Below are 57671 nucleotides of genomic sequence, written 5' to 3'. Positions count from 1 at the left end.
ATGCACTCACCAACCTGCCTGGTCAGAAGTGGACCTTTTTGCTGTTGTCCATGCTGTCTATCATGCTGCTTGGGTTCTTCATTGACTTTATTGAGATTTCCTATATCGTGGTGCCCATTCTGCTGCCGATTGCTGATATTATCGGCCTTAATCCGCTTTGGTTTGCTATCCTGATCGCCATGAATCTGCAGACCTCTTTTCTGACGCCGCCTTTCGGGTTTTCGCTGTTTTATCTTAAAGGTGTCTGTCCGCCCGAGGTGCGGACGGTGGACCTCTATCGGGGAGTTGTGCCCTTTATTGTGATACAGGTTGCGGTGTTGATTTCGATTGTTGTGTTTCCCGAATTTTACGGTTTTCAGTAGGACTGAAATAAAAAGCCCCCTTGCAAAATACAAGGGGGCTTTTTATTTCTACTGTCGGGTCAGATAGTTCAGATTATTGATTTCCCGAAAAGAGATGCAGCTAGTGACACAGCCATCTTGGCGGTTTGATTACCCACGTCGAGAATTGGGTTGATCTCCATAATGTCGGCGGAAAGCAGTTTGCCGCTGTCAGCGATAGTCTCCATGATGAGTTGACCTTCGCGATAGGTTAATCCGCCGTGGCTTGGAGTTCCTACGCCAGGGGCGGAGATGGGGTCCATCACGTCCATGTCCAGACTGATGTGGATTCTATCAAGCATCTCGAGCTTCTTCAGGGTCTTCACTAAGACAGCATGCATGCCGTATTCGTCGATGTCGCGCATGGTGAAGATCGTGACACCGGAGTCGCGCAGCATCTTTTTTTCTTCACGATCCAGGTCTCGTATGCCGAGCATTACCACATGCTGAGGTAGAATCTTGGGGCCGGGCCTGCCCACATTAACAAGTTCGGGGCTTCCTTTACCCAGCAGAATGGCAAGGGACATGCCATGTACGTTGCAGCTCTCTGAGGTGGCCGGGGTGTTGAAATCACCATGGGCATCTACCCATATAACCCCGGCAGGACTTTCGTGAGTAACCCCCCCAATGGTGCCGACAGAAGATGAGTGGTCACCACCCAGAAAGAGCGGAATCTCATCATTGGCAACAGCCTCCCTGCCTAACTGGTAGGCGGCTTCACATCCTTTTCGGATAGGGGCCAGTCGCTCCTGAAAACTGGTGTCCTTGAGGCTGTAATGACCGGGTATATTGATATTGCCACTATCCTCGGTGGTATAGCCCAGCTCTTGCAGGGTCGGGGCGAGGTGTGCGTATCGGATGGCACTTGGTCCCATGTCGACCCCTCTCTGGTTTTGGCCGAGGTCCATGGGCACGCCAATAATACGGACTTTTTTGGTTGTCATGATCTTAGTGTTTTTTCAGGTGGTTCCAGAGGTTGACAATAAAATCCTGAACATTGGTCAGAATGGCCTGTGCTTGTGCGGACCCTCGGTTAGCCAGTTTGTCCGCACTAAATTCGGACATGTCGACAATGTAGAAATAGACCGGACGTATGGTTCCGTCCTCTAGGATTTTGTAGCTAGGCGTCATGTTGCCGAAGGCGATGGAATGCAGTTGGGTGGCCATACAGATGACCGTTGTTGCTTTTCGGGCATGTTCTCGCATTTTATTTTGGGCATCATACACATTGGGTACAATTTCCGGGAGTGGTCCATCATCGCGAATTGAGCCAGCCAGGATATAGGGCACCTTTTTCTTCTCACAGGCGTACATGATGCCGTCTTTTATGTCCAGATCCACCAATGCCTGTTTGATAGAGCCCGCCTTTCGCACATCGTTTAAGATATCAAGGTGGTTGTAGTGCCCCATGGGCTGAAGGGTCTGGCTGTAGATATTCTGGCCCAGGCCGGTGCCGAAAAATGCGGCCTCGATATCATGGGTGGCAAGGGCATTACCCGCCATGAGACCGTGGCAAAATCCGTTTTCAATGAGTCCCTGCATGGCGTCCCGGCTGTCTTTGTCGAAGGCCACGGCAGGACCGAGAACCCAGACAATATGTCCGTTGTCCCTGTCGTGTTTGAGAATATCGTAAAGGCTGTCGTAAGAATAAGAAAAAGGGGTCTCGCGGGTGCCGCGTGAGCGAAAGGCAAACTTATCTTCACTCTCTGTTTTTTCCTCGAAACACTGGTCGTGAACGTAGATACCTTCTTCTGCATTTTCGGTTCGGCCGATGATGACCATGTCACCTTTTACAAGCCTCCTGGCTTCGACAACCTCCAGGCCGGAACCACGACTGACCAGAACCGCATCCATTCTGCCTTCGGGGGCGAGCAGCCAGTCTCCTGCTTCTGTCTTGATGTATTCTGGGAGGTTGGAAGTGGCGTGGTACATCTTAGGGGCAATACCGTCGGCCGGTGCGGCCTCCATCTGGGCTGCCGGGGAATTTGTAAATTGCGGCAGAGAGAAGTCGGGGGAATTGTAGGAAAGATTAAGTGCCATGCGTCACCTCGTATGTTGTTATTTTTCCGTACGGTAAGAGCTTAGTTGTGAATGACAAGGGATGTAAACAGTTTTTGTATACAAAGTCAAGGCGATAGCCGCGGGTCAAAAAAATCGTAATAATTACAAAACTTGACCGTTTTCAAGGATTTCCATATAGTTGAAGTATAGCCTGGAACTTTAGTTGGTTCAATTGATCCTTTGGGTAATTATGAATCGAAATGCCTATCTTACTACCGGCCTGGCCATAAAGGCCCTTTCCAATCTGACAAAGGCGGATGTCGTTCTGCATGGTGGAGGGAATATTCCGGATGGCCCGACCATTTTTGTTATCAATCATTTTACCAGGATCGAGACATTGCTCCTGCCCTATTATATATACCGCCAGACAGATAAACCGGTCTGGTCACTTGCCCATTCAGGGCTGTTCCAGGGCGGGTTAGAGAGATTTTTTGACATGGTGGGGGTTATCTCCACCGCCGACCCTAAACGCGATGAACTAATTGTACGCTCGTTGCTGACGAATGAGGCCAATTGGATCATTTTTCCTGAAGGCAGCATGGTCAAAACGAAACAGGTTATGGAGCGGGGTAAGTTCATGGTGGCCGGTCCCACGGGTGTACGGCGGCCGCATACCGGAGCAGCGGCCTTGGCGCTGCGCAGTGAGCTGTTTCGACGAAGACTCCTGAATGCGGGGCTGGCAGAGGACAGTGATCCGGCCAGGATGCTTGAATTCTTCGATATGGAATCCATTGAGCAGGTCAGTACATCTTCAACCTCGATTGTGCCGGTTAACCTTACTTACTATCCTGTCAGGGCGCGTGAAAATGTGATGTCCACCTTGGCCTCGAAGATGGTGAAGGATTTATCAGAGCGAATGGTAGAAGAGATCATGATCGAAGGGACCATGCTCCTATCCGGTGTTGATATAGACGTGCGTTTTGGTGAACCTATCAATATAGCATCATATCTTGAGAGACCGGCTATACAGGGGAAGTTAAAAAAGCAGGATATTTCAGGTTTTATGATGTCCCCGGAACTTAAGGATGCCATGAAATTGCTGGCTGATGAGATCATGCAGCGGTATATGACCGAAATCTACAACATGACCACGGTAAATCATGAGCACCTCTTCGCCTCTTTTTTACGCATGGTACCATTTAAGCAAAATTGTGAGCGCGGTTTGCGTAAGCGGGTGTTTCTTGCAGCCTCAAAAATTGCTGCTACAGAACACAAAAAGCTCTATATCCATAAGTCGCTGCGTGGAAGCCAGGCACATCTGCTGACCGATGACCGCTATGATAAATTCGATAACTTCCTGAAGCTGGCACTGGAAAAAAAAGTCCTCAAAAAAAAGGATGGTTGTCTTGAGATTGACCGGAGCCGATTGGCAGCCCCAATATCTTTTCACAGGAGCCGTATTGATAACCCGATTGAGATGATGGCAAACGAGATTGAGCCGCTGTCGAAGTTGCATCGCTTATTGGTCTTGCTCGCTATACAACCAAACATTCTCCTTCGTTTTAATATTCTCCGCACTTTGTATGTAAAGGGAACGCAGCAGTATCGGCAGGATTATATTGATTACGGATATGGAGACGATCTGGAGAGGAAACGGCTTGGCAAACCATTTCTGTTGCCGGGCCTGAAGAAAAAGAAAGGGGTGGTGCTTATCCACAGCTACCTGTCGGCCCCGGCAGAGGTCAAAGAGCTCGGTTACAGGTTGTGGCGTAGGGGGTATTGGGTCTATGGCCTGAGACTACCCGGTCACGGCACATCATCACGGGATCTCGCAGGCAGGAAACATGGGGAATGGATAGAGGCGGTGGAAGAGGCCTATGTGTTGATGAGGTCGGTTTGTAGAAGTGTCGTCTTATGCGGTGTCTCGGTTGGAGCAAGTCTGGCGTTGGAGGCGGCGTCCAGGATAAAGGGTGTGGCGGGTGTTGTTGCTGTAAGCCCGCCACTGAGACTCCAGGATTATTCAACAAATTTCATGCCCAGCACGGATACCTGGAAACGGATTGTAAAAAGACTGCGAGGGGGTGAGCAGGAACAGTTTTTTGATTTTATTGCCGATAATCCCCATGTCAACTATCGCAAGAATCCGTATGCGGGTATTCTTGAGGTGGGAGATCTGCTTGATCAGTTAGAGTCACGGCTTACTGAGGTGAAAAGCCCGGTGCTCATTGTTCAGGGTGATAAAAATCCGGTTATAAACGAGGCGAGCAGCCGTAAGGTTTATGAGCGCTTGCAGAGTGAGGAAAAGCAGTTTGAGCTGTTTAGTTTTGATCGACATGTACTTATCAATGGAGATGGGGCGGAAAAAGTCCGTCAGTCGATTACCTCATTTATTAACCGCCTCTAGGAGCCTGTCCGAGAATAAAGGTTTTGGTCAAAATCGAGACATTTTCAAGAAATAAGCACAGCCATATATTCGATATTGCAAACATTGTTTTTATAAAATAACGGAGAATCAGTGGGGTATTCTCCGGCAGCCTCCTGGCTGTCGGGATCAGAAATTATAGGCTTTGTCGATCTCATCCTGCAGGTGTTCTAAGACGTTTTTACGGCGAATCTTCATGGTAGGGGTGAGTAACCCGTTCTCAATGGACCATGGGGTAAGAGAAAGCACGACACGTTTAATAAATATATAACCCGGGAAATCCTGCAACAGGGGTTCGGTGCGTTTTAAGATGGCGTCGTGTACCAGGGGGTTCTGCAGAGACTCTTCAGTGGGTGGGAGTTGCAATTCCTTGGCAAGTTCATGCCAGCGCTGTTTTTCGAGAACACCAAGCAGGATCAGGTACGGGCGACCTTCCCCGATGATCATGGTCTGTTCGAATATCGGGTCGGCTGCAATTGCCATTTCAATGTCTGTCGGCGACACTTTTTCGCCGTTGCTCAAGACAATAACTTCTTTGATCCTACCGGTGATTCGCAAATGATCATCGACCAATTCTGCTTTGTCACCTGTATGGAGCCAGCCATCTTTATCTATTGTTTCCGCAGTTGCCTGTGGATTCTCCCAGTACCCTTGCATTACTCCCGGCCCCCTGACCAAGAGCTCCCCCGAGGGTGTGATCTTTAATTCCGTTGCCGGAAGTGGTAAGCCAACCCCAGCCGGGTTGTTATCTTCTACCCTGTTTACGGAAATGATTGGGCTGGTCTCGGTGAGTCCATACCCCTGGTATATGGGAAGACCAAGACTTATGAATACTTTTGCAATCTCAGCAGATAAAGGTGCGCCACCGCTAATTATGATTCGTAGTTTTCCACCCATTTTATCGCGTATATTTCGTGCGATAAGGCTGTCGAAAAGCGAATGAAGGAGGAGGGCCGGAGACCATTTGGCACGCTTCTGGTTGTACTCGAAGTTTCTCCAGCCTATCTGTACGGCTGTCGCGAACAGTTTTCTGACGAGGGCTGATTCCTTTTCCAGTTTGGTCATTATACCTGTATGTACACGTTCAAAAATCCTTGGGACGGCGACCAGTATCGTTGGTTGAATAACCGTGAGGTCTTCAGGTAACTCCGCGATGGAGCGGGCAAAGGCAATTGTCGCACCTGCCATCATTGGTAAATAGTAACCGGCTGTTCGTTCCAGCATATGCGAGAGTGGAAGAAAGGAGAGGAAAAGGTCATCCCTGAAAATATCCACGCAACTGTTCCCCCCATAGGCATTCGATATTAAATTCTCATGACTGAGCATCACCCCTTTGGGTGAGCCGGTGGTCCCGGAGGTATAGACTATTGTAGCTGTATCTTCCGGTTTGGGGTCGTACGGTAATTTCTCCATGGGAGATACGGGAAGCCAGTCTGATATGCAGGTAATGCGCGGGTCGTCGATATCCGATTGGCAATAGTCGATTGTAATAATGCGCTGTAGACATTCGAGTCGGTCAAAAAGGGTACCGAGTTGTTTCCAGCAAGTGAGGCTTGGGCAGAGAAAGATACGGGATTGGGTGTCTTCCAGGATGTAGGCAATATTTACAGGTCTGTCATTAAGGTAGAGTGGTACTACGATGAGGCCAAGGGACAGTGCTGCCTGGTCAAAACAGACCCATTCCGGGCTGTTTGGCAGCATGATGCTCACCCGTTCACCGGGTGCAAGGTCTTCCTGGATGAGTGCAGATCTCCAGAGGTCTATGCGCTGCTGTATCTCACGCCAGCTGATGTCATGCCAGCCCATGTCTATGGCATTATAATAACGGTAGGCAGTCCCTTCCGGGTCACGCGTTACGCGTTCTCTAAAAAGGGCAGGAATGGTGGGGGCGGTGTCCGGGGTAATGAGGTCAGTTCTAGTATTCAATATTTCTACCTCCCTAAACTAAGCAATGGAATAGTCAGGGTTTCTACTTTAATGCTCTGCCAGACAGGAACAGAAGTCAAGAAAGATGTTGCAAAAATGTATGTACCTTAAACTTTCTATTGTCAGCAAAAAGAAAAAAGGTGTAAGAATATCTGTAAGAAATCATTCAGCTATTCATTTTATTATTGCTTTGTTCCGGTTTGTTTATCAGGTTTTTAATTTTATTCTTTAGGTCACTTTTATGCAGGAGGAAACTATGAGACGTATTAAGGGAATTTTGTTGCTATCGCTATTGCTGGTAATTCCGGGCCTGGTTCAGGCGAAGAAGGGAACTCCGTGGGAGCAAAAACTGCCCTTTAAAACGCTTACCGTTCAGTATGAACTGGGCGGTATGGAGAAGGGCACGGAAACCCTTTACATCAAGGATCACGGGAAGAGAAGTGCAACCTATCGGAAAACGGTAACCAGCATGATGGGTATGAAGATGGAGAATAATACCGTTGAGATCACGGATCCCGATTGGGTTTACAGTTATAACCTGACGGAGGGTACCGGCTCCAAGACCGCGAATCCGAACAAATACATGAAAGAGGAGTTTGAAAAGCTGACTGCCGATGAAAAGAAAGCTGTTTTGGCAAACAGCGAAAAGATGGGCGGTGACATCATGCACGGAATGGGGGGGGAGATTGAGCAGAATGTGACCAAGATGTTTGGTTTTGACTGTGATCGAACAACTGTTATGGGAAGCACTGTTTATAACATCCATGATACGCCTGTTACCCTGAAGATGGAGGCGAACATCATGGGCATCAAGATGAGTCAGGTTGCAACCTCTGTTGAAAAGGGCAAGGTGGATGACAAGGTTTTTGAGCATCCGGAAGGAATTGAAGCAGTGTATGATGCAGAGGCGGATGCAATGGCCAGGCAAATGGCCAAGAATGCCCTTGATTGGCTCAAGGATCCTGAGTCTAACCAAATGCCCCAGATGAGCCCCGGTGCTCAGCAGGAGAGGATGGAGCAAATCCCCCAGGAAGACCAGGAAATGATGAAGCAGGCGGAGCAGATGATGGAAGGGCTTAAAGGGCTGTTTGGTAATTAAGCTGAGTCTGTTTGGTAAGCTAAATGCTCCTTGTGGATGGAAAAGAGAAAAAGAACAAATCTACATGTAAAAATGTATTGACACAGGTACGCCACCAGTATATATTCTCGCGCTACAAGATTTCCGCGAGAGCATTTCAATTGTTGTCCTGTGAATTTTGATTAATCCTCGGTAGCTCAGTTGGTAGAGCGGGTGGCTGTTAACCACCTTGTCGGCGGTTCGAGTCCGTCCCGAGGAGCCAAGTATACCAGCCCGATTTCTTAGAATCGGGCTGTTTTTCTTCATAGAGTCGGGGCGTAGCGCAGCCTGGTTAGCGCGCCTGCCTTGGGAGCAGGAGGCCGTAGGTTCGAATCCTACCGCCCCGACCATTGAATCGTATAAAAGCCGAACAGTTACATGCTGTTCGGCTTTTTCTTTTTTGAGGAAAATCGAGGCAGGGTGTCGCTTGTTGTAGTTTTTGTTGTTGGTAATTATTTCCTGTAATATCAAAGTCTAAGTGATGGTGCTGCTTGTGGGTCTTGTAGTTTGAGACCTCCTGCCTCCGTGACTATTGGGCAGGGGAGCTAACTTTCAAGTAGTGTTTTCTGGTTCAGTAATCTTATACCCAATGGATTTATAGCCACTGAGCCTTCTTTTATACATTCTTGCTAGCATCGGTACTGATTCGTCAAGGTAATCATAAATACGGACTTCTTTTTTGCTATCGTACTGGCGGTGAAGTCTTCCAGCATATTGTTGAATTGTACCTTTCCATGAAATTGGAAGTGCTAAAAATAGAGTGTCCAGTCTGGCATCATCAAAACCTTCACCAATATATCGCCCTGTTGCGAGGATGACACGTTCCTCATCTTTACCGATATTTTTCAATTGTTCATCAACGTTATCTTTTTGTTTCTTACTCATTCCTCCCTTGAGAATGACAATGTTTTTGACTTTGTCAGCTAATAAGTCGGCTATGATATGCAGGTGCGCCGTCCTTTCGGTGAGCAATAAGGGTGACCGGTTGCTTTTTAGCGATTCAAGAATGTCTTTGCAGATCTGTTCGTTCCTGATTTCGTCGACAAGAAGGTTTTGATAAATTTCATAGAGAGCTGGCTGATCATTCTCAGGTGCATTCTGGAAACCAGTCGGTCTAACACGCACAACATGCCTGAAAGAACTATCAGCTGTAGCTTCTTTTCCGCTATACCTGTATCTGATTGGTCCACATTGCATGATAATGATTGGATGGTGTCCATCCTTTCTGACCGGAGTCGCAGTTAGCCCTAACACGTAATGTGCTTTAACTTTTTTCATCAATTGCTCAAAGCTTAGCGCTGCAACGTGGTGACACTCGTCGACGATTACATGCCCGTAGTCTGCGACAATATCGTCAACCATACTTTTTCGGCATAAGCTCTGGATGACAGCGACATCCAGTTTGCCTGTAATCTGTTTCTTGGTGCCACTGATTTGTCCTATTTCTTTTGGGTCGATTCCAAGAAATACGGATAGTTTTTCTCTCCACTGGTCCATCAATTGCTTTCGGTGGACGAGGATAAGTGTGTTCCTTTTTCTTACAGCAATCAGTTTGGCTGCAATAACGGTTTTCCCAAATGCAGTTGCAGCGCTCAGTACCCCGATGTCATGTTTTCGTAGTTCTTTGACTGAAAGTTTTTGTTGTGCCCTGAGCTGTCCTTTGAATCCAACCCGCAAAGGTTTTCCTTTGAAACGTTCGTCTTTTAGCCTGATCTTGATTCCCAAATTGTTAAACAAGTTCTCTACATCAGGTAAACAACCTCGTGGTAGTGCGATATGTTTAGGGAATTCTTCTGAACAAAATAGGATTCTGCTCAAGTTGTAGGTGGATCTTCTCATAGCCTGAGCTTTGTAAAATTCAGGATTTTGAAATGCAGCCAGCTGGACGAGTTGGTTTTGTAACCCCGCTGGTAATTCTTCTTTGTCAAAATAGATCAGATCTCCAAGGACAATAGATACCTTTTCAGGTATCGGATAGTTTGCGATAAGTTGTTTTGTTAGTCCAGAGGGTGGTAGTGTCCAAGGGTCTTCAATATCATCTTCTTCAAGAGTGCTTGCTTTTACGCAAAGTATTGATCTGTCGTTGATTGCTTCAGCAACAAGCTTTTCCGTTTGGTTGGGATTTAACTTCTCGATCGAAAATAGGTAGGCCCATTGATCTGAGAATGGTTGGAAGTCACTGTCGAGGAAAACGCTATTTCCTTTTTCTCTTGGAGCTTTTTGCAATGGTAAAGCAATCAGATTGCCAAAACCTCCTTTTGGCATTGTATCTTGACTTGGAAAAAGGCGGTCATAGGACTTGAGTCCAATCTGATGCCTTTTTTCCATTGTCTTCGTAAGGATGGCGCTACCAAGTTGTCTGGCAAGTGATGCTTGTATTGGTTCACTGAAGAATATCCAAACATGTCCCCCGTTACCAGATCGAGATTGTTCTAAAGTTGCCGGTATTTGAAGAACATGACATGTTTCCAAAAAAGCTGAAACATCATCAACCCATTCTGTACCATCAAAATCAACAGCAAGAAACCAGCACAAGTCCCCTGGTAATAAAGGGTAAACACCAATAGTCTGCTTTCCTGCAAGATGGTCATGTATAACTTTGTCGGTTAGAGATACATATTGCCGGTTTTGGCACTTGTTACATTTTACGCGAGGTTTGTCACAGTAAGCAGGATTCCATTCATTGCTGCAAACCGGTGAATATCCAGAATTGTTGTTTTTTGATTCCCAACGTTTTGGATAGACGTCTTCTCTTCCATGGAAAAGCCCTTTAAATAGTGAAATCTTTTCCTCAACAGGTGATTGGTGATTAATTTGGGAAGGGGCTGACGCGGGTTGGTGAACTTTTACTTTGGGCTTAACGACTGATGTGGAAATGCGAGGAATTGCGGTTTCTTTTTTAAGCCGCGCATTTTCTTGACGCAGTTTGTCGATTTCGGTTAACGCATTCTGATACTTCTTTCTCAGGATTTCTAAATCATCAGTCATTCAAGCACACCCTATGAATTGCGGAATTGTGCTATTACTCGGGGGTTAGTTTTGACGGTTATGATTGTGAAACAAAGTTTATTTCAAGTTTATAACCGACAGCCCGTGCATACTCCTCAATAGTAGAGAGTTTCGGAGAAATTTTAGAGTTTACATTCTCGAGCCTTGAGATGTTACTCTTTTTCGTATGCAGGAGTTCAGCGAGTTCTTCCTGTGTGAATCCGGCATCTTTACGAATTTTAATAAGTTGCTTTCTCAGTTCGTAAGCTGAAGATAAGCGGTCGTACTCACTTTTAACTTCAGGGTTTTGTAATGCCTTCTTTTTGAAATCTTTTAGTGATGTCCTCATGATTTCACCTCTTGCAGTCTTTTTCTGGCTTTTGCTAATTCCCTTTTGGGTGTTTTCTGAGATTTCTTAATAAATGAATGGAGGATAACTATCTCCTTGCCTTTAACAGTGCAAAAGAAAGATCTGCCGATACCTTCTTTTCCTTTAGCCCTGATCTCAAAAAGTCCTTCACCCATTGCTTTGGTATAAGGTAAACCAAGTGCTGGGCCGAATTCCTGTATCATCTCAGCGATGTGAAGGAAGTTTGCTAAAATTCCAGGTGGAAATGATAGAGTAGCTTGCTCGACCTTATCGCTATAAAAAGTTATGTGCCAGTTCATGGTTAAATGTTATCATAAATGATAACAAAGTCAATGGCAATCAAGCTATAAACTAAGGATTATCAATTAGACGATTATTAGACGTTTTAAACGAATTAGATCCATATAAAAAGAAATAAGTAGGGGTAAAACGAAATCACTGTTTTTTGTAACTCGTTAAATTTCTTTAATAACGGGAGTTTGCAAGAGGGGTGTAAAACAGGGTCAGACGCCTTGGGAGCAGGAGGCCGTAGGTTCGAATCCTACCGCCCCGACCACCTAATCGTACAAAAGCCAATCACTTACATCGTGGTTGGCTTTTTGCGTTTCTAGACCCCCTACCTCGCTGTTGGCGTTTATTTGACGTTTTCATTTTATCTGTCGGGTATACTCGCTGGAATCAGCTGCTTCATCAACAAAACATAGAAATCATTCGACCTTAAAGGAGCTTCAGTTCGTCATGAGCATAAAAGTATCTGTATACATCGCAACCAGCTTAGATGGCTTTATTGCTCGGTCTAATGGTGACCTGGACTGGCTGGATGAAGCTAATGCTATGGTACCTGAAGGCGAAGATTGTGGGTTTGATAAATTCATGAGTTCAGTGGACACCCTACTCATGGGCAGGAAGACTTATGAGAAAGTGTTATCGTTTGGAGTATGGCCTTATGGTGATACGCCTGTTGTTGTACTGAGCCGGAACCAGATTTCTTTTCCAGACCATTTACCAGCTACGCTTTAACACTCTTCTGAGTCGCCTGTAAAACTGTTAAAGCGGCTTGCTGGTGAAGGTGTTCAGCAAATGTATGTTGACGGTGGACTAACGATACAGGGATTTTTGAATGAAGGGTTGGTTGATGAGATTACCATCACTACGATCCCGATTATTTTTGGGGAGGGGATATCGCTATTTGGTTCAGTAACAAACGATATCCACTTGACCCATGTCAGTACAACCGCATTTGACTTTGGGTTTGTACAATCGAAATATGCTGTGAAAAAGTAAATGCAGCATCATCAATCATCGTCCTGCAACTTCAGACAGCTGTTTCGACCACACTCGACCAAGTAACTCATTTTGGGCCTTTGTGCTGTTATCGAGGTGTCCAGCGTAGATCTCTGTCGTTTTTTGTTCGTCATGACGCAAGAACAGCTGTAGTTCCGCGATGGTTGCGCCTTCTCTTTTAAGGATAGATGCAGCCAAATGCCGGAGCTGGTGAAGAGTAAATAAAGGTACACCAGCTTTGTCACAGTGTCTCTTGGTGAATTTATTGAGACTCTTGTAACCGTCCTCGACCATCATCTTTTTCTCATGGCTGTAGTATTTGTGCCAGAACACGTACTCAACCTCTGGATGCCTCTGGTCAAATCTACGAAGCAGTATCGCCATTAATTCATCTGAAATTGTATGGAGAGTGGTTTTTGTGCCTTTTCCACCAGATTTATTGGTGTGTAGTTTATAAGTCCTTTCCTCGAAGTCGATATCTAACCACTTCAGATTCAGAACCTCATTTTTCCTCGCACCCATGAGAATAAGAGTATCAATGAGATCTTGTTGTGACTGATTTGCAACACTTTATACAGCCAGTACATCATTGACAGGTGCAGGTTGCACATCTTTGGCATTATGCTGTTTCTTTATATCCTTTGAGCCCGTTTAGTGTGAACTTGACTATGTGATCGGAAAGGTTGTCAATTGAATCACTAAAATGAGGGTGATCAGGCGAAATACGACTGATGATATTCCACCCCAATGCTCCATACAGAATTTGTGCTGAAATACTGTATTCGCAATCCTCGATAATCTTCTGTGGTGTATCCGGTCCAAGATATTCTCTTAAAAGTGAACATAAAAAGTCTTTTCCAGGTCTTAAATGGCGCTCAACCATTTCCTTTAGGAAAGGAGTAGGATTCATAGCTTCTTTAATGAAAATATTGAATAGGTCCCTGTCTAACTGTGTCTCGGTAGAGTAATATGCTTTAACGAGGAAATGTATCATTGAGGCAAGCTTTTCTTCCACCGACAATGAGTCAAAGTTTTTTACACTTTCGTTTTCTTTGAATTTCTCTGCTTCACAAAACATGAAGTTAAGAACAGCTTTGTAAAGACCTTCTTTGCCATCATAGTAGTAGACAACGGCATTAAGATTCTTGGCCCCTGCTCGTTCTACTATTTTCCTAACCGTAGTATCATGATATCCATTCGCTGCAAATTCACTAACTGCAGCTAGCAGTATTTGCTCTTTTGTGTCTTTACCCATTCTTCGTCAATAATTGTTTTTGTTCATGCACTAATTAAGTGAATAGCGTATGTAGTCATTTTCACAAGGGTTTCCAACAGCAATATACATGAGTTTCTGTCTAGGAATCATAATAACAGAAGCTAGTGTTGCAGACGGTGGGAGATCTGATTCAGGGTCTACATGAGCACAAATTCCTTTAGGAAAATTACTATGATCTGAGAAGTATTTCATTACATGCTGAGGGGTTAATTTACCATAATCAGTAGCAATAAGTTCTTTTAACCGCTCATATCGCAGGGGTGAATCAGGTACAAACTGCAGAAAGATATCTTTGACTTTATATCGCTCTGAAACATAGTGATTCGCATGGACAAGCATTTCTCGTTCTGGTTTCAGTATTTCAAAGCTGTTCAAACCAAGTTCAATTCCTTCTATAACGCCTTTTCCGTTGGCGAGTAGGAAGCTAGCTATGTTCAGCTCCTCACCTTTAAAGACGGATATGGCTTCTTCAAGGCTAACCTGTCGTGAAGCTTTATTCATGATACAACTAATTGGCACCTTTGGTACGTCCAAGGTTTCGTCTGGTGTTGCTGTTAAAGTTGCTGCGACTCCGTATGGTGATGCAGAAGAATGTGATGAAAGGGAGTACTCCCAGATACCAGCCATTGATAAAGAGAGTTGTTTCACGCCTGTTGGCCACTCTATTCGCAGCAAAGCCATAGGTAATTCAGGGTGCCAATCTATGTTCTGTCCAATAATAGTATCTCCATCATGGGTAGCTGTTCCTGTGATTGCAAGTGATGTGCACAGACCAGATGGTTGGCCTGAGAAGAAAAGTAACTCCAAGGCAGATCTGATTGCAAAAAGAGTATCGAAATCAATATCAGCTCCACTCGCGAATCCTTTCAATACTTCAATAAAGTCCGGATCATAATTTTCAGCAATCGGTTGGTATTTCTTACTTAGTTCGACAACAGCTTCCATAGGGATTCCGTAATAACCTGCTACAACGCCTAATTCAACCTGGATGACTTTATCCATCTTCCCTTCGAATACTTTTCCCCATCCTTTCCCTATCTCGAAATAACTACCTTTAAGATCAACAAGATTTAACATATTTTTCCCTCCTGCCTGTGAGTTGCCGCTAAGCGGTACTGAAAACATCAAAGTGGTCAAAATCACATTTGTCATCAAAAAACTGTAAGGTCTCATTTGCTGCCTCAGGCTTGTGATTAACAGACAAAACATGTTTAATACAGGCGTATTAATACACGCGTATTAAAATGTGTCAAGAACTTTATTTAGAATTTGAGAAAATCGGCGGTGAGGGAGTGGCTAATTAGTAGATGATCGATTAGACGATTATTAGACGTTTTAAACGAATTAGATCCATATAAAACGAAATAAGTAGGGGTAAAATGAAATCACTGTTTTTTGTAACTCGTTAAATATCTTTAATAACGGGAGCTTGCAAGAGGGGTGTAAAACAGGGTCAGACGCCTTGGGAGCAGGAGGCCGTAGGTTCGAATCCTACCGCCCCGACCAGCAGAGATAAGGGGTTCAGCCATTTGGCTGGAACCCATTTTTTGTATTGGTGGCGGGTGGTGGCGATTTTTGATTTTCAAACACATTCGATTGGAATTCTACTGATCAATTGTATACGAGAATTAACCGTGAGCGGCTATGCTCAATTCTGTGTTGCAACCTTGTATTTCAACAATGGTATTTCCATTTTAATTATTTAAATTATTTTGGTGTAAATAATCTATTGACCAAGGGTCGGTCATGGTGTAATAGTGCACTTGTGATTATTGACCGCCGGTCGGTCACAAGTTGATGTAATCAATTTAGCATAGAGGAAAATAATGACGCTACAACATAGGGAGGATTTAAAAATCTATAACCAGATCAAAAGCACTGCCTGCGTTTTGTTTCAATCTCAGGGTTACGATAATACAACTATTGATGACTTGGTAGATAAATTAAATATTGAGGCTCAGACATTTTTTATCTATTTCCGGTCAATGGATGAGCTATTGGAGGTTGTATGGTCCGAGTCGTAAAAAAGCCAGAAGAGCGGAAGAGTGAAATTATAGCGACGGCCTGCGATCTTTTTCTGTCAAAAGGCTATGAAAAGACCACGATGAAGGATGTCATGCGTCATCTTGGGATTGCTAAAGGGACAATATACCATTACTTCAACTCAAAGGAGGAACTACTTGAAGCTGTTATAAATAGTGTCGCAGAAAGTGAAATGCTTCGACTAAAAATGGTAGTTGAAAACCTTAAAGGAAATGCGCTTGAGCGCCTAGAGCAATTGATTCTGAATGGCTCAAACCATGGTGCTGATGATGGACACGAAGAAATATTAGATAATCTGCATAAGAATTCCAATGCTGGCATGCATATCAGACTATTGGCTAAAGTAGTAACAATGCAGGCACCACTCTATGCCGAACAGTTTCAGTTAGGGTGCGAGGAGGGGGTTTTCCAAACTGACCATCCGCTTGAGTGTGCTGAGTTTTTACTATCTGGCATTCAATTTCTAACTGATATGGGAATATACCCCTGGACCCAGGAGCAGCTTGAGAGAAGGTGGAAGGCATTCCCTAAAATCATTGAAAACCAGCTTAACGCTCCTGATGGATCTTTTTCGTTTTTACTAAAAATAGTTCCTGAAAATAAATAAATGTAACCGACAACACATTTTTTTAAAGGTGAATCTCATGAAACGTACATTACTTGGTGTTGGCATGATTGCACTGATAACCGCACCAAATCTTGTCTCAGCTGATACTAACAACTCGCTCAGTGGGTCGTTATCCATTGGTGCGATTGTGATTGATAGTGGCAATAACCTCAACCCTGAAGGATCAGATAAAAAATTGGATAACCTCGATTCAGCTGCTGACAGAAAAAACACGGTAATGCCGGGAATTCTTCCTGAAGTGACATGGGATGCCGGTGAACCTGAAGGGGTGAAGTTTTACCTTACAACCGATCCGCCAATCGATGAAGTAGGAGGTTTTTCTTTTAACCTGGGCGCATCATATGGATTAGGGCAAACAGGGATCATCGATACTGCAGTGTTTTTCACTCCATTTGAAAAAGCGTATAAAAATCCATATATAACAGGCGTTGACCGCGAAGAGACTGATACCAATAAATACGGTCTAAGAGTAGGCTTGAATCGAATAATGGATACTGGCTTTAGGGCCCAATTTGTGTACCTCAATGATAGTATAGAAGATGACGTAATCGGTGAGCTATTTCCGGAGTTGGCAAGAGATGGGTCCATTTATTCTCTAAACCTGAACTATTCACACTATGTCGGAGAAAAACTGGAATTACGACCGCGAATGAGTATTCGCGTAGGGGATTACGAAGGAGATGCGAACTCATTTGTGAAGTACAAAATCGATTTTGAGGCTCGATATATTACAGGTCAATGGCGCATAGTGCCTCGTGTATACTTCAGCCATTCTGACTATATTGAAACCAGCCCGATTTTCGATAAGACCAGAGACAATACTGGCTATGGAGTGAGTCTGCTAACCACTTATAAGGCACCGTTTGAGATGGATAATTGGTCGGTTACATGTCTCGTGGACATGAGTAAGGGGGATTCAAATATAGATTTTTATGATACTGAATCAATGACCGTCGGAGCACTTTTTAGCTACCATTTTTGATATTTTTCAACCACCAAACGACCGACGGTCGGTCATATTTGGTAAGATATTACAATACCTGCGAATGAAATTAATTTGGACCAAAACTGCTACCAATTTTTCTTACTCATAAGGACGTTGAGTCCAAATTCCATATGGAGAAATAGAATGATTTCTAATTACAAATATAAACCACACTATTTTTTTGCAACCACGTTTATTGTCACATTTTTACTCTGGTTTTTTGGAGCATACATCAGTTTTTATAGCGAAAACAAAGGACTCTATATGATGTTAATGCTTCCTGGTTTGATGGCGCCTTTTCTTATCTCACTGGTGATGATTCTGCTATCGGAGAATAAGGCGATAAAGAGAGATTTTTTTAACCGACTGATCAATCCCAGACTTATTCAGAGAAAGACACTGCCGATTCTTCTGTTGTTGATGCCACTATCTGTACTGTTTTCTATCGTACTGTCGCTTCCCTTTGGTGGATCACTATATCAGTTTCAATTTGCAGAAGGTTTTTCATTTTCATCAGGATTTGTTCCTGTGCTTTTAATCCTGCTACTTGCAGCAAGCTTTGAAGAACTTGGATGGAGAGGATACGCTTTTGACAGTCTACAGAGTAGGTACAGCTATTTTACAGCATCGTTACTTTTCAGCATCCTTTGGTCGTTTTGGCACTTCCCCCTCCTCTTTGTCAATAACTCCTATCAGTATGAGATCTTTCACGAAAACGCCTGGTTTGCGGTGAACTTTTTTGTCAGCATTATTCCAATGGGAATAATTTTGAGTTGGATTTGCATTAAAAATAGAAAAAGCATACTAGCTGCGATTCTTTTTCACTTCATTATCAATATCTCACAGGAAATTCTGGATATTTCTCAGATGACAAAATGTATCGAAACAGTTGTGTTGGCGGGTGTTGCTGCGGGTATCATATATTTTGATAGAAATATGTTTTTCTCAACAGAGCACCTTAAGCCTAAAAGAACCACTATCCGTAATTTAAGCAACGACAGTATTTCCACCGAACTTGGTAGAGCTTGAAAAGGGTCCCTTATGAACAAATCACAAAAATCGTTCAATTTGTTTTTCATTATCTGGTCAGGTCAACTCCTGTCCAGAATTGGTAGTGGAATAAGTGTATTTGCCATAGGCATATATCTGTTCCAGCAGACTGGAATCACCTCGACCTATTCCTTCTTTTTGTTGTGTGCTTTTCTTCCCTCTGTGTTGTTTGCCCTTGTAGGAGGTGTTTGGGCCGATAGAAAAGACCGTAAATTGATGATGGTCGCAGGAGATATTGTTTCGTCATTTGGAATTCTTTTCACTATTGCCATGTTACTATTTTACCCTGAAAAATATTGGCCACTATACATCGGTATTGCTATAAGCTCATTTGGCGCTGGACTTCATTCGCCGGCGTTTAAGGCCTCTGTTACAGATCTTATAGATGCTCAGGCATATTCAAAAGCAAGTGGCCTCATCCAACTTGCCGAAGCATCCCGTTATCTTGTATCGCCAATTATCGCTGGATTTTTAATCACTTGGTTCAGCCTCCCGATGGTGCTCGCTATTGATGTGATTACATTTTTCGTTGCCGCACTGGCTGTCATCTTGATTCGGAACATGACCATACAACCTGTATATACAGATAAAAAAGAGAGATTTATCAAAGATTTCACCAAGGGTCTTACATACATCGGTAACAACCATACTATTTTTCGTCTGCTGTATATCACCACCTTTGTCACTTTTTTCACAGGTGTTCTTCAAGTGCTGATCGTCCCCATTGTCCTCTCTTTTGCTGATACGCAAGCACTTGGAATAATTCAATCAGTCGCAGCATTTGGAATGGTTTTCGCAAGTCTCTTTATTGGGGTGTGGAGTACAACGAAAAGGCAATATACGATTCTCTCGTGGTCTCTTATGGGGGCCGGTTTGCTCTATCTTCTCATTGGGATGAGTACAGATACTGTCTTGTTTACGATGACAGCGTTCTGTTTTTTCCTGACACTACCTTTTGTCAATACCAGTCTGGAGGTCTTGTTTCGGCAAAATATCGCCAATGAAATGCAGGGGAGGATCTGGTCACTCATTTCACTGATTTCTCAGATAGGAATGCTTGTGGCGCTTGCAACTACAGGAATGTTGGCAGATCGTCTGTTCAATCCACTCCTCACCGAGGATGGTTATCTTGCAGAGACTATAGGACAAATAATAGGTATTGGACCTGCGAGAGGAAGTGGACTTATGGTGATTATTTCCGGAATATTTCTTGTACTTATATCTGTTTGTATAAGAGAAAGGGTAAGGGATGCGAAAGAGGTTTTCCGTCATTCTTATTTATAGAGGGTGCACAGCTGGTGTTTTTTTGCCTTTTTGCAGTAAAGCTCAAACTGGTTTACACATCAACTTGTTATTGAAAAATTACTTGAAAGCGAAGAACGTTTTCGAGCTGTCTATGACCATGCACCGGTTTTAATAGATGCTTTTGACGAGAATGGGCGCTGCCTTGTCTGAAATAATGAATGCGAAAAAACATTTGGCTGGACTGTTGATGAAATAAACGCACATGGAGATGCACTTTCATTGTTCTATCCAGATCTAGAGGTTCGCAATGAAGTCATACAAACGGTTACTACTGATCCAGATGGCAAAGAGAGAGCCAGCACTCTTTCCGCATTGGGAAAAACCTACGCATCATGGACGAGTTGGGCAGATTGAAGAGAATCAATGTGTAAACGATGATGTGACACAACTGTAAACTATGTTGTGAACTGTACAAAAAGAGGAGAATACATATTTGAATAATCTTATATCCAATAGGCTTGAACTGGTAGCGATGAAACCAGAATTACTTGAAGCCTTTTTAGCTGGTGATTATAAACTAGCCGCGCGAATAGCTGGTTTTCATATCCCAGGCGATCTCATTTTAAGCAAAGACTTGCTAAGAATGAGATTGGCACAATTACAGGTCAACCCTGAAATACACCCATGGTTAGTTCGGGCAATTGTCATCAGGCAATCTCAAACAATGTGCGGTCACGTTGGATTTCATTCGGAACCTGGCCCAGAAGAATTGCAGGATATCGCTGCAGATGGAGTAGAACTGGGTTATTCGGTTGCAGAACGTTTCCGTAAACAAGGTTATGCGAAGGAGGCGGTATTTACATTGATGAATTGGGCGTTTGAGAATCATCAGCAGCAGTGTTTCATTCTCTCAATCGCACCTGATAATGAGGCATCATTAGCACTTGCTCATTCAATGGGTTTTAAAGAAATCGGTTCACATATTGATGAAGAGGATGGATTAGAGCTGTATTTTGAGCGGCGGTTGGATCATTGGCCAAAAGAGTGGATTTTCTAGGTTATGCTTCTGAATTTGAAGACTATACATGATACTTGTTTTTCCCTAACGAATAAGGTTAGATTGTGAGAGCGCAGCGAGCCACAATCTGAACCGTTTGTTGGACAAGCCCGGTCTCTATTATAGAAAATTGCTTTTTTATGCTGGGGTGGTGAACAGGGCAATTGGGAAGGAGAAAAAAAATAGTCTCTTGCTCTCTTACCTGTTTTTTCAGGTTGGAAGCTTCAGTCGAGACGGAAATTGCCCATATTTAGGCATAGTTGCCCATTGCCGATAAAATCGGATTTTGAAAAGGCGTATGTCTTTGTAGGTCACATAACCGTTTTTCCTATCATGTTCAGGTTAAGCAAGCAGTCAGCAAGGCGGTCGGTTTACGAATGCGTGTTTTTACGATATTCATTGGCTTGCCGCATCGTGGGCAGGTGATTGTTGCCCGCTCTTTTTTCCGTTTGAGCATGAAAAAGAGAGGTTTCCTCATTACCAACTGCAGGAGTTTTAAAAGTTTTTTACTGCAGGGATGGAGAAAGCCGTAGCATCTCGTTCTTTGAAAACCTTTCGGTAAAACATGGAGCATCAACAGGTAGAGAAAATATTCTCCGCTAACGGTCCTGGTTCGATACGCTTTGCTTTCAGCATGCATGTATCTGAATGTGACTTCGCCATTCTCGCAGCGCAGAATGTCCTTTTCTTGAATGACGCCCTTGTATAGATATTTGCCGAGATAGATGAAGGCCTTATCGCCGTTGCCGACATCCCTGCAGTCAACCACCCAATCTTTCGGGGTAGTTGCAGGGACGTACAGTCCCTGGTCGACAGCGGCCTCCAGCAGTTTTGCCCTGAAGACCTTGGCCAGGTTCTTATGGTTGAAAAGATAGCCGGCGGATTTCACCCGCCACATGCCACTTTTCTCATTGATGCTTGCAGCGGGCATGACCACATGGATATGGGGATGAAAATCGAGATTTCTGGCTTTGGTATGCAATACGGTGGTGAATCCTGCCGAGCCACGCAGTTTTTTATCGTTGCTGGTAAATGTCTTCAGAACATCCTGGACGCAGGAGAACATCAGTGAGTAGATGAGCTTCTGGTTCTTCCAGGTGAGGTCGCGGAGTTGTTGCGGCAAGGTAAAGGTGGCCAGATAATAGGTGGCGGGCAACCGCTTGTCGAGTTGATTTTCAATCCATTGCCAGTTTTCGTGGTTCTGGCAATGGGGACAGTTCCTGTTGCCGCAGGAATGCGGGATATATACCCGCTCGGTGCAGTCCAGGTCGGAGCAGCTTGCCAGCATATGCAACCCCTGCTTCGACCTGCACCGTTTCATATCACGCAGCGCTTTTTTATGGCCGGGCAAGAGAACATCTTGGTACTTCTCAAGAAAAGTCGTTTCGAAATGGTTGATAATGGAGGAGAGAAGAATCATTTCCAACCTCCCCACTGAATATCAACGGAATGAACCAGGGTGTTGATTGCCTGATAGGCATTGTTTTTGGTTTTTGTGGTTAAGTGCGTATATCGCGCGGTGGTCAGGATGCTGACATGCCCTAAAATCTGCTGCAATTCGACGAGATCGACACCAGCTTCCAGCAAATGGGTGGCGAAGGCGTGACGGAGCGAGTGGCAAGAGATCTGTTTTTTGATCCCGAGCTCCTCGACAACGGTTTTCATTGCGACCTGAATACCGCCCCGGTCCAGAGGAGTCTCGGCCAGGTGGGCCTTTTTCAACCCTCTTTTGCGATTGGGGAAAATAAACTGCGGATGCCTGTGCATCTGCCAAAAGGATCTCAATACATGGAGCGTATAGTCAGTTATCGGCACCAGTCTGTCTTTGTTGCCTTTGGCGTTTCGAACATGGACCCGCATAGTGGTGCGGTCGATATCGCCAACTTTCAGGTTGATCCCTTCGCCAAGGCGTAATCCCATGCTGTAGGCGGTAAAGAAAAAGACCTTGTAGCTGATGGTGGTGGTTGCCGCCAGTAAGGCATTGAGCTGCTCAACGGACAATATGTCCGGGATCCTCGAGGTTTTCGGCGGCTTGACCAGGGGAATATCCTGCCATGGTTTATTCAAGACATGGGTGTAAAAGAATTTCAGGCCATAGAGATCGAGTTTGACCGCGCTCCAGGATCTGGACTCCAACAGGTCGTGAAAATAGTCGAGTAACTCGTCTGGGGAAAGGTCGGCAATTTCGCCATCGAAATAGTTGCCGATGCGCCTGAGCGCCCGGGAGTACGCCTCCACTGTTTTTGGTTGCAGGCCGTTGAGTTTCAGGCACTTGAGGTGTTTTTGATAATGTGTCGAAAATTGCGGATCGCTTGGCATCTTGCAGTTCATTGTAACCTCCTTCAAGTAATAAGGGTTGCTGCCGACAAAAGTATCTTGCATTGTCGGCTCGTTCTTATTACTGAAAAAGCAATGGGTTACAAAATGCAACTTGATATGTTTCGGAGGGTGTCTGCCGCGTAGCGGCTTCGTCCAACAATTACATTCAGACCGAATTCACTCGTCGCAAGCTCCTCCTGAATCGGCTGATGTTAGCGTTCATGGTGTCCCGGATGTGTCCCAACCCAGCCTGCATTCCTTGTGTATAGTGGTCAGGTGGGGGGCGACACCCGCGTTCCTTGATATGAAAATAACTTTTATGATGGTTGGCTCATATGGAGCAACTTTTTCAACAGGCACGATTCGAGAGAGACAGGAATAGTCCTAAGTTGCAGGATTTCTGGGGTGGTTGACCTTGCCATTTCTAGCCTCTGCCAATGGGATAAGTGCATCTTCACTGGCCCATGGTCGGCTCATTAGGTTTACACGTAGCCTTACCGCATCGAGATGGTCATGGACTAAGCTCTAATCTGAAATTCCTTTTTTGTTGTTAGGTGTTTGTGAATAATAGTATACACCTGAACAATAGTTTTGTGCAATTCTGAGCCATCATTCACTTGAATGATATACAATTTGGCAATCTCAATAAATGCAGAAATCGTGCAACAGTAAAGACAGTTAGGATGGCTTAAACCAACGACTTGTCTGATAATCGCTGCGCATAGAATTTGTTCGGCTATCATGCTTTCTGCACCAGCATCGCTTTAAGTTTTGCCCATACCTTGTTTCGAAACCTCATATATGTTATTAATAAGATAAGAATATTTTTTACCTGCTTCAATTTTCCTTCGCAAAGCCTAGCCGTTGGCCCCCGCCGGAAGAATCTAAAAACGCCAAGAAGGTTCCTTCGCGATCAATGGCAGCGAAACTGCGGAATCGCGATAATCGCTATACCAATACCTCACTGGAGTATATCCTGGTGGCGGTCATTTTAGTTGTTAATATCGGCATCTTGAAGTCCCGTTATTTAAGGTTTTGCCTGTAAAAGAATTGTTGTTCTAAATGGAGCATTTGGAGTTCCAGATAGCTCCAGAATCTCTCTTTTCGATAGTCAGGAATTATTTTAAGCTATCATTTCTGATCCAACGAATAGCCTTATACAGATATAAGCAATATATACAACAAAGAGGTCTCAAATGATAACCTATGAATCTGTAACAAAGATATTCGGTAAGGGGAAAAATGCCGTTACCGCCCTTGATAATATAAACTTCACCCTTCCAAAGGGCGAAGTAGTAGTGTTTCTCGGCCCTTCTGGCTGCGGTAAAACGACCACTCTGCGTCTTACCAACAGACTGGAGACACTCACGCGGGGGAACATAACCATAGAAGATCAGAATATCATGGATCTCAATGTTGTCCAGCTCAGACAGCGCCTGGGATATGTTATTCAGGCCATCGGGCTCTTCCCAAACAAAACCATAGCTGAAAACATCGCCGTTGTGCCTAAGCTTTTGCGGTGGGACGAAGACCGTATCAGCAAGCGCATTGATGAGCTGCTTCAAATGACTAACCTGGACCCTGATTTGTACAGAGACCGTTACCCAGCAGAGCTCTCCGGAGGGCAACAACAGAGAGTCGGGGTTGCTCGGGGACTAGCTGCAGACCCCAAAATACTTCTCATGGATGAGCCCTTCGGTGCGATAGACCCCATAAATAGAGAAGAGATTCAGGATGAGTTCCTTAAACTTCAGGCAAAGCTGAAAAAGACCGTGGCCTTTGTCTCTCATGATATACACGAAGCTATAAAGATGGGTGATCGCATTGCCATCTTTGAAGGGGGACGCCTGGTACAATATGACACACCCGAAATGATTCTGACCCAGCCCAAAAATAAATTTGTCTCCGACTTTGTGGGTGCCGACAGGGCACTGAAAGTCCTAGGGCTTATGCGGGTAAGTGATATTATCAACCGAAAGCCGAAAAATATTATCCAGGGAGCGGACCTTTGCAAGGAAGCATTACATCTTCTAAAAACAAAGGAATCTCGCTACGGCATAGTGCTTGAAGAAAATAAACCGATAGGCTTCGTTACGCAGAAAATTCTCAATTATGAAGAAGGGCCGGTACGGGACGTGGTGGAATCATTTCCCACTTACCTGAGTGAAAAAGTTCCACTCCGGGACGTTCTCTCGGCTATGCTTATGTATAATACCCCAACCTTCTGCATTGTGGACGGAGACAAAAATTTTGCCGGGACGGTAACCTACAACGACATACAGAAAGCAGTAAAAGCTAGTTACGCCGATGAAACAGAAAATGTTGAAACCGAGGTAATTTCATGAGTACCCTGCGATTCATAATAGATAACTTTAGCGAGGTTATGTATCTCTCCTGGGAGCATATATGGATTGTGGGGATAGCGCTCCTTATAGCCACACCAATCGGCGTGGTTTTGGGTATCTTCATTACCAAGCACGAGCAATTTGCTCCCAGGGTCTTGAACGGTGCCAACATACTTATGACCATCCCCTCCCTCGCCTTGTTTGGACTGATGCTCCCCTTTCTTGCGATATTTAATATGGGCCTGGGAAAAGTTCCTGCTGTCATAGCCCTGGTTCTTTACAGTCAGCTCCCCATTATCAGAAACACCTATACAGCCATAAAAAATGTCCCTCCTGCACTGGTGGACGCAGCCAGAGGTATGGGTATGAGTAAATGGAAACTTTTGCGAGAGCTGGAAATCCCGCTGGCCACACCAGTAATTATTGCGGGATTGAGGACGGCTGCCGTCATGAATATAGGAGTTGCAGCTATCGCCACATATATCGGAGCTGGAGGGTTGGGGGTGTATATTCAGCAGGGTATAGCCCGGGTATATCCGGAGATGATAATGAGCGGCGCCATACTTGTCTCTCTTCTAGCCATAATCGTAGACGGAGGGATGGCACTGTTGGAAAGGATTGCAACGCCTGAGGGCATCAGGGTACAAAGGAAGCTTTCGCGATGAATAGACTATTTGCAAAATTATACAGGATTATTTTTGCGGTTATCATACTGATTGTTGGCATAACGTTTGAACGAACGGGTCTTGTTGAACTCCTCTCTGATCCATACGAATATCCCGTTATCATGGCATTGTTCATCCAGCACCTGTACATGGTGACCTTAAGTATGGGCTTTGCCACGATCATAGGAGTAATGGCAGGAATTGTGCTTACCAGGCGTCGGTTTCGCAGGTACGCCGGGGTCTGCATGTATATTATTGGACTGGGACAGACTATCCCCTCCCTTGCCGTTCTGGCGCTGGCTATGAGTTTTCTTGGTATTGGCACGAAGCCGGCGGTATTCGCGCTGACCATCTACTCCATACTTCCCATCGCTAGAAATACTCTTGCCGGGATTACCGCAGTGCCCTCGGAACTCATAGATGCCGGGAAAGGCATGGGAATGCCCCCTATGAAAATTCTCATGGAGGTGGAGCTACCAAATGCCATGGAGGTGATTCTCACGGGGTTCAGGGTAGCCATGGTAATTAATATCGGCACAGCCGCGCTCGCTTATGTCATTGGGGCCGGAGGCTTGGGAGACCTCATATTCACAGGAATAAGTCTTATGCAGACGGATAAGCTGCTGGCTGGTGCTATTCCGGTAACACTACTGGCACTTTTGGCTGATTTTCTGTCTGAACTACTAGGACTAGCTATGATCTCAAGGGGGTTGCGTCTTTCCAAGTAGGAGAGGTGTGGGGTTCTGATTTTTTGCACAAAAAAAGCACTTAACCAGGAATTTGAACAAAATCAATTCAACGTATTCCTTGTTCAAATCCTTGTAAACGAAAACTCTCTGACATTCAGTCAAGAGCCTAACAGGAGATATGACATGAAAACGATATGTAAATTTATTCTTCCGTCAATATTTATTTTGACATTACTTGTACCAGGCAGTGTCCTTGCCAAGGATAAAAGCCTGATAGTGGGTGGTAAAAATTATACAGAGCAGCTGATTCTTCCGGAACTCGCCGGCATCCTTCTGGAACAGGCAGGGTTCGATGTTACGCTGAAGACAGGGGTCGGGTCGGTGATCGCCAGAAAATCACTGGAGAATGCCCAGTTTGACCTCTATTACGAGTACACAGGTACGGCATACACTCTCTACTACAAGCAGAAAGATACAGAAGTAATGACAGTTCCCGAGAAGGTTTACAACTATGTCAAAAAAGCCGACGCCGAGAAGGGTCTTATCTGGCTCGATCCTGTCAAGTTCAACAATACCTATACCCTGATGATGCGTAAGGCAGAAGCTGAGCAACTCGGAATCAAGAGTATCTCCGATCTGGGAGTCTACGTCACAAAAAATCCGGACAACCTGATTTTCGCATTGGATTCGGAATTCTGGGAGCGTCCTGATGGATTTAAAGGCATTATGAAAATGTATAATTTCAAACTTCCTCCCAATCAGGTCAAAAAAATGTCTGTTGGTCTTACCTACCAGGCATTGAAAGAAGAGCAGGTCAATTCTGCAATGGGCTTTGCAACAGATGGTAGAATTGCGGCCTTCGGCTTCGTCAATCTTGAAGACGACAAATCTTTCTTCCCCGTGTACAATCCCGTACCTGTTGTGAGGAAGGAAATCCTTGATACGTATCCAGAGATCGAAACCATATTACAACCGCTTGCGGATAACTTAACCACGGAAGAGATGCAGCAACTCAACAAGGCCGTGGACGTAGACCACAAACCAGTTCACGATGTGGCTATGGATTGGCTCAAGAGTAAAAATCTGATCAAATAAGATTACCGCAGATCGTAAAGGGGGGAAAACATCTTTTTTCCCCCTTCCCTTAGCACTCAAAAACAGAGTATTGTTCTCACATTTACAATCCTCATTGCCGATTAGTACCTTGTGGGTATTTCCAACCACAAAATTTCAATCTACACTTCTAAGTTTCTTGTTTTTTATTACAGTTTTTCAGGTGTAAGGTACTTGATTCATATGTCTTTAGGGGGGATTTTTGAGGATAGCTGGTAATCAGTGCATGAGATCATATCGATTATCAAACCGCATATCAGAAAGTGCGTAATCAATATTTTCAACATTATTTATAGAAAATAAAATGGAAGCCATGGTTAATAAATCGGAAATGATTCCCCCCAAAGATCGTTTTGATCTCAAGGGGTGCAATGCAACAATGAAAGCGGTTGTTACGACCGGCAACGGTGGGTACGATAAACTCGAATATCGTGACGTTCCGATCCCAACCCTTAGTCCGGGGGAGGTGCTTCTGCAAGTCCTCGCAGCCGGAGTAAACAATACTGAAATCAACACCCGTCTTGGATGGTACTCCTCTTCTGTCAAGGCAGGTACGGAAGCCCTGACAGATGCCGAAAAGGAAGAAGCAAAAATAAAAGCAGACGGTGGTTGGAACGAGGCGACCCCTTTTCCTTTTATTCAGGGGACTGATTGTTGCGGACGTATTGTCGCAGTTGCCCCTGGTGGGGACGAAAGCACCATTGGCCTGCGTGTATTGGTACGGCCATGCATTCGCAGTTCTGGCTGGAACTCATTGGAGAATATCTGGATGGCCTCAGATTTTGATGGAGCATTCGCCCAATTCGTGAAAATTGGGGCTGAGGAGGTTTTTCCTGTAGACTGTGACTGGAGTGATGCCGAACTTGGCACAATTCCCTGTGCCTACGGTACGGCTGAAAACATGGTCTACAGGGCAAAAGTTAAAAAGGGCGAGCATGTCTTGGTTGCCGGAGCGTCGGGCGGTGTCGGGTCCGCCGCAGTACAGTTGGCAAAACGCCGGGGAGCAGTTGTGACGGCAATTGCCGGGAGGGAAAAACTTGAACAGGTGCAATCAATTGGAGCAGATCATATCATCGCTCGTGGGGACAACATCGTTACCGCCCTTGGGGATAGATCTGTTGACGTCGTCGTTGACAACGTGGCAGGAGAAACCTTTGGAGAGATGTTGAAGGTGCTGAAGAGAGGTGGGCGCTATGTCTCTTCGGGTGCCATTGGCGGTCCATTAGTGACACTCGATATGCGTGATTTTTACCTGAAAGATCTGACAATGATAGGTTGTACCGCATGGGATGAACCTGTTTTCCCAAACCTCATTTCTTATATCGAGAAAGGGGAAATACGGCCGCTACTTGCGAAGACGTTACCGCTGGACCAAATCGTGGAAGCACAGCGCGCTTTCACTGAGAAAAAACATGTGGGTAAATTTGTTTTGATTCCGCCTCCTCTGAAATGATTCTTCAATTCTTCAAGTCTACGAGTAAGATTGTAATTGTAGGATTAGGATGCCTTGTTGTTTCTTTCTTCTCTTTCATCCTACTCCTCAATTTCCTCCCACCCGTCTCCGACTCAGAGCAGGCGTTTGCCCAATATGAGACAATGCACAAGCTCTACACGCAAGGTATTGCTTCAAGAGCAGCGGCCTCTCTGGTCTCCTGTTCTCCCAAAATTGTGTTTGAAGAGCTATCTCTGACGTTAGTGTATTTACCTTTCCTGGACCAATTCTCCGCAAAAGAGCGTGTACAACTTACTCAAGAGGATGAACAGTGGTCTTGGTTAATTCCAGAAAAAATCTTAGAAAACCGTGATTCCCGTGAATACTTCAGCGAATGGGAGGCCAAACAGGTAAAATCTGCTCTGACCCGATACCTTGTCCTGATTCTCCCTGATCATTCTGCACACAATCGTATGCCTGTCCCACCCAACTTGGAGTTTTTTCGTGGACCACATGAAGGAGTGATCAACCAAGGGGGGAGTCTGGAAGAGGACGATCACAGAACATTTTATCCTGGCTATTTCAAAGGGTGGATGCAGGTTGTTGACCAAAAAGAAGAAGCTTTTCTGTGTGAGTCTCCTATCGAGGTGACCAGCGGTGCTTCTGTTGCCTACAAAATAATACACCGTAGCAGAGGTAATCCTCCCCATACAGCTATTCGCAATGATTTTCAGAAGCGTTTTCGTTCTGAACTTGCAAAGAATCTACCTTCATCGATTATCATCTTACTATGAGCTCTTGATAATAAAAAAAAATGAATGAAAGGTGATTTTGCTTAATTCACACTCCGCACTGCAAGCCAATCATCATTACTGATACAAACATACGGTTTGAACGTTATTGGCCGTTGAACCATTATTGCCAAGCCAAAGAAGAACTTGCTTGGGACGGTTTTACACTGCTTCTTGTGCAGGTAAAGCTGACTATTTGATTGAAATTGATCAGTAATGGAGCAACTGCAAAACTTATCTTACCAAAGACATCCTCAAGGATGCTTACGGGTAACTTGAGATACTTCCTGAGTTTGTGCGTCATATTCACACTGCATCAAGTGACATAAAGTGCAATAGATTAGCATTATTAATTGTGCCACATCAAATGGCTCAATAGTTTTTTGCGCCAGTAAGAGTGTTTTATTATGGCGCGATTCTGAAAATCGCGCCATAATAAAACACTATGCCGAAACATATTTCTCAAGAGGACCTGGAAAGCATTATAGAAGTTGTGGCCACCTCCCCTAACGGGATTGGCATTGAAAAGATCTATTTAATGCTTGAAGGCAGAATTACTCGTCGGACTTTGCAGAGGCGTTTGGCTCTACTTGTAGAGCAAAAAAGCCTCATAAAAGAAGGTAGGGCGAGGGCAACTCATTATCGTTTGCCAATAATCAACGGTGAATCGAAAATAGAAGAAGAGCCCGATATCCCCACACCCATCGCGCGCCAAGAAGTCTATATCTCATTATCAACGAGCGGAGAAGAATGTAAAAAGGCCATTCGCAAGCCTATCCAGCACCGCAGACCTGTCGGATATAATCGTAATTTTCTTGATTCATACCGACCGAACAGCACATTCTATCTCACAGCAGAAATTCGACAGCAGCTTTTTGAGATTGGCCGTTCACCGGAAGAAAATCGAATAGCTGGAACCTATGCCAGGCAGATCTATAATCGACTTTTAGTTGACCTTTCATGGAACTCCAGTCGATTAGAAGGAAATACGTATTCACTCCTGGAAACCGAACGTCTTCTTGAGCTAGGTGAAGCGGCAGAAGGAAAGAAGGCTATGGAAACCCAGATGCTCCTAAACCACAAAGATGCAATCGAACTTCTAGTGGAGCAGGCCGTCGACGTAGGATTCAACAGATACACTATTCTTAACCTTCATGCTCTACTGTCTAACAATCTTCTCACGGATCCACAGGCGTGTGGTCGATTGAGAGCTGTCCCGGTACTGATCGGCGGGTCTGTATTTCATCCCTTGGAAATACCGCAACTGATAGATGAATGCTTTGGACAAATCTTGTCTCTTGCTTCAGAAATAGAGGATCCATTCGAACAGGCATTTTTTGCTATGGTACATCTACCATATCTGCAGCCGTTTCTGGATGTAAACAAACGTGTTTCCCGACTCGCCGCCAATATCCCGCTGATTCGCCGGAATCTTTGTCCTCTCTCGTTTCTTGATGTACCGGATCAAGCCTACATTGATGGAACAGTTGCTGTTTATGAGCTGAACAAGGTTGAACTACTGCGTGATGTATTTGTTTGGGCTTATCAACGATCATGCGCGCGCTATTCTGCTACTAGACAATCTCTTGGTAGCCCCGATCCGTTCAGGTTACGATATCGGCAGCAGATAAAAGATATTGTGGCCGAGGTAGTGCGTGGTTGCATGGATAAACGGGAGGCTGCACATCGAATAGCAAGCTGTTCCGAATCAGGGATTCCACCCAGTGATCAACCTCGCTTTATTGAAGTAGTCGAAACAGAGCTAAGCAACCTGCATGAGGGAAATTTCGCTCGGTACGGAATCCGCCCGTTAGAATTTTCGAATTGGGAAAAGATTTGGCGTTAACGGTTCAATTTAGAATTTCTGACTTGCATTGCCAATCCTAAGTGATTGGCAATGCATCAGGTATAGATGTTTCCTATAGTGAGCACTCCTGCCACTGCGGAAATTCGTTAGAATGGAGCCACTGCGGGCTTTACCTTCCCAAAGAGAAGGTCAGGCCTCTCGCTGTGATGTTTGTCTTTTCAATACCAACCAGAAGGTTGATCAATTACATACATTCGTTATATACAATGGGTGGAACCTTATAATCCGAAATTGATCTTACTTTTAGTGAATACGCAAATTCTTCCTTAGACCATTTTATTCTGGATATCCCGTGATATTGGTTATACAAGCATAGTATTTGCCTACCCAAACCCAAGAAGCCCTCAACATTGTCCCCAGATTTTTTCACGAATGAAATTAATCCATATCATCCTTGCCCTGCTTGCTAATTGTGCTTGGGGTTTTAACTTCATCGCTGGTAAAATCGGATCAAACAATTTCCAGCCGCTGTTGTTCACCTGTATACGTTTCTTTTTCCTGCTGCTAATCATGTTGCCTTGGCTGCGACCAACTCGCGGTTATATGAAACCGCTCCTTAAGGTGGCTTTTCTTATGGGTGTCTGCCATTTCAGCATGATGTTCATCGGCCTAAATGCCGGTGCCAATATTGCGTCCATAGCCATAACCGCCCAATTATACGTTCCATTTTCTGCAATTTTGGCAGCTGCCTTCTTAAAAGAACAATTTTCTCTAATAAAAGTAATGGCTATTGCTTTAGCCTTTCTTGGCATCCTCGTTATAGGTTTTGATCCAATAGTATTTAACCATCTTGACGCTGTACTATGGGTCATGGGGGCAGCTTTTGTTATGGCGCTCAGCACTATACTCATGCGCCAATTTCCTAATATGGGGGTATTTCGGCTTCAGGCCTGGATAGCTTTGATTGCAACTCCTTCTTTATTGATCCTTAGTGTCCTTTTTGAATCAAACCATTATCAAATTTTGACCCAACTCAATATCATAGATTTCTGGTCTCCTCTGTATTCAGCTATTGGGGCCTCCGTCATCGGGCACGGCCTGGTTTATTACCTCTTGGCACGTTACCCCGTGTCAACAGTCACCCCCCTTATGCTTCTGGCTCCTTTGCTTGCCTCATTTTTCGGAACATGGTGGTTCGGAGATCAGAATAGCTGGAAACTCATACTTGGGGGAGCCATGACTCTGACTGGTGTTTTATTGGTTAGCTTGAATATCGAACAGCGTCTTAGAAGACTGATGCAACCGCACTGATATTTTGAGATGTATGAAGACCTATCCTCAAATGCTCATTATTTAGCAAATTGATTCACACAATTCATAACCAGCAATCAAGGTTGATTTTTATTTGTGTGACAAAGCCCTAAAAGCCCCCCTCTTAGAGAACAGAGTCTATCTGTGGTGGCAGGCTACCCTATGGTCTAGAGAGATTTCCCTAAAATCGGGCCGCGCTTCTCTGCAAACTTCAGTAGCCTCAAGGCAACGGGGATGGAATGGGCAGCCGGCAGGTGGATTTATAGGACTTGGTACATCACCCTGCAACATGATACGCTTTACCTTGGCACCGGGTATTGGTGTAGGGGCCGCTGATAATAAAGCCTGGCTGTACGGGTGTTGAGCGCTTGAATAAAAGGTCTCTTTGTCGGCGAGTTCAACCAGTCGGCCGAGATACATTACGGCCACTCGGTCACAAATATATTCCACCACCGAAAGGTCGTGGGATATAAAAATATAGGTGAGCCCGAACTGCGCGCGTAGCTCCTGCATCAGATTAATAACCTGAGCCTGAATCGAAACATCGAGAGCCGAAACAGGCTCATCTGCTAGGATAAATTTAGGTTGGAGGGCCAATGCCCTGGCAATAACAATACGTTGGCGTTGTCCCCCGGAAAATTCGTGGGGGTAACGCCTTGCCTGGCCTGGGCGTAAACCCACCACCTCCATCAGAAATTGAACTCGCTTTTCACGCTCTTTTTTGTCACCAATCCCGTGAATAATCAGTGGTTCACCAATGATGTTGCATACTTTCTGGCGGGGATTGAGCGCAGAATAAGGATCCTGATAAATAACCTGAGCCTGGCGGCGAAACTGTTTAAGCTCAACCCCTTTTAATGCACAAAGATTGCCGCCTTCAAATTCAACCTTGCCACTCGTTGGATCTTCAAGGCGAAGCAACGACCTGCCAAGGCTTGACTTACCGCAGCCAGACTCGCCAACCAGACCAAAGACCTCCCCGGCCTTGACGGCAAGGCTTACACCGTCCACTGCACGGACAATTCCTTTTCTGGCTCCGAACCCGCTGCTCTGGACCGGGTAATATTTACAGACATCCGTCGCCTCGAGAATTACCTCGTTCATCGCAGTTCACCTCTCAGAGCATACCAGCACCGCACGCCATGGCCCTTATCCGTCTCTTGCCATGGCGGAACTTGTTTACATTGCTGGACAGCGTATCGGCAACGATCTTGAAAAGAACAACCCTCTGGCAGGTTGAGTAAACTGGGGACAGCCCCTGGTATGGTGCTGAGAGCAGAACGTCTACCGCGCTGGGGCAGAGAATCAAATAAGCCCTTTGTATATGGATGCAGAGGGCGCGTAAAAAGCTCGTCCACATCCGCTGACTCGACGATCTTACCTGCATACATAACCACAACCCTATGGCAGGTCTCGGCGACAACGCCCAGATCGTGTGTGATCAGCATGATCGCCATGCCAAGTTCTTGCTGCAAGCTTTTCATTAGCTCAAGAATCTGTGCCTGGATGGTGACATCAAGAGCTGTTGTGGGCTCATCTGCAATTATCAGGGCAGGCTGACAGGCGAGAGCGATGGCAATCATCACACGCTGCCGCATTCCACCGGAAAGTTGATGGGGATAATCGGCTATCCTTGATACAGGCTCCGGTATACCCACCAGTTCTAGTAATCGTATGGCCTCCAGCCTCGCATCAGCGCCACCCATATTACGATGTTTTCTAAGAGGCTCCATAATCTGAAAGCCTACATTGTAGACCGGATTAAGGGAAGTCATGGGCTCCTGGAAAATCATAGAGATCTGGTTGCCCCGGATTGCTCGTATGTCAATATCAGGATCACTCACAAGATCCTTTCCGTTAAACAGAACTTTACCCTCTTCTATGTGGGCAAGTGGCTTGGGCAGTAATTGGAGCACAGAAAGAGCCGTAACCGATTTTCCACAGCCGGATTCTCCGACAATGCCAAGGGTCTCCCTGGCGTTAACATGCAGACTCACCCTGTCCACAGCGGTAAGCATACCACGTTTGGTGGTGAAACAAGTTTTCAACCCCTCTATTTTCAGAACTGGTTCTGTCATTGCGACCTCAAGGAGGGATCAAGAACGTCACGTAGTCCGTCACCAAAGAGATTAAAACCTAAGACGAGAAGAAGGATGGCCGCGCCGGGGAAGGCGGCGACATGAGGAGCCAGCTGAATGTACTGTCGTCCCTCGCTTAACATGGCACCCCATTCAGGTGAGGGAGGCTGAGCACCTAGGCCCAGAAAACCAAGGGCTGCAGCCTGGAGAACTGCAGTCCCCATGCCAAGAGTTGCGTATACGATAATTGGCGGTAGACAGTTGGGCAGGATGTGTCTAAAAATTATTCTTCGGTGGCTCCCCCCAAGATGTTCAATGGCCTGGACAAAAAGTTGGCCTTTCAGGCTCAGTACACTGGCACGCACAATCCGGGCATAATGAGGGATATAGACAATACCCACGGCCACCATGGTGTTGGTAAGACTCGGTTCCAGAATAGCTGTGATAAAGATGGCTAGCAGGATGGCAGGGAAAGCGAGCAGCATATCCATGCAGCGCATGATAACACTGTCCACTCTTTTGCCAAAATATCCCGCAAAAAGACCAAGAATTGTGCCTGGGATAATCGAGATACCAACAGATATGACACCGATCATAAGTGAAATCCGGGTACCGTAAATCACCCGGCTCAGGATATCCCTACCAAGGCTGTCCGTGCCAAAGAGATGGTCTATACTAGGACCCTGCAAACGGATGAGCGGTGAAGGAATGAGCGGATCCGCCGGAGCAATCCACGGACCGAACAGTGCAATAAGAACAAGAATACAGATTAGGCCCAGGCCGGTGATAGCACTGACGCTCTGCCTCATATCTTTTAGTGCTTCCAGACTATTCATGGACCCTGATCCTCGGATCGAGCAGAACGTAAATTAAATCCACAGCAAGATTAATTGTCGCCATAAGCGCAGCAAAGACAAGAATACAGCCCTGTACCGCTGCGTAATCACGGCCTGAGAGAGAATCCACCACATAACGGCCTAGCCCTGGCCAGCTGAAAATTGTCTCAGTCAGCACCGCACCGCCCAACAAAAGCCCTAGATTCAGTCCAAGAACTGTCACCACTGGTAAAAAAGCATTGCGGAGAGCGTGCCGCATGATAACGACAAACTCACTCATACCTTTAGCTCTGGCTGTCCTCACATAATCCTTGCTCATTGTCTCAAGCATGGCACTCCTGGTAATACGTGCAACTATGGCCATGGGTATAGTCGCAAGGGTAAAAGCAGGAAGTATGAGATGCTTGAGTGAAGATATAAATGCCGCCCAGTTACCGGCAAGCATTGAGTCGAGCACTACGAGACCTGTTAGATCAGGGACCTCAATGCCAAGGGATATTCGACCCATCATTGGAAGTAGAGGGAACTTTACCGAAAAAAAGTAGATGAGCATCAAGCCAAGCCAGAAGATCGGCATGGAAACACCCAGAAGAGCAAGAAACATGGAACCGTAATCCCATAAAGAATACTGTCGTGAAGCGGATAGCACCCCTGCTGCAATACCAACGATTGTAGCAATCAGCATTGCCACCATTGAGAGTTCCAGGGTGGCAAGCAGACGTACCCAGATTTCTGCCGAGACCGGCGCATTGGAGCGCATGGAGTTACCGAGATCGCCTTGCAGGATGTCCTTTAAGTAGATCCAGTATTGTGTGATAAGAGACTCGTTGAGACCAAGCTGCTGCCTCAGACTGGCAAGTTCTTCAGGGTTGGCAAACTCTCCGAGAAGTAATTGGGCGGGGTCTCCAGGGATCATCCTGAGCATCAGGAAAACCAGTACAGAGACCCCAAACATGGTCAAGAGCAGGTGAAAAAACCGTCTTGAGATGTATCCCAGTGTCATGCTTTACTATCCTTTACTTTTTACCAACCATCTGAAAGCTGTTCAACCCGTTGGGGCGCAGGGGAACATCAGACAAGCGCTTGTTGTAGCTCCGGACAATAGTGGTGTGAACCAGTGGAATCCATGGAGCCTCATCATGGGCGATCACCTGGGCCTTCATGTACAACTCTGTTCTTTCTGTCTTGTCAAAGACAACCTGAGCTTTTTTACAAAGCTCAGTAAATTCATCGTTTTTCCAAAGTGAAACGTTTGAAGCACCGGGAGTCTTGGCGGTATCGGCAGAAAGCAGTCCGTAAAGGAAATTATCCGGATCGGCGTTACCACCCAGCCACCCAAGCATACAGAGATCATGCTCTCCATTGGAGGTCTTCTTCAGATACGCACCCCAGTCCATACGAACGATCTTTGCCTTAACACCGGCGGCAGCAAGGTAGGCTTGAATGAGTTCAGCGGTCTTAACAGGATCAGGCATGTATGCACGGCTTACCGGCATCGCCCATAACTCAAGTGTACGCCCAAAATCAAACCCTGCTTCCTTGAGCATCTTCTTGGCTTTTGCCGGGTCATATTCATATGGGTTAATTGAGTCGTTGTAGCTCCAGATTGAAGGGGCAAAAGGGTTTTTAGCAGGAATCGCCATACCCTGGAAGATTGACTGGACGATGGCATTTTTATCAATAGCGTGACTAAGCGCAATACGAACTTTCGGGTCTTTCAAGTAGGACTTTTCGGTATTTAGTGCCAGGTAGCCAACATTGACACTCGGTCGCTTGATCATGGCCAGTTGATCATTTTTTTCTACAAGCTTAATTGAATCAGGATCGAGATCGTCAGCGATATCAATAGCTCCCGATTGCAGGGCCATAAGACGCGCAGATGGTTCTGGGATCGATTTCAGGACGATTTTTTCTACTTTGGCTTTTTCACCCCAGTAATCATTGTTACGCTCAAAAACGATCTGGTCATCTTTATCCCATTTGACGAACTTGAAAGGACCGGTTCCAACAGGATGCTGACCAATCTGATCCTTATATTCATGCATGGCTTTGGGCGAGAGAATAGGACACAGCCAGAGGGCAAGATTGTTCAAAAGTGGTGCGAAAGGCTTTTCCGTAACCAACTGAATGGTGTAGTCATCAACCACTTTAATCTCAGTAACTGGTTTAAGGGAAAGACTGAGGTAGCGCCATTTGCCGAAACTGTGGAGAGGGTGTTCTTTGTCGATGATACGTGCAAAGGAATCATAAACTGCAGTTGCGTTGAAGGGTTCGCCGTCATGAAACTTTACTCCCTGACGCAGTTTGAAGGTCCAGACCAGACCGTCGTCGGATATTGACCAGGACTCTGCGAGTTGGGGCTCAACGTCCATACTGTCCTTACCGAAGATAACCAGGTTTTCAAGAACTTGAATTCCAGCCTTGATAGACTCTCCATCGGTTGCCTGGGCCAGATCGAGGCTTACAGAATCACCACCTCGCCCCCAAATCAGAGTATCTGCCTCTCCTGCGCTCACAGCGCTGGGCAGCATCAGTGCTACGACCCAAAATGCTAGTAATAATCTACGCATACGCATTCTCCCTGTTGTGTACTTAATAGTTTCCCAACGATGGTCTAATCAGATGGTTATAACCATCTAACACTGCCTTGTATCGATCAAATCTAAAAACTATTATGATTCGAAGTCAAGTAAAATATTAAAGCAGCTTAATATGAAAGATAAAACCGCTTTAAATATCATAACAAAAATGGTTTAATAGACTTAGACTATTCCTTGAATTGTAATTTATGTCGATTAGGCCCCGCCAATCCGGACAAGCAGTCTCATCGACATCACGGAGGAAAAAGCGGCATAATGTCAACATCCAAGCAACGCCAGAAAAGAGCGGAATTGATCTGTGACCTGATCGCATCCAGCAAGATGCCTCGCAATCAGGTCGCTGCAACTTCCGGGCTGACAAACACCTATATACGTGATCTGGAGCAGGGCAACATCATTAACGTTGACCGGAAAAAACTCCTTCGACTCGCCGTAGCTCTCAACATGAATCTAAACCGGATAGACGATATGCTCAAGATTTTTGATAGAGCAAGTCTATCCGCTGATGATATTGATGCCTTTATCGAGTCGGCCCACAAGCGCAAGATAACGACAGCTCTCTTTCCTTTAAGAGATTTTTATGCCTACGAGCTGGCTGTCTATGCCATGGAATATGTGCCGGGAGACCAGATAATAATCAACGATCGCCCCACGGTTTGTATACGAGAAGCCGGACATCGAACCTTTAGTGATAGTCACCTGGTTGCAGCCCATCCCCTTTATGCCGAACTCCTTGAAACCCTGGGCCGGGTGCGTCGTGCCCAGTTTGAAACTAACCTGAAAAACGGCAGGATAACGCATTACATCTGCCGGCAGTGCCTTCAGGACTATGTTAAGAAATGCGATGATCCTAAAGAGACGTACTGGCGGAGGAAACATGTATCAAACTTGCTTGATTACCACCGGAAGTACAAAAATCTGGAGGTGCTCATCACAGGCGTGTGCTCCTACATGCTCTTTTCCATCAAACATCCTCAAGATGGATCTGATGTCCAGTTTAACTTCTGCGCCAAACCTGGTCACTATGTAGCAGGAGAACGCCCGGGAAGGCTTGCCGGTTTTTCTACAAGTAATCCTGTAATCCTGCAGACTTTTCATGAGGAGTTGGAGTCCATTAAAGGATGGGTTCTGCCGGAATATAAAGAGCGGGTAGCAGTTGAACAGTTTCTGGAAGAAATTATAGCAGATCAAAAATAATCAACCAGAGTCTTTAGTCCACGCAAAGGTAATTCCACCTGTCCTCTCATAACACCTAAGAGTTAAGCGCTCTGCTCCTTGCATCCGTTTTATCATGGATTGGATAACCGTGAGATGAGCCCTTGTGCAGCGTCCAAGCCAGGGACCACGAGCAACTTCATCGAGTACTTCAGTTATCACTTCACTTTTTACCAGTGGCCATTTTCGGATTGCAAAATTGATTTCACTGATGCGTTCGCATGGTGGTTCCACAACAAGTGATCCCGCCATCTCGGAATGATAGACTTCAGGTTCAAAGGCCTTTGCATAACGTGCATATCGGTCGTAAATTTCCCTGTTGAGCTCTGCTATATCTGCTTCTGCGCCCATGGCTGTTGATAATGCTTGTGCGAGTTCTCTTGCTTCCGACCCTCCAGGGTGTTCCGGCTGATCATAGTAAGGTATTATGGCGTAGACAAAGGATCGCGGTATCCAATGCTCACGAAAGTCTGGATTGATATATCCAGCAAAAGGTTGCTCCCACTCATGACTGGGAACTCCGTGCAGATCAAGCATATATTCCGGCAACCAACGTTCATAGAGTTTTGTTTTTACTCTTGCTTCGCTAAAAACAGTATCTGGGTTTAAATACTGATCGTACCACTCCATACCGAGCGAGTTATAACGGGCCGCATGCAGCTTGTGATCGGGTGCCTTAGGCAGCATCTCTTCAAAGGTCGCCACACCATCGGGGTTCTCAACTGGCACGACAACCACGTTGATACCTGCCAGGATTCCGGCAGATGTCGTCTTGTTTTGTTCCTGTACAAGATCATAGAGGAGTTTTATAGCCCCATTGGTTCCGGAAATTTCATTTGCATGGTGGCGGGCATTAATAAAGAGTGTGGGTTTAAGGAGTCTGGCTCTGCCAGCTTGCATTCTACCAGTTGATATTGCCTCCACTGCAAGAATGTCGCGGCCCATGAGGCTTTGCCCAACTCGCCATACCTCCATGCCGGGTTGACCATTTAAGCTCCTGCTCCATGCCTCAATCTCTTCACCTGTTGGTATAGACTGGATGTCCGGCTTTTGGACCTCTTGAACGGATTCATTGGCTACCCTTTTGGGTGCAGGCCTCATCCGTAGTATGATTTTTCTTTCTCTAACCAAAAACCTATACCCAAAGCAGTCTGCTGCGACAGCCAGCTTTTTCAGTTCCGAGTCATGTAATTCTTCCTGCCCATAGCCAAGCTCGGCAATGATGAGTCCTTTACTGTAACCGACAGCGAATACCTCAATCTTATTTTCTACAACCTGTGAAACTGATTGTACCGGTTTTAACCTCAGCTTTACGACTGGATCACCTGCATGGTCTGCATTAACCATTGGTACGATTCTGCCCAGATTGAGGGAATTGTTTACCCGATGTCGCTGGCAAAAAGCCTTACAAAAGGCCAGCAGACCAAAGTAAATGTCTTCATGCAAAGCTTCCATGGGAGCAGTTCGTTCTTCAGCAAAATCGAGCTTTTCCTGCCCTTCCCCTATTGCTATCTCGAACCGAATTTCCTCCCAAAAAGCTAGTGCTTCATCTTCTACTAAATCAGGCAGGGAGGCGATCATGATAGCCTCCATCTCAGGGAGCCACGATTGCTGAAAACGGTGCCAGAAGAGCTCACGATCGGTAGGTAGCTTATGATTGAGCAATAGTTGCTCGTTTTTGCGTACCTCTATAGAGGCACAAACCGGATAGGAAAAACGATCGACCTCATTTTCAAGCAAATAGGGGACTTGGGAAAAGGGTGGGGTAAGCATTTCTTCAATCAGTAATTCGTCTTCACCGTTAAATGCGCGGACCAGATAGGCTTCCTCCTGATCAGGATTCATGCTCATTTGAACCCGATCAAGCGTCCATCCCCTTTTTTGACAAACAATATCCGGTGCAGGGTACATTTCCTGAACCCATCTGGAACCCATTTCCATCTGGCCTTTCTGGTTAAAGGGAGAACAACTGATTTCCAGTCTCTCCACTGTAGGTGGCAACTTAGGTTCAATTGCTTCCAATAACCAGCTGACGGCAGGTTTATAAGCTCGCAGGTTTATGATTTCAGAGTCGTATCCTTTCTCTCGTAATAACTTTTCCAACATGGATTTAAAGTCGTTTCGAAAGGTATATGAACCACTAAGAAAAGCTCTCACCGTTACCTGGCCTGTACCCTCAGGGATTTTCTTTACTAGGGCAAGAATCCTTCTTGCTTCACTTTGCCATGTAGATTTACGCACGATGGTCGGCTTTTTTGCCAATCGCTTTGGTTCTGGAATCCCGACACAACGACACGCAGAAGCAACTCTCTGATGCTGTTTGCCTGGTACGTCAGGTATGTGCTGGCCTTTTACTATTTTATGTACCAAGGAGCCCGTTCTGCCAGCACCGGCCGCAAGAAGCGCTGCTTTATGGAATCTGGAGCGCCACGCCTCAAGTACCTCACCTCCCGGCGCATCAGTTTCAAACCAAAGTTGCGTTAGTTTTTTGAAGAGTTGCGCCAGTGGCTTACTGCTACCAGAGGCCAGGAGGTTCCTGTCGTTTACACGCAGCCAAGCCTCTGTGTTTTCGTTTTCAACAATCTTTATACAAATATTCTGCACGCTATAATTACCAACATGAGCCATTGGTAGAGTTACCTCGGTAGCACGGGAAACCGCTGCTCCCATGTGGGCAAAGAGAGCTTGACCCAAATCTGCCGAAAGCTCTTCAGGCAAATCCAGTCCTAAATTCAGGCAGGTCCCCCGGACTTCTCTTGTAGATTCGACAAAAAGTGCTTTGTTCATTGATATGAGATCAAACCCTGCTGGCGGTTCATTGACCTCTTCATGTTTTTTTGCTTGGATGGCAGGTAGTTTTATTCGGGACACAGTTGGAATACCACTCCAGCTGATAACGCATATAGACGTGTCATCACCATGGATTTCAATTTTCTTCACTGGAGTATCGTATCGTCGAAGTGGTGCTGTTGCCAGGCTATTGAGAACGCGATTAATTGCATACGGGCTGTTTCCAGTGAGAATCCAACCACCTTCAACAGCCTGTTCGAGTAGCGCAGCCTGTTCATATTTGCTCGAAGACTCCCTGACGAGCAACATTCCTGGTTTTGGGTTTCGCAGACAGCGCAATTTTTTGATATGAGCCCCATTGCACTCAATATTGAGACGCACTGCCAGGTTGATCAGGCCCGCCCAGATGTATCCGCTTACTAGTTTGGGTGCAATACCAAGCTCAATATTTAGCTGATCTACATATCCATCACCGTCGACATCAGTAAAAAGATCGTTGGTTGGCCATAAAAGTCCCAGGTCGACCTGGGAAGGATTGCTAGAAGTATATTTTTTCATCAGCATTTGTTTGATGCTTGGGACAGATTAAAGAATAACATTTGACATTTTTTTAAGTGCTTATCTTGACTAAATACTAACCAGATAAGCTTAGAGAATTAGATATATACAGCTAATCAAATGTTTTAGATTAAAGAGGCTTAATATCTATAATTATCACTTATTCATTTTTAACAAAAGTGTCCAGACAAATCATCTTTTGAAAAAGGCGACAGTAGTAAACTTGAAAAGATGCGGGTACTGGAGCCGAAAAAATTTAGGTACTTTTCAACAGACTATTTCGACATCACAATTCATTGACACAAAATGCAACCAGCAACAGCTTAGATTCTATTTTTGTTTGGACTATCCGCAAACTGTTTCTCAAATGCGGAGCCATCCAATTTGGTCAGGTTCGGTATATAGCGACCATAGGTTTTGTAAACCATGGACGTATCAATATGACTGAGAACACGTGCAACCCATTCCGGTGCTTCTCTCAGAGTCAATGCCCATGAAGCAAAAGTATGACTGGTTTCATACATTCGCCTGTATGGAAGCTCTGCTCTGTTCAAAGCTCTTTCCCAGAGTTCACGGAGTTTGTCCTGCTGGATTGGCCGACCGAAACTGTTCATGAACACATAAGGGCTTTTCAGACCCTTGGTTACATCCTTTTGCTGTTCAAGAATTGCTTTGAGTGATGGCCGAAGAGCAATCGTTCTCCTGCTTCCTTGGGTTTTCAAGTCATCTTTTTCTATGTTGTAAATTTGTACTCTTCAATTTTTGTCTGACTTCCAATGCTAAACAGTGAGTGGACATTTTTTGCCACCAAGAGTATCGGTATTGCCTATTTGACAGATCAGATACATCTAACATAGTATTTCCTTTTAACTTTTGGTTTCAATTACGTTGACCAGATACCAGAACAGATGAGCCACCTCGACCTTTTCAGGCAATGTACTTCTGTGAGTACAAACACACTTTTAAATCAAATTGGCAAATAGTACAAATAGGTAAATTCTATCTCAATGGATGAACTTATCACGCTTGGAGGCTGTCCGGGAATGCACTTCTCGGAGTCTATGCTTACCGGCCCATATCTTCGTTAAACGCGAAAAAATATCCTCAGAATATGAACTATATGCCTGCGGTAATTTTTCGCGTTTGCCTTGATATGAACGAAAATTCCTATTATCGGACAGGCTCTTAGGCGCATGTCAGAGAAATAATTAATCCGTTCTGTTGTTGTATATCGGTACCGTCATAGAATTAACCCCACCACTCCATTCCTCTCCATCTATTGACCGCGAATCAACACTCTGCCTCCACATTTCAGGTCTCTTACCTTCGTGAAAACGCTTATCGTTTTTATATATTTCTTCAAATCAGTTAGAAGCCGAGATGAGCATTATCGGTGATAATCGGAATATGCCTCTATATGCATGGTGAAAAAGTTTTTTGGCCTCCTGCCTGTTAATTTAATGGGCAGGTGAGCTAATTTTCGATAGCGTGGTCACGGATGTACAGTATTATGAAAATAAAGAACGACTTGATAAATTGATAACATCCCAATTTTTAACTACATTTATATGGGAAGCGTTAGCTGTCTTCTAGCTGAACTTTGATTGAAACTCCTTTTCTCAAGAATATCTCTAAGTTCCTACCCCAGGGCATAGCCTATGCAAGTACCTTTCTACATAGGTAAAACCAATTTTACATGTAGGGTCCATCTTGCTATGGTTTTTGGTTTTCTTGTGATATTTACTGAAAATTTCTCAGTAAATGACTGAGCTATTTCATTTATCGATAATTAAGAGGGGATATTGTGTCAGAAGTAAGAGATATTGGAAGCTGCTGGTATGGCAATGGTATTTGGTGGGGGACCAACTCTAGCCTCCAGTGCAACCCTTCTCCTGGATGCGATTGATGAGTTTGACAAGCAAGGATGAGAAACCATTCACCTGCCCGACAGCATTAGAAGAACCAAACGATCTGGAAACATCGAAGGCTGATATTGAACTTCCAGACTGGGATTTTGATGATGAATTTGATGGTGGTGATGAAACCTGCGGCAGAGTTATTGTCAACCTTCACCTCTATATCAGGGACCAGGAGCCGGGTCTTCGGATTCTTGTGATTTCGCGTGATCCCGGCGCGCCGGTTGAACTCCCTGCATGGTGCCGGATGACAAAGAACGATCTGACAGAAACAAAACACCCCTATTACCTGATCACCCTTAAACCTCATTTAGTAAGGAGATAAAGATGTCCGATACATTTTGTGTGACCATTACGCACTGTAAAACTGATCATGACAAGGCTACCCTTGGATTTGTCGTTGCCAACGCTGCCCAGGGCAGTGAGAAAGAGACGATGGTTTTTCTCAGCTCAGATGGTGTCTGGTGTGCTGTGCCTGAAGAAATGGAGAAAGTGGATGAGGGTGCTCCTTTTGCACCGCTCAAAGACCTGGTTGCAAAGTACCTCAAAGCTGGTGGTAAGATTTACGTTTGTACTCCATGCATGAAAAAGCGTGGAATCACCGAAGATCAACTTATGGAAGGCGCAACCCCTGCAGGTGGCGCGGCTCTGGTTGAGTGGTTGTCCGCAGGCTCACCGAGTGTAGCATACTAAGGTCATTATATCAGGAGGATCACACAATGACGGTAAATCTGAATGAAGTTATCCCTGATATGGTGTTCGATGGCGGGGACCTGGATTGCGGTTCAGGGTTGATCCTCCTTATTCGTGAGCATATGCTTAAGACACCGGTGGATGGTATTCTTGAAATGCGAAGCAGGGAACCGACGGTGGCCGACGACCTGCCTCCATGGTGCAGAATGTCAGGGCACGAGTATCTTGGTCAAGAAGCGGGAGAAGGCTTTACCCGCTATTTTGTCAAGCGAGGTACTCAGGAGAAAAAGGAAGAACAGTCGCTCAAGGAAGATCTCGATAAGGCGAAAAAGTATGAGTGGCGGTTGCGTGCCCGCTCCCAGGGCCATCTGAGATCAACAGTCTACAGCCGTAACTTCTCTTTTGAGGTGGGCCAGCCGGCAAGCTTTGAAGAAAAGGACAAGAACCCATGCGCTGTTGAATATCTGTTCGGTTCCCTCGCTGGTTCACTGACCACCGCATTTGCGACCGAATGCGCAAAAGAGAACCTGGATGTTGATGATATCGAGATCTCTTTGAGTGGCGCATTACATAATATCCTCGCACATATGGGGCTGGAAGAGGGCGATCCGTCCATATCGGAGATTGAGTTGAAATGCTTTGCGTCAACCTTTGATGATGAGGATAAGGTGCGGGAGGTATGGGAGCGGACCGTGAGTCGTTCACCGGTCGCCGTGACTCTCGCAAAAGCTGTAGATCTCAAAATTAAACTGGCATTGGTGTAGGGTAATGAGTGGTAATCAGTCTTTTTTGACAACACAGGTGGGCTCATGGCCCCGTTCGACGAAGATGCTCAAAGCATTACGCGGCTTCCAGAAAGGTAAGGTCACAAAGAGTGACTACCTGGCTGTGGCGGAGGATGAAATACGCAGAACCGTTGAACTGCAGGAAAAAGCCGGGCTGGATATCCTGGTGGACGGCGAACATCGCAGGGAGAGCTTTTACGCTTTCATAACCGATAAAGTGGCCGGTACACGTCTCATGTCCCTTGCTGATATGCTCGATTTTGTCGAGGATAAGGCGGAGTTTGAAGAGATGCTGCGTACCATGGACATGCCGGCATCTGCTGTAAAAAATCCGACCTGTATCGGTAAATTATCCCGAAGAGAGCCACTGGCTCTTGATGACCTGAAATTTCTGAAACAGTTAACGGATAAACCTGTAAAGATCACCCTTCCTGGACCATACCTGCTTACCCGTTCCATGTGGGTTACGGCGCTTACCCGCAAAGCGTACTGGAATCATAAGAGGATGGCGAATGATATCGTCAAAATCCTCAGGGAGGAACTCATCGAACTACGCGACAATGGATGCGATTTCGTCCAGTTCGATGAACCCGTCCTTACAGAAATCATCATGTCAGAGGATTGCGAACGGCGAACGTTTATGTGAGCGACCCTTGCAACCCGCCGGGACGCGGGTAAAGAATTGAAGTTTGCAGCGGATCTGATCAATAGAGTCGTGAAAGGAATAGACGGGATACGGACCGGTGTCCACATCTGCCGAGGTAATTGGAGTAAGCAGGAAGAGGTCCTGTTAACTGGTGACTACGCAAGATTACTGCCTGCCCTTGAACGCATGAAAATTGACCAGTTTGTTCTTGAGTATGCAACACCAAGAGCAGGAGATATTGAAGTGGTTGGTGGTTCTCTCTCTGATCGAGAGTTGGGATTAGGAGTTGTCAATCCTCGTACAGATGATGTGGAATCTGTTGATTACATTATTGGGAAAACCGAGAAGGCATTGGAGTATTACAAACCAGAACAGTTGTTTCTAAATACCGATTGTGGTTTTGGCTGTTTTGCCAGTCGATCAGTAAATGTTGAAGAAATAGCGTATAAAAAATTATGCTCTATTGTAGAAGCTTCTAGAAATCTGAGGAAAAAACACTGTTAAAAACTGTGGCAGGTAATTTGTCCTGGATCTCTTTTGTGGCAAAAGCATTTCGAACATTTGGAGGTAATCTTTACGCGATATACTTTATTTCGTTTATGTTGCTGAAGCAGATCCATGAATCCTCTTGCCAATCGATTAGACGATTTTTAGACGTTCTAATCAAAATAGATGCTGCTTAGACGAAATAAGCTGGGGTAAAACGAAATCGGTGTGTTTGCGACCTCGTTCCCATTCTAAAACTGCCCTTTGGGTCAATATCTTCGTTATGCAGAAAATTTTATCCTTCGGTATGTGAGGAACGAGACTCCGAGATATCAATTATATGCCTGGGGTAAATTTTTCACATGCCTCGATCTAGACCAGAGAAGCGTAGGCCTCGAAACGCCTAGTTTCAGGATGGAAGCTAACTCGTTAATCTCCCTTAATAACGGGATGTTGGGGGCTAATCGCTGGAGTCAGACGCTTTGGGAGCAGGAGGTCGCAGGTTTGAATCCTGCCGAGACCCGATCACATAATCGACTAAAAGCCAATCACTTACCTGGTGATTGGCTTTTTGCGTTTCTTTCACCCCTTCCTTCCATTTGCCAATCCTTTGAAGTTTTGAAATTTTAATTGTCAATTAGTGGTCTTGGTAACAATGACTTGTTAAGTCAAAATGGGTTGTTATGGGTAGCTTCTCCATAATTAATCTATTTGATTCAGTACAACGTAGTTCGTTTGAAGAACTTGTGTGTCAACTGGCAAGAAGAGTGTGTTTCCCTTCGAGTCTGGAGTTTAGGCATGTAGAAGGGCGAAGTTACAGATGCCAGTGATCAGAGAGTTATCGATGTCAGGGCTTAACAAGCCAAAGCGGATACCAGAGCTTATGTGGCGTGAATGTCCCCCCCCAGGGCATATCAAGAAGGTCTGGGGAGGTCGATCCTCTTATTTGCCTCAGGTGCACTGGCAAAATGCGAATCATCAGTTACATATATAGAAAGAAGGTAATCAAAAAGATACTGGCACTTTTAAATTTGTACGATGAGAGAAAAAGCCGGCGGGCACCTCCTGTGGCTGCAGTAGAACATGCCGGATCAGTTGTGATAGTTCCTCTTGACGATGGCTGGCCGGAATACGAGGAGGCGGTTTTCGACTCTTATATAATCAAGGTGTTGCATGTGGATACGTTTGTTCAAAAACAGTAAAAAAACAGTGGGGTGGAAGCAGTATTTCCCCCTGAAAATATTGAGTGCCTCTTGAAATACTCAAATTGGTTGAATTGGCGGATGGAAAAAGATAGGGTAGTGAAAATTGATGGTTGTTTGGATTAGTTATACGGAAAAGGAAGGGTTGGCTTACAAAGCAACTTCTTATCACCTTAGCACCAACATACAAACTCGAATATACTGAGCCTGAGAGCGTGTAGGAGAAAACCATTTTGACCCATCTCTTCGTTATTTGCAGAAAATTTATGCTCGCAATACCAATTATACGGCTGTGCTAGATTTTCTACAATTGCCTCAGTCTGAGCCAGAATGGCAATTCTCCGACATGCTCCTAAAGTAAAAAAATATTTATGGAAGAGAAGAAAGACAAAAAAGTGTCGTTGTTTATTCAGTGCCTTGTGGATAGTCACTACCCAGATGTTGCAGAGGCAATGGTAAAGGTATTTGAAAAACTTGATAAAGAAATTGATTATCCAGAAGGTCAAACCTGCTGTGGTCAAGCTGCTTATAATAATGGCTATACCCAGGCTGCCAGAAAAGCAGCGCTTCATTTTTTTGATGTTTTTGATAGAGCAGAGATTATCGTTTGTCCATCCGGATCGTGTGTTCATACGGTACGTCACCATTATCCTGAATTATTCAAGACAGAACCCGAACAGTTTGCAAAGGCTAACGATATCGCCTCGAAAACCTTTGAGTTTTCAGAATACTTAAGAGATGTTGCCCAGGTAGAGACACTTGAGAGCCATTTTGAGGGCAAGGTAACTTGTCATGACTCCTGCCATTTAACCAGAGGATTGGGCGTAAAAACACAACCACGTGAACTGCTTGCCATGGTGAAAGGGGTTGAACTCATCGAGATGGGAGAGAGTGATGAGTGTTGCGGTTTTGGTGGTACTTTCAGTGTTAAGTATCCTGAAATCAGTGGGGCTATGGTTGATGATAAAGTAGACAATATTCTGGCCACAGGCGCTGATTATGTGGTTGGAACAGATATGAGTTGCCTCATGAATATAGAAGGGCGGCTACATCGAAGAGGTGAGAGAGTACAAGTGCTTCACCTGGCACAGGTCCTTGCTGCTGAGGGAGGGACGTTATGAGTACCTCCAGGAAGTCATATAGCGAATTGGCAGCAGAGGCCATTGAGGATAAACGGCTGAAAAGAAACCTCAACATGATCCAGGAGAAGATTGGCAAGAATGTCTTTGCCTTCTGGGAGAATGAGGAAAATAGGAAGTGGCGAGACCGGGTTAAGGAAAGGCGGCTCCGTACCCTTGATCATCTTGATATTCTTCTAGCCCAACTTGCCAGCAAGGTAGAAGACAATGGAGGAAAGGTTTACTTTGCTCAAACCGCCGAGGATGCAACATCCTATATCAGCGAATTGGCAAACAAACATGATGTGAAGCATGTGGTGAAGGGTAAATCCATGACCACCCACGAGATAGGACTTGACCAGGCCCTTGAGGGAATGGGCATTGAGGTGCTGGAGACAGATCTCGGCGAATATATCGTCCAGTTAGCTGGAGACACGCCGTCACATATCATTGCCCCCTGTATCCATATGAATAAGGAGCAGATAGCGGATCTTTTTCATGAAAAACTTGAAATGGAAAGATCTGATGACCCTGAAACACTAACCCTTGAAGCCAGAAATGTTCTCAGGAAGAAAATGCTGGCGGCTGACATGGGGATAACAGGATGCAACCTGGCCTGTGCCGAGACAGGGCAGATCAGCCTGGTGTCCAACGAGGGTAATATCCGTATGGCGACCACTGTCCCCAAGGTGCATGTAGCAGTAATGGGGATGGAGAGGTTAGTGCCTACCCTGAAAGATCATTGTGATACTGTTCAGCTCCTCACAAAGAGTGCAGCTGTTCAGGATATTTCGACATACCTTAGCTTTATAGGGGCACCAGAAACTCTTGATAATGGAGATGGTCCCCAGGAATTTCATCTGGTGATAGTTGATAATGGTCGCTCAAAAATCCTAGGTGATGAGGATTTTAAAGAAATCCTGTGCTGCATTCGTTGTGGTGCCTGTCTCAATGCTTGCCCTGTTTACGGCAGAATCGGCGGGCATTCCTACAATGCCAATTACCCAGGCCCAATAGGCGCGGTTATTTCACCACTTCTGGAAGGTGTAAATAAACATGCAGATTTGTGTAAAGGTGAAACCCTGTGTGGTGCATGTAAAGACATCTGCCCTGTGAATAATGATATCCCTCGTATGTTATTGGCTTTAAGAAAGAATCTGGCCAATGGCAGTGAGTATTGGAATGTGAAAAAGCAGAGCAGGGTGGAGGGGTACGGTTGGTCGATATTTGGCTATGTGACGACAAAACCTGGGGTGTATCGAACTCTTTTGAAAATCGGGAGGGTAGCACTGAAACCCTTTGGCAAGAAGGGCGGCTATATTGAAAGAATGTTTGGTCCTGCTGCAGGGTGGACCAAGAACAGGGATTTGCCGCCCATGGCTGAAAGAACTTTCAAAGAACGTTGGCAGAGCCGAACCCGTAAAAGCAATTAGAGAACAGAGACGATCATGAAAACACAGCAAGATTTTTTAGCCGTAGTAAGGCAAAGTTTACAATTGCCAACAACGAGTGAACGTGATCCCGGGGAATTCCCAGATCTGATGCTGTCAGCCTTTTCCGTTTCACCCGCAGCTGAATCAACAGATAATCTTCTTGATATTCTTCAAGAAAGCTGCAAAAGGCACAATTTAACCTTGCACTTGGTTGAGGATGAAGAGCAGGCGGCAAATCTGCTGGTAACTCTAATAAATGAAGCTGACCCTGAGTTTCACCCCTCCAAACATGTAATACTTCATAGACACCCACTTCTTACTGGCCTGAAGCTCTGGAAACGCCTTGAGGATGATCCGGTCTCCGTGCACATCTGTATGGAGGGTGATGACGACTGTCGGGAGAAACATGAAATCAGTAGTATAGGCATCACAGTGCCTGAATGTGTTGTTGCTTCCCACGGCACCATTATACAGCAGACAGGTATAGGGCAGCCCAGAAGCACATCCCTGCTACCTTCCCAACATATAGCCATCACAAGAGAAGAAAACATCGTCAGCACTCTAGAGTTGGGATATCAGAAAGTGAAAGAGATGGGATGGGATAATGTGGTTTTCATTTCAGGGCCATCAAAAACTGCAGATATAGAAGCACAGCTTGTCTTTGGTGCACATGGGCCAAGAAAGATGGATTTAATAATTATCAGGTGATTAGTGAGTTGCTAATGGTGAATGGAAGGTACCTCATTAACACCTATTCACCATTGATGATTTACGATTCACTACAGTTTAAGATCCATACACAAGTCTTGGCAACCATGTTACAAGCTGTGGCCAGGCGGCAATGATACAGAGCACTATGATCTGGATGACAACGAAGGGAATTATTCCCCTGTAAAGATCTGTGGTTTTCACTTCAGGTGGGCAGACCGATTTTAGATAAAATAATGAGGGACCAAATGGTGGTGTCATGAACGAGGTTTGGAGATTCATGGCAAACATGATGCCAAACCAGAGTGGGTCGTACCCGAAGTCAACCACAATTGGTGCAATGATTGGTATCTGGATGTAGGTAATCTCGATAAAATCGAGAAAAAAGCCTAGCAGGAAGATGAAAATCATGACAATGGCGATGAGCTGCCAACCTTGCAGGTCCATTGAATCGATAAATTCTCGTAAAAGATCATCTCCAGCAAGCCCTCTAAAAACCAGTGAGAAGCAGGTTGCTCCCATGATAATGATAAAGACCATGGAAGTCATCTTGATGGTTCCCTTGGCAACCTCATGCAGTAGTGGAAATGAGAGTCTTCTATTATAGGCGGTGAGAATAATTGCGCCTACTGCGCCCATGGCACCTGATTCTGTCGGAGTTGCTATCCCTGCAAAGATGGTTCCAAGCACAGTCACAATGAGGAACAGCGGTGGAATTAAGGCCTTGCAGAGACGGCCTATAAAGGCTTTGTCGAAGGTGGCTCGTTGGTTGGCTGCTGGTGGGATATGCGAAGACCCGAATAGAGCAGCACCGTAAATATAAATGCAGTAGAGAACAACCAGGATAAGCCCTGGAATGACTGCACCCATGAACATATCACCAATGGGAACCTCCATTACAGGACCGAGAAGGAGCAGGACAATCGAAGGTGGTATAATTTGACCAAGTGTTCCGGAGGCGGCCACCGTTCCCGCGGCAATCCTGCTTGAATAGTTATGTTTGAGCATTGTTGGTAGTGACATCAGGCCCATGGTCACTACAGTTGCCCCGACAATACCGGTTGAGGCACCTAATAAGGCTCCTACCGCTACTATAGAGATTGCCAGACCACCTCGTACATTACGAAAAAGCTCCTCCATGGTTTCCAGCAGATCCCTGGCTATACCCGACTTCTCCAGGACAAATCCCATAAATATAAATAAAGGAACTGCCATGAGCATGGTGTTGGTCATTACTCCCCACATCCGCAATGGCATTAATTCAAACAGAGTGGGGTCAAGGCCGATGAGACCAAAAAGAAATGATACTCCCATCATGGTCAAGGTGACCGGGAAGCCCAGCATTAAGGCAATGGTCATTACCAGAAAGAGCCAGGCTGCGAGGTAGTCTGCTATCCAGAGTGGGAGAAAATCAATCAGCATTTATTGAGTCTAAATATGGTGATGGCTTATTTACCTTGGTTCGTTGGCTGGCTTTTCAGTCAGGATGAGTATGTTTTTCAAGAGAAGCGAGATACCCTGAAGAAGAATCAGTCCGTAGCCGAGAGGTAACATTGCCTTAATGGCAAAGCGGGCAGGAATGCCTCCCGGATCTATGGAGACTTCTCCAATCTGATAAGCAGAGATAACCCACGGAACAGCTGTTGTCAGAACCAGGTAGCAAGAAGGAACAAGTAAAAAAAGAACACCGATACAGTTGACCAGTGCCTTCTTTTTCCTGTTCATGGTGGAGTAGAATATATCGACGCGTACGTGCCGGTCATGCAAGAGAGTATAGCCGGCACCAAGAAGGAAGATCATGGCAAACAGGTGCCACTCCAACTCCGCCATGAAGACGAAGCTGGTGTTAAAGACATATCTGAGTATTACATTGCTGAAAATGATAGCGACGAAAACAAATACGATGGCGCATACCAGGTAATTGCCGATCCACTCATTTACTGCATCGCAAATCTTTATGACCTTCTTTATTAATTGCATCCTAAGCCATGGTATTCCAGTAAACTTTTTCTGACATATTACCCCAGACACCAACCTGCTTTTGGAAGGCAATGTAGTCATCGTGAACTTTCTGGGCAAAAGGATCTTTCTTCGCTTCTTCGGCAACAACCTTCTTGGATACTTCTTTAAGTTTTACCATAATATCATCAGGATACACCTCAACTTTTACGTTGTGTTCCTTGATGAGTTTATCGAGTGCGATACTGCTTCTGGCATCAAATGCTGCAAGGGCGCGAATATTTGTGTCAGCAGCAGCGATATCTAAAATGCGCTGAAGGTGCTTCGGCAATGCGTTGTATGCCTCTTTGTTAAAGAATGCGTCAAGAACCGGACCTGGCTCATGCCAACCTGGGGTGTAATAATATGGAGCCACCTTGTATAAGCCAAGGAGGATGTCGTGTACCGGGCCAACAAATTCAGCTGCATCAACAACGCCACGTTCAAGCGATGGGAAGATCTCTGATGGAGGCAACATCACTGTTGTAACACCTACTTCAGAAAGTACTTTGCCTGCGATACTGCCAATTCGCATCTTGAGGCCTTTGAAATCCTCAAGGGAGTTGATCTTCTTGTTATACCAGCCACCCATTTGAACACCTGAATTACCTATCACACGTGGTACCAGGTTGAACTGATCATAAAGCTCGGTCATCAGGTTCATCCCGTTGCCTTCATAAAACCAGGCGTTGATGCTCTGGGCGTTCATGCCAAAAGGAATTGAGCCAAACCAGTTGAATGCCGGATTCTTGCCCGCCCAGAAATATGGAGAGCCGGTACCCATCTGCATGGTTCCTTGTGAGACTGCGTCAAAGGCACCAAACGGAGGTACGAGCTCACCACCACCATAAAGTTTTATATCCAGCTGTCCGTCAGACATCTCCTTAACGTTCTGGCAGAAATCCTTGACTGTATCAAACATGATTTTGATTTTTGGATTCCAGAAAGAGGTCGCTTTCCAGCGGATTTTCTTTGTTGAAGCAATTACTGCCGGAGCACCAATAGTAAGTGACGCTGCTGCTGCTATTGTTCCAGCACCTGCTGTTTTTAAGAATTCTCGTCTTTCCATATTCCCTCCAAAAATTAATTAAAAATATCCAGTGAAAATTCTGTATTCCAAACGTCGTATATTGAGATATAACTATTTTAGAATAGGCAAAATGTTTTCAGCATAGGGGATTATATACCCTTTGCCAGATAACCTCTTAACATAATCTGATACATCTTGAACATAAGAAAAACCGAGCTCTTCTGTTTCCTGCCTCTCAAATTGTGAGACCAGGCTAACCTTACAATTCTGTAGTAAATCAATGACCCTGAGAGCGATATAAGAGGGCATATCAAAATTGTTCAGCAGTTTTTCTCCCAGTTTGGCAGGATGAGAACGATACTGTTTGAGCATCTCTCCAAATTTAGGGTTTCCGTACCCTTCAGAACATTCAGCGAACAGGAGTATTTCTCCTCCTTTTTTAACGGCCTCAACCCCATTGAAAAGTGCCTTTACAGACTGGTAGAGCTGTCCGTCCGTACGATGACCACCTGCTGAGCAAATGACAAAATCACCTTTATTTATAATTTCTGCCGTGCAGACTTGGTTTAATTTTTGACAACTTTCAAGAAAGGTCTGTTTTAATGGTCCAACAGAGGTATGGAAGATATTGCCTTCACCGTTAACCGCAAGGCTGATATAGGTGCATCCTCTATTTTGCAGTACCAGTTCACAGGCTTCATCAATATCCTCATGAACAGGGTTCCCTTCAAGTTGTGCCTGGCGTACCTGAGGATGGGGTAAACCATTTTTATCCAGGGTCAGGCTGTGGTTCTGCTGGATTGAGTCATAACCGGCAGAACCTGGGAAGATGTATTTCCTGCCGCCTCCGTAGCCCGCTATCATATGGTGTAGAACACCACCAAAAATGATGATATGATCAGAATCCACCACCTCTTTGGTGATATCTATCTCAGTGCCCCTGCTCGTAGTCCCTAGCCGGATGAGTCTCTTGATATTTTTATTGGCGGAATTCAGTATTTTCACAGTCTTACATGAATATTCACCTGCAAGATCGGGAAACTTGTCTGCCTCTATATCGGCGTGGGTGCCCAGAGCAATGACAATGGTAATGTTTTCCGGGGCAACCCGTATTTTTTGCAGCGCTTGAACTATTACTGGTACATAAAGATCACCGCGAGCCCATAACCTTGTATTGTCAGGTATGATAATGGCAATTTTTTTTCTGCTGATATCTTCAGGGGAGTGATTGGCTATACCATCAGCAATGATGTCTTTCATCTGGTCGCTAGTGAGTGGATGAATTTCTCTTCCATGCAGGATATCTATGATTTTTTTTTGATCAAGTTCCAGCGTTACAGATTCTCTACCTTGCTTGAGACTGATTTTCATATATTTCTATATTACCTTTATGTGTTTTCATGCCAGCAAGCGTTAACCACACTCTGTGGTATTTACGTTCTGTTGGTTTTTACCCCAATTCAACTCATTTGGAATCAATTTTCAGGTTGCTGATACGTAATCGTCAGGTAAGCCAGTCCTGATTGTTTTTCTCAAGTGTCTCCCCCAAAGGAACAAATTCTCCACAAACTATCTGCCTTTTTTTGTCCTTTTAAGAAATTTATCACCTTCAGAGTGTTAAGAAACAGATTCATGGTAAATACTGACCACTCTCCCATTATTCCGCCAATTCATGACGAAATGTTGTGAGTGTGTGAATCTTGCTTTCGTGATTATATCTATCTGAGAAGCAAAAAATAACTGAGAGTTTCGAAGGTTTATGTACCTGACAATTCTGAAGTGATATAACTGAATAAGGGTGAGTAGACGGTTGTCAAATGATCAGTCGAGGCTGAATTAAGGTATAGAGTGAATGTGAGGCACGTGAGATGGGTATTAAGGGGTTAAAAATATTGGTCAAAATTGCTGTTCTTGTAGGTCTTGGCACATTTTTTGGTTCTAACGCATTTGCAGGGATCCAAGCAGAGAATGCGGTTATGGGGGTAAAAGAACTAATCCGAAGTGGAAAGATCTCAAGAGGGAGTGTTCTCAAGATAGTCGTTAAGCAGGGCAACATTAATAATTACTGGGGGCGGAATTTTGAGCTTAAAAAAGAGTGGGAAGAAAGGACGGGAACTTTCCTGGATGCGCAGGTACGACCTCAACTGCCTGTTCTGGACTTCATGAAATCACATGACGATTTTGATGTAACAGTTGCGAGAAATCGGGAGTACCCGGACTTATGGCTTCAAGGACTAATTGAAAATCTATCACCTTATTTTCGGAAATTTGATTTCAAATTGAGTTCAAATAAGAAAGATGGATTTATTCTCCCAGAGCTGCAGGCTTTTTTTGA

General features: G+C 45.1%; 50 protein-coding genes, 2 tRNA genes and 1 pseudogene (2 of these 53 cut by a window edge). 31 read left to right on the top strand and 22 right to left on the bottom strand.

The annotated features are described in order from the left end of the window. A protein-coding gene (locus tag GA520_RS19825) for a TRAP transporter large permease subunit (protein ID WP_163337322.1) crosses the window boundary here: on the top strand, positions 1–362 show its 3' portion. 970 nt of this gene lie to the left of the window's left edge; 362 of the gene's 1332 nt are visible here — the last part of the coding sequence; its start codon lies off the left edge, out of view; the stop codon is at positions 360–362. Positions 363–430: 68 nt separating this feature from the next. Here the strand turns inward: GA520_RS19825 and rocF are convergent, their stop codons facing one another. Both rocF and GA520_RS19815 read right to left on the bottom strand, forming a co-directional pair. Continuing rightward, positions 431–1324, bottom strand: a complete 894-nt coding sequence (gene rocF / locus GA520_RS19820) for an arginase (protein ID WP_163337321.1) — start codon at positions 1322–1324, stop codon at positions 431–433. A gap of 4 nt (positions 1325–1328) precedes the next feature. Continuing rightward, complete coding sequence (locus GA520_RS19815; RefSeq protein WP_163337320.1) at positions 1329–2420, bottom strand: hypothetical protein; 1092 nt, start codon at positions 2418–2420, stop codon at positions 1329–1331. Between the two features lie 211 nt (positions 2421–2631). Here GA520_RS19815 and GA520_RS19810 point away from each other — a divergent pair, with 211 nt between their 5' ends. Next, complete coding sequence (locus GA520_RS19810) at positions 2632–4785, top strand: alpha/beta fold hydrolase (RefSeq protein ID WP_163337319.1); 2154 nt, start codon at positions 2632–2634, stop codon at positions 4783–4785. Positions 4786–4932: 147 nt separating this feature from the next. Here the strand turns inward: GA520_RS19810 and GA520_RS19805 are convergent, their stop codons facing one another. Next, on the bottom strand, positions 4933–6729 hold the full coding sequence (locus GA520_RS19805) for a long-chain fatty acid--CoA ligase (RefSeq protein WP_163337318.1): 1797 nt from the start codon (positions 6727–6729) through the stop codon (positions 4933–4935). Positions 6730–6985: 256 nt separating this feature from the next. Between GA520_RS19805 and GA520_RS19800 the strand changes: the two genes are divergently transcribed. From GA520_RS19800 to GA520_RS19790, 3 genes are all read left to right on the top strand, one after another. Next, positions 6986–7828, top strand: a complete 843-nt coding sequence (locus GA520_RS19800; RefSeq protein ID WP_163337317.1) for a DUF4175 domain-containing protein — start codon at positions 6986–6988, stop codon at positions 7826–7828. 165 nt (positions 7829–7993) lie between these two features. Beyond that, positions 7994–8069 (top strand) — tRNA-Asn (locus GA520_RS19795). A 49-nt stretch (positions 8070–8118) separates the two neighbouring features. After that, a tRNA-Pro gene (locus GA520_RS19790) sits at positions 8119–8196 on the top strand. A gap of 202 nt (positions 8197–8398) precedes the next feature. On the opposite strand, the gene GA520_RS19785 is transcribed toward GA520_RS19790, so the two are convergent. From GA520_RS19785 to GA520_RS19775, 3 genes are read right to left on the bottom strand one after another with little or no spacing between them, the layout of a single operon-like run. Then, complete coding sequence (locus tag GA520_RS19785) at positions 8399–10834, bottom strand: DEAD/DEAH box helicase family protein (protein ID WP_163337316.1); 2436 nt, start codon at positions 10832–10834, stop codon at positions 8399–8401. 58 nt (positions 10835–10892) lie between these two features. Beyond that, the gene (locus GA520_RS19780; protein ID WP_163337315.1) at positions 10893–11183 is read right to left on the bottom strand and encodes a helix-turn-helix domain-containing protein; all 291 of its coding nucleotides are present in this window, start codon (positions 11181–11183) and stop codon (positions 10893–10895) included. Next, complete coding sequence (locus tag GA520_RS19775; protein WP_163337314.1) at positions 11180–11503, bottom strand: type II toxin-antitoxin system RelE/ParE family toxin; 324 nt, start codon at positions 11501–11503, stop codon at positions 11180–11182. The genes GA520_RS19780 and GA520_RS19775 overlap by 4 nt, the downstream gene beginning before the upstream one ends. Positions 11504–11942: 439 nt before the next feature. Here GA520_RS19775 and GA520_RS27275 point away from each other — a divergent pair. Next, positions 11943–12488 (top strand): annotated as a pseudogene (locus GA520_RS27275) (dihydrofolate reductase family protein). A 15-nt stretch (positions 12489–12503) separates the two neighbouring features. Here the strand turns inward: GA520_RS27275 and GA520_RS19760 are convergent. The 3 genes from GA520_RS19760 to GA520_RS19750 all read right to left on the bottom strand — a co-directional run bounded on the left by GA520_RS19760 (position 12504) and on the right by GA520_RS19750 (position 14937). After that, on the bottom strand, positions 12504–13010 hold the full coding sequence (locus tag GA520_RS19760; RefSeq protein WP_163337313.1) for a site-specific integrase: 507 nt from the start codon (positions 13008–13010) through the stop codon (positions 12504–12506). Between the two features lie 97 nt (positions 13011–13107). After that, positions 13108–13743, bottom strand: a complete 636-nt coding sequence (locus tag GA520_RS19755) for a TetR/AcrR family transcriptional regulator (RefSeq protein ID WP_163337312.1) — start codon at positions 13741–13743, stop codon at positions 13108–13110. A gap of 30 nt (positions 13744–13773) precedes the next feature. Beyond that, positions 13774–14937: a C45 family peptidase gene (locus GA520_RS19750; protein WP_163337311.1), complete on the bottom strand. Its 1164-nt coding sequence runs from the start codon at positions 14935–14937 to the stop codon at positions 13774–13776. A gap of 653 nt (positions 14938–15590) precedes the next feature. On the opposite strand from GA520_RS19750, the gene GA520_RS27270 reads away from it, so the two are divergent. The 7 genes from GA520_RS27270 to GA520_RS19720 all read left to right on the top strand — a co-directional run bounded on the left by GA520_RS27270 (position 15591) and on the right by GA520_RS19720 (position 20772). Then, positions 15591–15788, top strand: coding sequence for a helix-turn-helix domain-containing protein (locus GA520_RS27270; protein ID WP_163337310.1), 198 nt, complete (start codon positions 15591–15593; stop codon positions 15786–15788). Beyond that, on the top strand, positions 15773–16414 hold the full coding sequence (locus tag GA520_RS19745) for a TetR/AcrR family transcriptional regulator (protein WP_163337309.1): 642 nt from the start codon (positions 15773–15775) through the stop codon (positions 16412–16414). The genes GA520_RS27270 and GA520_RS19745 overlap by 16 nt, the downstream gene beginning before the upstream one ends. Positions 16415–16451: 37 nt before the next feature. Next, a complete protein-coding gene (locus tag GA520_RS19740) occupies positions 16452–17417 on the top strand; it encodes a DUF2860 family protein (protein WP_163337308.1) in 966 nt (321 codons plus the stop codon). Between the two features lie 147 nt (positions 17418–17564). Then, positions 17565–18449: an MmRce1 family CPBP family CAAX prenyl protease gene (gene mmrce1 / locus GA520_RS19735; protein WP_163337307.1), complete on the top strand. Its 885-nt coding sequence runs from the start codon at positions 17565–17567 to the stop codon at positions 18447–18449. 12 nt (positions 18450–18461) lie between these two features. Then, complete coding sequence (locus GA520_RS19730) at positions 18462–19754, top strand: MFS transporter (RefSeq protein ID WP_163337306.1); 1293 nt, start codon at positions 18462–18464, stop codon at positions 19752–19754. A gap of 268 nt (positions 19755–20022) precedes the next feature. Continuing rightward, a complete protein-coding gene (locus tag GA520_RS19725) occupies positions 20023–20169 on the top strand; it encodes a hypothetical protein (RefSeq protein ID WP_163337305.1) in 147 nt (48 codons plus the stop codon). A 39-nt stretch (positions 20170–20208) separates the two neighbouring features. Further along, complete coding sequence (locus GA520_RS19720) at positions 20209–20772, top strand: GNAT family N-acetyltransferase (RefSeq protein ID WP_163337304.1); 564 nt, start codon at positions 20209–20211, stop codon at positions 20770–20772. Between the two features lie 337 nt (positions 20773–21109). Here GA520_RS19720 and GA520_RS19715 read toward each other — a convergent pair whose 3' ends face one another. Next, entirely contained in the window at positions 21110–22192 is a 1083-nt protein-coding gene (locus GA520_RS19715; RefSeq protein ID WP_304511230.1) for a transposase, read from the bottom strand. Beyond that, a complete protein-coding gene (locus GA520_RS19710) occupies positions 22189–23103 on the bottom strand; it encodes a site-specific integrase (protein WP_304511231.1) in 915 nt (304 codons plus the stop codon). The genes GA520_RS19715 and GA520_RS19710 overlap by 4 nt, the downstream gene beginning before the upstream one ends. A 1184-nt stretch (positions 23104–24287) precedes the next feature. Here GA520_RS19710 and GA520_RS19705 point away from each other — a divergent pair. From GA520_RS19705 to GA520_RS19670, 8 genes are all read left to right on the top strand, one after another. Then, positions 24288–25436, top strand: a complete 1149-nt coding sequence (locus tag GA520_RS19705; protein ID WP_163338949.1) for an ABC transporter ATP-binding protein — start codon at positions 24288–24290, stop codon at positions 25434–25436. Further along, positions 25433–26101 carry an ABC transporter permease gene (locus GA520_RS19700; RefSeq protein ID WP_163338948.1) on the top strand — a complete coding sequence of 223 codons (669 nt, stop codon included), beginning with the start codon at positions 25433–25435 and terminating at the stop codon, positions 26099–26101. Before GA520_RS19705 ends, GA520_RS19700 begins: the two co-directional genes overlap by 4 nt. Next, the gene (locus GA520_RS19695) at positions 26098–26829 is read left to right on the top strand and encodes an ABC transporter permease (RefSeq protein ID WP_163338947.1); all 732 of its coding nucleotides are present in this window, start codon (positions 26098–26100) and stop codon (positions 26827–26829) included. Before GA520_RS19700 ends, GA520_RS19695 begins: the two co-directional genes overlap by 4 nt. Positions 26830–26973: 144 nt before the next feature. After that, on the top strand, positions 26974–27885 hold the full coding sequence (locus tag GA520_RS19690) for a glycine betaine ABC transporter substrate-binding protein (protein ID WP_163338946.1): 912 nt from the start codon (positions 26974–26976) through the stop codon (positions 27883–27885). 397 nt (positions 27886–28282) lie between these two features. Beyond that, complete coding sequence (locus GA520_RS19685) at positions 28283–29356, top strand: alcohol dehydrogenase family protein (protein WP_163338961.1); 1074 nt, start codon at positions 28283–28285, stop codon at positions 29354–29356. Between the two features lie 143 nt (positions 29357–29499). Next, a complete protein-coding gene (locus GA520_RS19680; protein WP_163338945.1) occupies positions 29500–30129 on the top strand; it encodes a hypothetical protein in 630 nt (209 codons plus the stop codon). Positions 30130–30571: 442 nt separating this feature from the next. Beyond that, positions 30572–31972 carry a Fic family protein gene (locus GA520_RS19675; protein ID WP_163338944.1) on the top strand — a complete coding sequence of 467 codons (1401 nt, stop codon included), beginning with the start codon at positions 30572–30574 and terminating at the stop codon, positions 31970–31972. A gap of 393 nt (positions 31973–32365) precedes the next feature. After that, positions 32366–33244 (top strand): DMT family transporter, encoded by an 879-nt coding sequence (locus tag GA520_RS19670; protein WP_163338943.1) that lies wholly within the window; start codon positions 32366–32368, stop codon positions 33242–33244. Between the two features lie 138 nt (positions 33245–33382). Here GA520_RS19670 and GA520_RS19665 read toward each other — a convergent pair whose 3' ends face one another. Genes GA520_RS19665 through GA520_RS19645 form a run of 5 tightly spaced genes read right to left on the bottom strand, consistent with a single transcriptional unit; the run spans position 33383 to position 38728 of the window. Then, complete coding sequence (locus GA520_RS19665) at positions 33383–34348, bottom strand: ABC transporter ATP-binding protein (protein WP_163338942.1); 966 nt, start codon at positions 34346–34348, stop codon at positions 33383–33385. Further along, complete coding sequence (locus GA520_RS19660) at positions 34345–35322, bottom strand: ABC transporter ATP-binding protein (protein WP_163338941.1); 978 nt, start codon at positions 35320–35322, stop codon at positions 34345–34347. Before GA520_RS19660 ends, GA520_RS19665 begins: the two co-directional genes overlap by 4 nt. Then, positions 35319–36158 (bottom strand): ABC transporter permease, encoded by an 840-nt coding sequence (locus tag GA520_RS19655; RefSeq protein ID WP_163338940.1) that lies wholly within the window; start codon positions 36156–36158, stop codon positions 35319–35321. The genes GA520_RS19660 and GA520_RS19655 overlap by 4 nt, the downstream gene beginning before the upstream one ends. Next, positions 36151–37161, bottom strand: coding sequence for an ABC transporter permease (locus GA520_RS19650; protein WP_163338939.1), 1011 nt, complete (start codon positions 37159–37161; stop codon positions 36151–36153). Before GA520_RS19650 ends, GA520_RS19655 begins: the two co-directional genes overlap by 8 nt. Before the next feature lie 13 nt (positions 37162–37174). After that, positions 37175–38728 carry an ABC transporter substrate-binding protein gene (locus GA520_RS19645; protein ID WP_163338938.1) on the bottom strand — a complete coding sequence of 518 codons (1554 nt, stop codon included), beginning with the start codon at positions 38726–38728 and terminating at the stop codon, positions 37175–37177. Positions 38729–39013: 285 nt separating this feature from the next. Here GA520_RS19645 and GA520_RS19640 point away from each other — a divergent pair, with 285 nt between their 5' ends. Beyond that, positions 39014–39955 (top strand): hypothetical protein, encoded by a 942-nt coding sequence (locus GA520_RS19640; RefSeq protein WP_163338937.1) that lies wholly within the window; start codon positions 39014–39016, stop codon positions 39953–39955. Here the strand turns inward: GA520_RS19640 and GA520_RS19635 are convergent, their stop codons facing one another. Further along, positions 39956–43321: a M14 family metallopeptidase gene (locus GA520_RS19635; RefSeq protein ID WP_163338936.1), complete on the bottom strand. Its 3366-nt coding sequence runs from the start codon at positions 43319–43321 to the stop codon at positions 39956–39958. A gap of 323 nt (positions 43322–43644) precedes the next feature. Next, the gene (locus tag GA520_RS19630; RefSeq protein ID WP_163338935.1) at positions 43645–44043 is read right to left on the bottom strand and encodes a site-specific integrase; all 399 of its coding nucleotides are present in this window, start codon (positions 44041–44043) and stop codon (positions 43645–43647) included. A 1183-nt stretch (positions 44044–45226) separates the two neighbouring features. Here GA520_RS19630 and GA520_RS19625 point away from each other — a divergent pair. The 8 genes from GA520_RS19625 (at position 45227) to GA520_RS19585 (ending at position 52308) form a co-directional block, all read left to right on the top strand. Continuing rightward, positions 45227–45562 carry a hypothetical protein gene (locus GA520_RS19625; RefSeq protein ID WP_205749310.1) on the top strand — a complete coding sequence of 112 codons (336 nt, stop codon included), beginning with the start codon at positions 45227–45229 and terminating at the stop codon, positions 45560–45562. A gap of 2 nt (positions 45563–45564) precedes the next feature. Next, positions 45565–45930: a DsrE family protein gene (locus GA520_RS19620; RefSeq protein ID WP_163338934.1), complete on the top strand. Its 366-nt coding sequence runs from the start codon at positions 45565–45567 to the stop codon at positions 45928–45930. A gap of 26 nt (positions 45931–45956) precedes the next feature. Continuing rightward, positions 45957–46694, top strand: a complete 738-nt coding sequence (locus GA520_RS19615) for a sulfurtransferase TusA family protein (protein ID WP_163338933.1) — start codon at positions 45957–45959, stop codon at positions 46692–46694. A 4-nt stretch (positions 46695–46698) separates the two neighbouring features. Next, positions 46699–47865, top strand: a complete 1167-nt coding sequence (locus tag GA520_RS27265) for a vitamin-B12 independent methionine synthase (RefSeq protein ID WP_370362728.1) — start codon at positions 46699–46701, stop codon at positions 47863–47865. Between the two features lie 950 nt (positions 47866–48815). Continuing rightward, a complete protein-coding gene (locus GA520_RS19600; protein ID WP_163338930.1) occupies positions 48816–49049 on the top strand; it encodes a hypothetical protein in 234 nt (77 codons plus the stop codon). A gap of 371 nt (positions 49050–49420) precedes the next feature. After that, on the top strand, positions 49421–50170 hold the full coding sequence (locus GA520_RS19595; RefSeq protein ID WP_163338929.1) for a (Fe-S)-binding protein: 750 nt from the start codon (positions 49421–49423) through the stop codon (positions 50168–50170). Then, positions 50167–51600, top strand: coding sequence for a LutB/LldF family L-lactate oxidation iron-sulfur protein (locus GA520_RS19590; protein ID WP_163338928.1), 1434 nt, complete (start codon positions 50167–50169; stop codon positions 51598–51600). The genes GA520_RS19595 and GA520_RS19590 overlap by 4 nt, the downstream gene beginning before the upstream one ends. A 15-nt stretch (positions 51601–51615) precedes the next feature. Then, positions 51616–52308, top strand: a complete 693-nt coding sequence (locus tag GA520_RS19585) for a lactate utilization protein C (RefSeq protein WP_163338927.1) — start codon at positions 51616–51618, stop codon at positions 52306–52308. A 78-nt stretch (positions 52309–52386) separates the two neighbouring features. Here GA520_RS19585 and GA520_RS19580 read toward each other — a convergent pair whose 3' ends face one another. The 4 genes from GA520_RS19580 to larA form a co-directional block, all read right to left on the bottom strand. Further along, complete coding sequence (locus GA520_RS19580; RefSeq protein ID WP_163338926.1) at positions 52387–53730, bottom strand: TRAP transporter large permease subunit; 1344 nt, start codon at positions 53728–53730, stop codon at positions 52387–52389. Between the two features lie 30 nt (positions 53731–53760). Further along, positions 53761–54288 carry a TRAP transporter small permease subunit gene (locus GA520_RS19575; protein WP_163338925.1) on the bottom strand — a complete coding sequence of 176 codons (528 nt, stop codon included), beginning with the start codon at positions 54286–54288 and terminating at the stop codon, positions 53761–53763. A gap of 1 nt (position 54289) precedes the next feature. Continuing rightward, positions 54290–55375, bottom strand: coding sequence for a TRAP transporter substrate-binding protein (locus GA520_RS19570; protein WP_163338924.1), 1086 nt, complete (start codon positions 55373–55375; stop codon positions 54290–54292). Between the two features lie 72 nt (positions 55376–55447). Continuing rightward, a complete protein-coding gene (gene larA / locus GA520_RS19565) occupies positions 55448–56707 on the bottom strand; it encodes a nickel-dependent lactate racemase (protein WP_163338923.1) in 1260 nt (419 codons plus the stop codon). Positions 56708–57204: 497 nt separating this feature from the next. Here larA and GA520_RS19560 point away from each other — a divergent pair, with 497 nt between their 5' ends. Beyond that, positions 57205–57671: the beginning of an ABC transporter substrate-binding protein gene (locus tag GA520_RS19560; protein ID WP_163338922.1), read on the top strand. 991 nt of this gene lie beyond the right edge of the window; the window shows 467 of its 1458 coding nt (coding positions 1–467); the start codon lies at positions 57205–57207; its stop codon lies beyond the right edge, outside the window.

The sequence above is a fragment of the Desulfopila sp. IMCC35008 genome, from assembly GCF_010646885.2.
Taxonomy (GTDB): Bacteria; Desulfobacterota; Desulfobulbia; order Desulfobulbales; family Desulfocapsaceae; genus Desulfopila.
This window is presented reverse-complemented; position numbering and strand designations above follow the sequence as displayed.

Bases quoted from the DNA above. Each gene is read 5' to 3' on its own strand.
- GA520_RS19580 (WP_163338926.1), bottom strand. From the start codon at position 53,730: ATGCTGATTGATTTTCTCCCACTCTGGATAGCAGACTACCTCGCAGCC.
- GA520_RS19680 (WP_163338945.1), top strand. From the start codon at position 29,500: ATGCACAAGCTCTACACGCAAGGTATTGCTTCAAGAGCAGCGGCCTCT.
- GA520_RS19740 (WP_163337308.1), top strand. From the start codon at position 16,452: ATGAAACGTACATTACTTGGTGTTGGCATGATTGCACTGATAACCGCA.
- GA520_RS19785 (WP_163337316.1), bottom strand. From the start codon at position 10,834: ATGACTGATGATTTAGAAATCCTGAGAAAGAAGTATCAGAATGCGTTA.
- GA520_RS27270 (WP_163337310.1), top strand. From the start codon at position 15,591: ATGACGCTACAACATAGGGAGGATTTAAAAATCTATAACCAGATCAAA.
- GA520_RS19700 (WP_163338948.1), top strand. From the start codon at position 25,433: ATGAGTACCCTGCGATTCATAATAGATAACTTTAGCGAGGTTATGTAT.
- GA520_RS19570 (WP_163338924.1), bottom strand. From the start codon at position 55,375: ATGGAAAGACGAGAATTCTTAAAAACAGCAGGTGCTGGAACAATAGCA.
- GA520_RS19620 (WP_163338934.1), top strand. From the start codon at position 45,565: ATGTCCGATACATTTTGTGTGACCATTACGCACTGTAAAACTGATCAT.
- GA520_RS19755 (WP_163337312.1), bottom strand. From the start codon at position 13,743: ATGGGTAAAGACACAAAAGAGCAAATACTGCTAGCTGCAGTTAGTGAA.
- GA520_RS19635 (WP_163338936.1), bottom strand. From the start codon at position 43,321: ATGAAAAAATATACTTCTAGCAATCCTTCCCAGGTCGACCTGGGACTT.
- GA520_RS19710 (WP_304511231.1), bottom strand. From the start codon at position 23,103: ATGAACTGCAAGATGCCAAGCGATCCGCAATTTTCGACACATTATCAA.
- GA520_RS19615 (WP_163338933.1), top strand. From the start codon at position 45,957: ATGACGGTAAATCTGAATGAAGTTATCCCTGATATGGTGTTCGATGGC.
- GA520_RS19660 (WP_163338941.1), bottom strand. From the start codon at position 35,322: ATGACAGAACCAGTTCTGAAAATAGAGGGGTTGAAAACTTGTTTCACC.
- GA520_RS19600 (WP_163338930.1), top strand. From the start codon at position 48,816: ATGCGAATCATCAGTTACATATATAGAAAGAAGGTAATCAAAAAGATA.
- GA520_RS19575 (WP_163338925.1), bottom strand. From the start codon at position 54,288: ATGCAATTAATAAAGAAGGTCATAAAGATTTGCGATGCAGTAAATGAG.
- mmrce1 (WP_163337307.1), top strand. From the start codon at position 17,565: ATGATTTCTAATTACAAATATAAACCACACTATTTTTTTGCAACCACG.
- GA520_RS19800 (WP_163337317.1), top strand. From the start codon at position 6,986: ATGAGACGTATTAAGGGAATTTTGTTGCTATCGCTATTGCTGGTAATT.
- GA520_RS19780 (WP_163337315.1), bottom strand. From the start codon at position 11,183: ATGAGGACATCACTAAAAGATTTCAAAAAGAAGGCATTACAAAACCCT.
- GA520_RS19810 (WP_163337319.1), top strand. From the start codon at position 2,632: ATGAATCGAAATGCCTATCTTACTACCGGCCTGGCCATAAAGGCCCTT.
- GA520_RS19725 (WP_163337305.1), top strand. From the start codon at position 20,023: ATGAAGTCATACAAACGGTTACTACTGATCCAGATGGCAAAGAGAGAG.
- GA520_RS19730 (WP_163337306.1), top strand. From the start codon at position 18,462: ATGAACAAATCACAAAAATCGTTCAATTTGTTTTTCATTATCTGGTCA.
- GA520_RS19650 (WP_163338939.1), bottom strand. From the start codon at position 37,161: ATGACACTGGGATACATCTCAAGACGGTTTTTTCACCTGCTCTTGACC.
- GA520_RS19760 (WP_163337313.1), bottom strand. From the start codon at position 13,010: ATGGGTGCGAGGAAAAATGAGGTTCTGAATCTGAAGTGGTTAGATATC.
- GA520_RS19705 (WP_163338949.1), top strand. From the start codon at position 24,288: ATGATAACCTATGAATCTGTAACAAAGATATTCGGTAAGGGGAAAAAT.
- GA520_RS19745 (WP_163337309.1), top strand. From the start codon at position 15,773: ATGGTCCGAGTCGTAAAAAAGCCAGAAGAGCGGAAGAGTGAAATTATA.
- GA520_RS19695 (WP_163338947.1), top strand. From the start codon at position 26,098: ATGAATAGACTATTTGCAAAATTATACAGGATTATTTTTGCGGTTATC.
- GA520_RS19675 (WP_163338944.1), top strand. From the start codon at position 30,572: ATGCCGAAACATATTTCTCAAGAGGACCTGGAAAGCATTATAGAAGTT.
- larA (WP_163338923.1), bottom strand. From the start codon at position 56,707: ATGAAAATCAGTCTCAAGCAAGGTAGAGAATCTGTAACGCTGGAACTT.
- GA520_RS19670 (WP_163338943.1), top strand. From the start codon at position 32,366: ATGAAATTAATCCATATCATCCTTGCCCTGCTTGCTAATTGTGCTTGG.
- GA520_RS19585 (WP_163338927.1), top strand. From the start codon at position 51,616: ATGAAAACACAGCAAGATTTTTTAGCCGTAGTAAGGCAAAGTTTACAA.
- GA520_RS19595 (WP_163338929.1), top strand. From the start codon at position 49,421: ATGGAAGAGAAGAAAGACAAAAAAGTGTCGTTGTTTATTCAGTGCCTT.
- GA520_RS19775 (WP_163337314.1), bottom strand. From the start codon at position 11,503: ATGAACTGGCACATAACTTTTTATAGCGATAAGGTCGAGCAAGCTACT.
- GA520_RS19665 (WP_163338942.1), bottom strand. From the start codon at position 34,348: ATGAACGAGGTAATTCTCGAGGCGACGGATGTCTGTAAATATTACCCG.
- GA520_RS19640 (WP_163338937.1), top strand. From the start codon at position 39,014: ATGTCAACATCCAAGCAACGCCAGAAAAGAGCGGAATTGATCTGTGAC.
- GA520_RS19815 (WP_163337320.1), bottom strand. From the start codon at position 2,420: ATGGCACTTAATCTTTCCTACAATTCCCCCGACTTCTCTCTGCCGCAA.
- GA520_RS19645 (WP_163338938.1), bottom strand. From the start codon at position 38,728: ATGCGTAGATTATTACTAGCATTTTGGGTCGTAGCACTGATGCTGCCC.
- GA520_RS19715 (WP_304511230.1), bottom strand. From the start codon at position 22,192: ATGATTCTTCTCTCCTCCATTATCAACCATTTCGAAACGACTTTTCTT.
- GA520_RS19685 (WP_163338961.1), top strand. From the start codon at position 28,283: ATGAAAGCGGTTGTTACGACCGGCAACGGTGGGTACGATAAACTCGAA.
- GA520_RS19655 (WP_163338940.1), bottom strand. From the start codon at position 36,158: ATGAATAGTCTGGAAGCACTAAAAGATATGAGGCAGAGCGTCAGTGCT.
- GA520_RS19690 (WP_163338946.1), top strand. From the start codon at position 26,974: ATGAAAACGATATGTAAATTTATTCTTCCGTCAATATTTATTTTGACA.
- GA520_RS19750 (WP_163337311.1), bottom strand. From the start codon at position 14,937: ATGAGACCTTACAGTTTTTTGATGACAAATGTGATTTTGACCACTTTG.
- rocF (WP_163337321.1), bottom strand. From the start codon at position 1,324: ATGACAACCAAAAAAGTCCGTATTATTGGCGTGCCCATGGACCTCGGC.
- GA520_RS19625 (WP_205749310.1), top strand. From the start codon at position 45,227: ATGAGTTTGACAAGCAAGGATGAGAAACCATTCACCTGCCCGACAGCA.
- GA520_RS19590 (WP_163338928.1), top strand. From the start codon at position 50,167: ATGAGTACCTCCAGGAAGTCATATAGCGAATTGGCAGCAGAGGCCATT.